General features: G+C 63.1%; 40 protein-coding genes and 1 pseudogene (2 of these 41 only partly in view). 12 read left to right on the forward strand and 29 right to left on the reverse strand.

Annotation, left to right across the window (positions count from 1 at the left end):
- The 18 genes from C7H84_RS08250 to C7H84_RS08335 all read right to left on the reverse strand — a co-directional run.
- On the reverse strand, positions 1–4,905 hold the 5' portion of the coding sequence (locus tag C7H84_RS08250) for a type I polyketide synthase (RefSeq protein ID WP_121858355.1). It extends 2,661 nt beyond the left edge of the window; 4,905 of the gene's 7,566 nt are visible here — the first part of the coding sequence; the start codon lies at positions 4,903–4,905; its stop codon lies off the left edge, out of view.
- Positions 4,902–6,437, reverse strand: coding sequence for an LTA synthase family protein (locus C7H84_RS08255; protein ID WP_121858356.1), 1,536 nt, complete (start codon positions 6,435–6,437; stop codon positions 4,902–4,904). The genes C7H84_RS08250 and C7H84_RS08255 overlap by 4 nt, the downstream gene beginning before the upstream one ends.
- A 1-nt stretch (position 6,438) precedes the next feature.
- On the reverse strand, positions 6,439–7,224 hold the full coding sequence (locus C7H84_RS08260; protein ID WP_121858357.1) for an SDR family NAD(P)-dependent oxidoreductase: 786 nt from the start codon (positions 7,222–7,224) through the stop codon (positions 6,439–6,441).
- On the reverse strand, positions 7,211–8,434 hold the full coding sequence (locus C7H84_RS08265; protein ID WP_121858358.1) for a capsular biosynthesis protein: 1,224 nt from the start codon (positions 8,432–8,434) through the stop codon (positions 7,211–7,213). Before C7H84_RS08265 ends, C7H84_RS08260 begins: the two co-directional genes overlap by 14 nt.
- A gap of 226 nt (positions 8,435–8,660) precedes the next feature.
- A complete protein-coding gene (locus tag C7H84_RS08270; protein ID WP_121858359.1) occupies positions 8,661–10,865 on the reverse strand; it encodes a capsular polysaccharide biosynthesis protein in 2,205 nt (734 codons plus the stop codon).
- On the reverse strand, positions 10,862–11,662 hold the full coding sequence (locus C7H84_RS08275; RefSeq protein WP_240462004.1) for an SGNH/GDSL hydrolase family protein: 801 nt from the start codon (positions 11,660–11,662) through the stop codon (positions 10,862–10,864). Before C7H84_RS08275 ends, C7H84_RS08270 begins: the two co-directional genes overlap by 4 nt.
- Positions 11,659–12,660, reverse strand: coding sequence for a glycosyltransferase (locus C7H84_RS08280; protein ID WP_121858562.1), 1,002 nt, complete (start codon positions 12,658–12,660; stop codon positions 11,659–11,661). Before C7H84_RS08280 ends, C7H84_RS08275 begins: the two co-directional genes overlap by 4 nt.
- 64 nt (positions 12,661–12,724) lie before the next feature.
- Positions 12,725–15,283, reverse strand: a complete 2,559-nt coding sequence (locus C7H84_RS08285; protein WP_240462005.1) for a DUF6270 domain-containing protein — start codon at positions 15,281–15,283, stop codon at positions 12,725–12,727.
- Entirely contained in the window at positions 15,270–18,662 is a 3,393-nt protein-coding gene (locus tag C7H84_RS08290) for a heparinase II/III family protein (protein ID WP_240462006.1), read from the reverse strand. The genes C7H84_RS08285 and C7H84_RS08290 overlap by 14 nt, the downstream gene beginning before the upstream one ends.
- Before the next feature lie 27 nt (positions 18,663–18,689).
- Positions 18,690–20,042 carry a hypothetical protein gene (locus C7H84_RS08295; RefSeq protein ID WP_162999238.1) on the reverse strand — a complete coding sequence of 451 codons (1,353 nt, stop codon included), beginning with the start codon at positions 20,040–20,042 and terminating at the stop codon, positions 18,690–18,692.
- A gap of 51 nt (positions 20,043–20,093) precedes the next feature.
- Positions 20,094–23,570 carry a heparinase II/III family protein gene (locus C7H84_RS08300; protein WP_162999239.1) on the reverse strand — a complete coding sequence of 1,159 codons (3,477 nt, stop codon included), beginning with the start codon at positions 23,568–23,570 and terminating at the stop codon, positions 20,094–20,096.
- A 70-nt stretch (positions 23,571–23,640) separates the two neighbouring features.
- Positions 23,641–27,858: a glycosyltransferase gene (locus C7H84_RS08305; protein WP_240462007.1), complete on the reverse strand. Its 4,218-nt coding sequence runs from the start codon at positions 27,856–27,858 to the stop codon at positions 23,641–23,643.
- A gap of 77 nt (positions 27,859–27,935) precedes the next feature.
- The gene (gene wecC, locus C7H84_RS08310) at positions 27,936–29,204 is read right to left on the reverse strand and encodes a UDP-N-acetyl-D-mannosamine dehydrogenase (RefSeq protein ID WP_121858366.1); all 1,269 of its coding nucleotides are present in this window, start codon (positions 29,202–29,204) and stop codon (positions 27,936–27,938) included.
- 89 nt (positions 29,205–29,293) lie between these two features.
- Entirely contained in the window at positions 29,294–30,475 is a 1,182-nt protein-coding gene (wecB, locus tag C7H84_RS08315; RefSeq protein WP_121858367.1) for a UDP-N-acetylglucosamine 2-epimerase (non-hydrolyzing), read from the reverse strand.
- A 134-nt stretch (positions 30,476–30,609) separates the two neighbouring features.
- Positions 30,610–32,400, reverse strand: coding sequence for a polysaccharide biosynthesis/export family protein (locus tag C7H84_RS08320; RefSeq protein ID WP_121858368.1), 1,791 nt, complete (start codon positions 32,398–32,400; stop codon positions 30,610–30,612).
- Positions 32,401–32,526: 126 nt separating this feature from the next.
- The gene (locus C7H84_RS08325) at positions 32,527–33,522 is read right to left on the reverse strand and encodes a lipopolysaccharide biosynthesis protein (RefSeq protein ID WP_240462008.1); all 996 of its coding nucleotides are present in this window, start codon (positions 33,520–33,522) and stop codon (positions 32,527–32,529) included.
- 103 nt (positions 33,523–33,625) lie between these two features.
- A complete protein-coding gene (locus C7H84_RS08330; protein WP_121858370.1) occupies positions 33,626–34,288 on the reverse strand; it encodes an ABC transporter ATP-binding protein in 663 nt (220 codons plus the stop codon).
- Positions 34,285–35,088 (reverse strand): ABC transporter permease, encoded by an 804-nt coding sequence (locus tag C7H84_RS08335; protein ID WP_121858371.1) that lies wholly within the window; start codon positions 35,086–35,088, stop codon positions 34,285–34,287. Before C7H84_RS08335 ends, C7H84_RS08330 begins: the two co-directional genes overlap by 4 nt.
- Positions 35,089–35,416: 328 nt before the next feature.
- Between C7H84_RS08335 and C7H84_RS08340 the strand changes: the two genes are divergently transcribed.
- A complete protein-coding gene (locus C7H84_RS08340) occupies positions 35,417–36,229 on the forward strand; it encodes a mechanosensitive ion channel family protein (protein WP_121858372.1) in 813 nt (270 codons plus the stop codon).
- 88 nt (positions 36,230–36,317) lie between these two features.
- On the opposite strand, the gene C7H84_RS08345 is transcribed toward C7H84_RS08340, so the two are convergent.
- Positions 36,318–37,001, reverse strand: a complete 684-nt coding sequence (locus C7H84_RS08345) for a DedA family protein (protein WP_121858373.1) — start codon at positions 36,999–37,001, stop codon at positions 36,318–36,320.
- A gap of 173 nt (positions 37,002–37,174) precedes the next feature.
- Here C7H84_RS08345 and mutL point away from each other — a divergent pair, with 173 nt between their 5' ends.
- The gene (gene mutL, locus C7H84_RS08350; protein WP_121858374.1) at positions 37,175–39,175 is read left to right on the forward strand and encodes a DNA mismatch repair endonuclease MutL; all 2,001 of its coding nucleotides are present in this window, start codon (positions 37,175–37,177) and stop codon (positions 39,173–39,175) included.
- Positions 39,172–40,149, forward strand: coding sequence for a tRNA (adenosine(37)-N6)-dimethylallyltransferase MiaA (gene miaA, locus C7H84_RS08355; protein WP_121858375.1), 978 nt, complete (start codon positions 39,172–39,174; stop codon positions 40,147–40,149). The genes mutL and miaA overlap by 4 nt, the downstream gene beginning before the upstream one ends.
- Positions 40,150–40,209: 60 nt before the next feature.
- Here the strand turns inward: miaA and C7H84_RS37670 are convergent.
- Together C7H84_RS37670 and purM are read right to left on the reverse strand one after the other, a co-directional pair.
- A pseudogene (locus C7H84_RS37670) lies at positions 40,210–40,293 on the reverse strand (DUF4440 domain-containing protein); the annotation flags it as partial.
- A 132-nt stretch (positions 40,294–40,425) separates the two neighbouring features.
- Positions 40,426–41,481, reverse strand: coding sequence for a phosphoribosylformylglycinamidine cyclo-ligase (purM, locus tag C7H84_RS08365; RefSeq protein ID WP_121858376.1), 1,056 nt, complete (start codon positions 41,479–41,481; stop codon positions 40,426–40,428).
- 247 nt (positions 41,482–41,728) lie between these two features.
- On the opposite strand from purM, the gene hda reads away from it, so the two are divergent.
- From hda to panB, 6 genes are read left to right on the forward strand one after another with little or no spacing between them, the layout of a single operon-like run.
- Positions 41,729–42,463, forward strand: a complete 735-nt coding sequence (gene hda / locus C7H84_RS08370) for a DnaA regulatory inactivator Hda (RefSeq protein ID WP_240462009.1) — start codon at positions 41,729–41,731, stop codon at positions 42,461–42,463.
- A gap of 11 nt (positions 42,464–42,474) precedes the next feature.
- Entirely contained in the window at positions 42,475–43,152 is a 678-nt protein-coding gene (locus C7H84_RS08375; protein WP_121858378.1) for an HAD family hydrolase, read from the forward strand.
- Between the two features lie 5 nt (positions 43,153–43,157).
- Entirely contained in the window at positions 43,158–44,705 is a 1,548-nt protein-coding gene (pcnB, locus tag C7H84_RS08380) for a polynucleotide adenylyltransferase PcnB (protein WP_121858379.1), read from the forward strand.
- 35 nt (positions 44,706–44,740) lie between these two features.
- On the forward strand, positions 44,741–45,283 hold the full coding sequence (gene folK / locus C7H84_RS08385; protein WP_121858380.1) for a 2-amino-4-hydroxy-6-hydroxymethyldihydropteridine diphosphokinase: 543 nt from the start codon (positions 44,741–44,743) through the stop codon (positions 45,281–45,283).
- Positions 45,280–45,966 carry a deoxynucleoside kinase gene (locus C7H84_RS08390; RefSeq protein ID WP_121858381.1) on the forward strand — a complete coding sequence of 229 codons (687 nt, stop codon included), beginning with the start codon at positions 45,280–45,282 and terminating at the stop codon, positions 45,964–45,966. The genes folK and C7H84_RS08390 overlap by 4 nt, the downstream gene beginning before the upstream one ends.
- Before the next feature lie 42 nt (positions 45,967–46,008).
- Positions 46,009–46,824 (forward strand): 3-methyl-2-oxobutanoate hydroxymethyltransferase, encoded by an 816-nt coding sequence (gene panB / locus C7H84_RS08395; protein ID WP_121858382.1) that lies wholly within the window; start codon positions 46,009–46,011, stop codon positions 46,822–46,824.
- Between the two features lie 130 nt (positions 46,825–46,954).
- On the opposite strand, the gene C7H84_RS08400 is transcribed toward panB, so the two are convergent.
- The 5 genes from C7H84_RS08400 to grpE form a co-directional block, all read right to left on the reverse strand.
- On the reverse strand, positions 46,955–48,880 hold the full coding sequence (locus C7H84_RS08400; RefSeq protein WP_121858383.1) for a bifunctional anthranilate synthase component I family protein/class IV aminotransferase: 1,926 nt from the start codon (positions 48,878–48,880) through the stop codon (positions 46,955–46,957).
- 4 nt (positions 48,881–48,884) lie between these two features.
- On the reverse strand, positions 48,885–50,021 hold the full coding sequence (dnaJ, locus tag C7H84_RS08405) for a molecular chaperone DnaJ (RefSeq protein WP_011656039.1): 1,137 nt from the start codon (positions 50,019–50,021) through the stop codon (positions 48,885–48,887).
- Positions 50,022–50,274: 253 nt separating this feature from the next.
- Positions 50,275–52,227, reverse strand: coding sequence for a molecular chaperone DnaK (gene dnaK / locus C7H84_RS08410; RefSeq protein ID WP_121858384.1), 1,953 nt, complete (start codon positions 52,225–52,227; stop codon positions 50,275–50,277).
- A 148-nt stretch (positions 52,228–52,375) separates the two neighbouring features.
- A complete protein-coding gene (locus C7H84_RS08415) occupies positions 52,376–52,816 on the reverse strand; it encodes a thioredoxin family protein (RefSeq protein WP_121858385.1) in 441 nt (146 codons plus the stop codon).
- Positions 52,817–52,826: 10 nt separating this feature from the next.
- Positions 52,827–53,372, reverse strand: coding sequence for a nucleotide exchange factor GrpE (gene grpE, locus C7H84_RS08420; RefSeq protein WP_121858386.1), 546 nt, complete (start codon positions 53,370–53,372; stop codon positions 52,827–52,829).
- 351 nt (positions 53,373–53,723) lie between these two features.
- On the opposite strand from grpE, the gene C7H84_RS36290 reads away from it, so the two are divergent.
- Complete coding sequence (locus C7H84_RS36290) at positions 53,724–53,885, forward strand: hypothetical protein (protein ID WP_006476841.1); 162 nt, start codon at positions 53,724–53,726, stop codon at positions 53,883–53,885.
- On the opposite strand, the gene C7H84_RS08430 is transcribed toward C7H84_RS36290, so the two are convergent.
- From C7H84_RS08430 to hrcA, 3 genes are all read right to left on the reverse strand, one after another.
- Positions 53,857–54,264 (reverse strand): RNA-binding S4 domain-containing protein, encoded by a 408-nt coding sequence (locus tag C7H84_RS08430; protein WP_121858387.1) that lies wholly within the window; start codon positions 54,262–54,264, stop codon positions 53,857–53,859. The genes C7H84_RS36290 and C7H84_RS08430 overlap by 29 nt on opposite strands.
- Positions 54,265–54,329: 65 nt before the next feature.
- Positions 54,330–55,394 carry a ferrochelatase gene (gene hemH, locus C7H84_RS08435; RefSeq protein WP_121858388.1) on the reverse strand — a complete coding sequence of 355 codons (1,065 nt, stop codon included), beginning with the start codon at positions 55,392–55,394 and terminating at the stop codon, positions 54,330–54,332.
- Positions 55,395–55,540: 146 nt separating this feature from the next.
- Positions 55,541–56,563 (reverse strand): heat-inducible transcriptional repressor HrcA, encoded by a 1,023-nt coding sequence (hrcA, locus tag C7H84_RS08440; protein WP_121858389.1) that lies wholly within the window; start codon positions 56,561–56,563, stop codon positions 55,541–55,543.
- Between the two features lie 130 nt (positions 56,564–56,693).
- On the opposite strand from hrcA, the gene C7H84_RS08445 reads away from it, so the two are divergent.
- Together C7H84_RS08445 and recN are read left to right on the forward strand one after the other, a co-directional pair.
- Positions 56,694–57,596 carry an NAD kinase gene (locus tag C7H84_RS08445; protein WP_121858390.1) on the forward strand — a complete coding sequence of 301 codons (903 nt, stop codon included), beginning with the start codon at positions 56,694–56,696 and terminating at the stop codon, positions 57,594–57,596.
- A 19-nt stretch (positions 57,597–57,615) separates the two neighbouring features.
- Positions 57,616–57,671: the 5' end (the start) of a DNA repair protein RecN gene (gene recN / locus C7H84_RS08450; protein WP_121858391.1), read on the forward strand. 1,594 nt of this gene lie beyond the right edge of the window; only the first 56 of its 1,650 coding nucleotides appear in the window; its start codon is at positions 57,616–57,618; the stop codon falls past the right edge of the window.

The raw sequence follows: 57,671 nt of genomic DNA on the forward strand, positions 1-57,671 counted from the left end.
GGCCGGATGTTCAGCCGGCTGGCGCACCGACCACGCCGCAGCGTCACGCACCGGTGCCGACTCGACGCGGCAACCCCGTCGCTCGAGTTCGCCTGCCAGCGCGATGCCGAACGCGTCGTCATCGTCCTGCGCGATCAGCCAGTGTGCAGCGTCGCTCGCAGCCATGCGGCGCGCGCGATCCTCGTCGTGCGATGCGATTGCCGTCTGTTCACTGGCGGCAGTCGGCTTGCGCGCGATGATGAATGTCGGCGCGCCTTCGAGATCGAGGCCTTGCTCGGTATCGCGCACGATGTCGACCAGTCCGGCGCGTTCGCACATCGACTCGATCGCGGCGGGCGCAAGCGCGCCGTACGCGCTGGCTGCGACTTCGCCGCCGGCCGTGCCGAACACGATGTCCGAGAACCGGCTGCGTCGTGCGTCAGTGATGATGACGAGGCCGCCCGGCGCAAGCCGCTCGACGATCGCCGTCAGTGCGGACGACGGATCCGGGTGATCGCCCAGCATCCGGTTGACGATCACGATGTCGAACGGCGCCGTATCGCGCCATTGCGCGAACAGCGGCGCGTCGGTTGCAAACGTCAGCGTCTGCCCGTGCGCATGCGCTTCCGCGTCGAATCCGGCGAGCTGCTGCTGCGTCCCTGCCAGCACGTACTCGCAACGACCCGCGGGCAGGCTCATGTCGAGCGGCTGCAGCACGTCGCCGTTCGCGGTGCCGATCTCCAGCACACGCATGCGGCGAGCATCCGTCCACGTCGCGACAGCCTGCGTCACGCAGGCAGCGAGCAACGCACGTGCATGCGCCCACGTCGGCGACGCATCGAAGAACTGTTCGAGCAGGCTGCGCCCGGTGGACGACAGCAGCGCGCCTGCAGGCGACGCTTCCCGCAGCACGCGCGACAGTGCCGCGCCGACGTGCGAGAGCAACGTCAGTTCGGCAACATGGGCCGGCGATGCGGCCAGCACGTCGCGCCACAGCGCGGCGGGCGCGGGCATCGCCGCGCAGGCTTCGTCATCGCGAACCAGGCGATCGCCTTCGAAGCGGGCCAACCCGTCCTCGACGACGATTTCCGCGAGTCGCGCGATCTGCCGCGGGTGCGTATCCGTCAACAGTGCCGGCCGGTCGAATGCGCCGAGTGCATCCAGTGCATCGAGCGCATGCAGGCCGGCAAGCACGTCCAGCAGCGGCAGCATTTCTGTCAGATGCTGCGTACGGCGCGCGAGGTCCTCACGCGCGGCGACATGCACATTCGCACGCTCGACGAGCACGCTCGGCGACGGCAATGCGGCGGCCGTGTAGCCGGCCGGCTGCGGCCGCGCTTCGAGCACGTAGGCAAAGCGCGCCGGCGCGCCGTGACGGCGCCCCGCGAGATCGACGCGGCGGAAGCGGCACGCGGAAAGTCGCGCGACGATCCGGCCGTGCACATCGATGAATTCGAACGACGCGACGATCGAATGCGGGCTGCGACGGTGAATGCGTGCCAGCACGCGGCGAATCGCTTCGCCGCTCAGGAAATCGACACGGCCGATCTGGACCGGAACAAACGCGGCGTGCGCGTCGTCCGGCGCAGCACCGGCCTGCGCGAGCACCGCGAACAGCGGATGGAAACCGCTGTCCATCAGCGCGGGATGCAGCAAATAGTCCGACTGCGCGCGCGCATCGGCCAGAACCGACGGCACGTCGAGCTCGGCCAGCGCGGCGTCGCCCGACACGCACAACGACTGCACCCAACGGAATGCCGGTCCGTAGCTCAAACCGATTGCCTGCGTGCCCGCATACAGTGCGTTGCCGGATAGTGCCGGACCCGACTGCAGACGGGTAAGGACGGCCGCATCCGGCGTGCTGTCGATGTCCAGCGTGCTACCGCTTTCGAGCAGGCGCCCCGTCACGTTCAGATTCCACGTGCCATCCGTCATCCGGTCGCGCGTCTCGATCGTAAACGACGCGGTACGCACGTCGATCGCGAACCGGAACAGCTTCGCGTGCTGCGGCTGGAACACGACCGGCATGCGGATCTCGACGTTCTCGATGGCCACGTCCGGTGTGCCGAAGAACGTGCGTGCCGCCGCAAGCGCCATTTCGACATAACCGGCGCCCGGGAACGCGACGCCACCGTCGACAACGTGATCCGTCAGCATCGGCACGCGCTGCGGATCGAGTTGGTTCTCCCACGCGAACGCGTGTTCGTGCAGGCGATAGCCAAGCAGCGGATGATCGACCCGACGGTTCACGAGCCCGTAGCCTTCGACGGTCGGCACCAGCCAGTAACGCTCGCGCTGCCACGGATAGGTCGGCAGCGCGACATGCGGCGCATCGGGAACGAAGCGGTCGAGATCGACACGCGCGCCCTGCGCGACGGCCGACAGGATCGAATGAAAGAGCATCTCCGCACTATCGTGCTGACGCTTGAGTGTCGGCACGACGACTCCCGGCGCGTTCCGCGCGTCGAGCGTCTGCTTCACGTAAATGCGCAGGATCGAATGCGGTGCGATCTCGATGAACACGCGTACGCGATCGTCGGCCAGGCGGGCAATCGCGTCACCGAAACGAACCGGCTCGCGAATGTTGCGCCACCAGTAACCCGCATCGAGCGCGGTGCCCGACAGCGCGTCGCCCGTCACCGTCGACACGAATCGCGTATGCGTGTCGCGCGGGGCGAGATCGGCCAGACCGTCGCGCACTACCGGTTCGATCGCATCCATGCGACTGCTGTGGAACGCGTAATCGAGGTCGAGTATCTGGTAGAAGTGGCCGGCGTCCGCGAGTGCCCCGCCGATCGCTTCGAGCGCATCCCGCGACCCCGCGAGCGTCACCGAGTCGGGGCTATTGATGCCCGCGATTTCAATGGCAGCGCCGAGCCCCAGACGCGCGATCCAGTCGCGCGCCGCAGCTTCGCCGATGCCGGCCGCCGCCATCCTGCCCGCGCCACGCGTGAGGCCCTGTGCAGCGCTGCGAATCCGGATTACGCGCACGGCTTCGGCGAGCGTAAGCGCGCCGGACGCCCAGGCCGCAGCAATCTCGCCGACACTGTGACCCACCGCCGCATCGAAGCGGATGCCGCGCGCGCTCAGCACACGCGTGATGCCGACCTGCATCGCGAACAACAGCGGCTGCGCGTTCTCGGTCGCGGCGAGCCATTCGGTATCGACGCCTTCGCACATGACATCGACGAGCGATGCGTTGCCGTCTGCACGCCAGAGCGCATCGACTTCGTCGAGTGCCGCGCGAAACACGGCATCTTCGGCGTAGAGCCGCTTGCCCATCCCGGCCCATTGGCAGCCGTTGCCCGCATAAACGAACGCGACCGGCGCGTCGCCTTCGGCAGCCTGCCCCTGCACGACACACGCCGGCAAGCCCTGCCCGGACGGCTCGGCAAGTGCGGCGAGCGCCGCAAGCCCTTCGGCCCGGTCGGCCGGCGCGACGACCGCGCGATGCTCGAGCCACTGGCGCCGCCGTGCGACGGCCGCCGCGAGTGCGGCCCAGTCGGCGCCGTGTTGCAAGCGGGCCAGATAACGCGCCGCGACAGCCGCCAGCGCCGCGGGCGACCGTGCGGTGAGAACGAGCGGCGGCAGCGGTACATCGCTTGTCGGCGTCGACTGCTCGGCCGACGAAGGTGCTACCGCTTCGGTGATGACGACGTGTGCGTTCGTGCCGCCAAAGCCGAATGAATTGATGCCGATCGTCAGCGGCCCGTCGCCGCGCTCGAGCGGCGTGAGCCGATCGACCACGCGCAAGCGGCCGCCCTCGAAATCGATCCCCGGGTTCGGCGTGTCGAAATGCAGCGAGCGCGGTACCGCACGGTGCTTCAGGCACAGCACCGCCTTCAGCAGGCCCGCCATGCCCGATGCCGTTTCAAGGTGCCCGATGTTGGTCTTGACCGAGCCGATCAGCAGCGGATCGGACGCGGGCCGGTCGCCCGACAACGCGTCGATCAACGCACGTGCCTCGATCGGATCGCCGACTGCGGTGCCCGTGCCGTGTGCCTCGAGATACGCGAGCGTGCGCGGGTCGATGCCGGCGCGCCGATACACCGTACGCAGCAGGTTCGCCTGTGTCGCTGCCGCCGGCACGTTGATCCCGCCGTGCGAATGGCCATCCGAATTCACACCCGATCCGGCGATGACCGCGTGGATCGTGTCGCCGTCGGCCAGTGCCTGGTCGAGCGGCTTGAGCAGCACGAACGCGCCGCCTTCGGCACGCACGTAGCCGTCGCCCGTCGCGTCGAAGGCGCGGCAGCGGCCGCGCGGCGACAACATCGACGCCTTCGAGAAACTGACGAACCCGAACGGATGCAACAGCAGGTTGACCCCGCCGGCAAGCGCCATCGCGGTCTCGCCGGACTCCAGCGCGCGGACCGCCTGATGCAGCGCGACGAGCGACGACGAGCATGCGGTATCCACCGACATGCTCGGGCCGCGCAGGTCGAACAGGTAGGACACGCGGTTCGATGCAATGCTGAGCGTGTTGCCGGTTGCCGAATACGGATCGATCGTGTTCATGTCGTCCATATTGCGGTTGCCGTAGTCCATTCCCGCCACGCCGACGAACACGCCGCAGTCGCGCCCGCGCATCGCGGCAGGACGCACGCCGGCGTCTTCAAACGTCTCCCACGCGAGTTCCAGCATCAGCCGCTGCTGCGGATCCATTTGCGCCGCCTCGCGCGGCGAGATGCCGAAGAATTCGGCATCGAAGCCCGCGACGTCATCGACGACGCCCGCTGCGAACGTGTAGCTCTTTCCCGGCTCCCGTTTCGACGGGTGCTGGTAGAACGCCGTACCGAAGCGGTCCGGCGGAATGGCGGTTACGGCATCGCGCTGGTCGCGGAGCAGTTGCCAGAAGTCGTCGGGACTCTCGACGCCACCGGGGAACCGGCACGCCATCCCGATGATCGCTATTTGCTTGTTCATGCTCTTTCTGCTTTGGCCAGCACATCGCGATCACACGCGCGCGGCTCGTTCGAATAGGTGACGGCCGACATCAGCATTCGGCCCAGTTCTTCTGCACGGATATCCTGTGCGCCGGTATCGGCGTTCGCGTCGTTCTTCCAGACGAAATAATCGCTGCGCTCCGGCACCGCACCGAGTTTTTCAAATACGCGCCGCAACGCCGGCACGTGATCGCCGTAGAAGCAGACGATCGTCTCGCGGTCGCTTTGCCGCAGATGATCGAGCAGTCGCTCGATCATCCGGTTCGCGTTATCCAGGTGACGCAAATAGGCAGTCAGGTCGTGCCATGCGGCGTCTTCGCCGAGCGAGTGGTAGCGGGCAGCTTCGCCGGCGGCCACCGCCTCGAGATGCAGCGGCCCGTGGTTCTCCATCGTCATCGCGAAGATGAACGCGGGTTGCTCGCGCGGCGCGTCCAGCAGATCGATGATCGCATCGGCGACCGCGGCGTCCGCAACGTACTGCCCGGCGCGCGGGCGGCCGTCGAAGCTGCTGATGTCCATGAATGCATCGAAGTGCATCAGCGGAAATACGCGATCCCGCCCGAAGAAATCCACGTGATACGGGTGCACCGCGATCGTACTGTAGCCGCCGCGCCTGAACCATCCGGCAACCGATGGGCACGCGTTGCGTAGAAACGCGTAGGGATAGAAGCGCGCATATCCGAGTCGCTCGGCCGGTATTCCCGTGAGGACGGCGAACTCGGTGCGCATCGTATTCGCGCCCCATGCCGGAACCGTCAGCGTGCCGTGCGCGATTGCCTCGCGGCGTGCCCGATCGAACGCCGACAGCAGGGACGGCGCGACCGCGGACGTCGCGCGCCGGACATCGAAAAACGACTCGCTCTGAATCACGATGACGTCAGGCCTGCGCGACGGCGAGCCGGTCGCGAACGGGCTCTTGCCGGCCGCCGCGTCGAACGTCTTCTGCGTCGCAGGCCTCAGACCGTTAAGCAAATACGCGGCGAACACTGCGAAGAAGCCATGTCGCTGCTGGTCCACCGTCGCATCGAGCGTCAACGGCAAGCGCGCTGCAATACGCGCGGCGATCAGCAGACAGATGAGTGCGACGGCGGCGGCGCCCACGCGCGGCGGCGCATCCGCATGGTCGAGCAGGCAGCCTGCGACGAGCAGCACGACGCCAGCCGCGATCGCGACGGACTTGCCGATACTCAGGAACGGTAGATAGAGGCGCGGATGGGCAAACAGCTGGCTGAACAGGCTGAGGTCGGTGAAGACGAAAGGTTCGCGCAACGATTCGAATTTCGCGTTGCTGATGGCCGCCAGCAGCGCCACCAGCGCCGCCGCGATGCCGGCCGAAAACATCGGCCGCGACGTGGCGAGCAGCACGCACGCTCCGACGAACGAAACGGCAGACACATGCAGAAACACGGCACGCCACGGCCTGCGTAACGGCGCACGCGGTACTGCAACGGCATCGAGGCCGAACGACGCGGCCAATGCCATCGCGAATACGAGTACCAGCGTGCCGGACATGCTAGCGGCCCTCGCGCGGCAGGTACGACAGCTTGCCGAGAATGGCGTCGGCCAGCGCGGCGGGGAGCAGCGTCAGCAAGCGCATCCCGAGCACGAGCATGCCCGGAAAGGCGATTTCCGCGCGTCCCGCATCGAGCTTGCGCCGGATATGGCGCGCGGCGCGATCCGCCGACCACATGAGCCGCTTGTCGCCCGGGAACACGTCGCTCATCGCGGTCTTCACGAAGCCCGGCAGGATCACCGACATCCGGATGCCATCGCGCGCGAGCACGGGCCGCACCGAATCACCGTACGCCTTGATCGCCGCCTTGCTCGCGCAATAGGCCGGCGAAATCGCCATCCCGCGCAGCGCCGCGATCGAACTGACCATCGCAACGTGGCCGCGATGGCGTCCGCGCATGCGCGCAATCACCGGCAACACTGCATGCAGTGCGCCGTACAGGTTCGTGTCGACCACCACGCTCGTGCGCTCGAGTTCCTCCCAGTCGTCGGCATGTGCCAACGTACTCGCGACACCCGCGTTCGCGATCAGCAGAGCGATCGGATGCGCATCGTCGAATGCGTCCAGCCACGTACGCAGCGCTTCGGCATCGCACACGTCGACACGGCCGCACTCGACCGTCGCGCCACGTGCCCGGCAGGCCAACGCCACGTCATCGAGGCGCGCGGCGTCGCGGCCGATCAGCCCGAGCACGACGCCAGGCGCCGCATAGGCCAGCGCCAGCGCGCGCCCGAGTCCGGCCGTCGCGCCGGTAATCACCACATGCGACGGTTCATGCGAACGCATGACTGAGCTCCACCTTGGTTGCTTCCAGTCGTCGCACGGCCCCTTCCACAGCCATGTCGATGCCGGTATCCGTATAGAAGTCACCGTTGATCTGCGTGTGATGGACCACATAGTCCAGAAACGCGTGGAACAGGCCTTCGTCGGGCCGTTCCGCATGCTCCCAGAAGCTGTCAAGTCCGCCTTGCCACGTCAGCCCCGGCATGTCGTAGATCGCCACGCCCAGCGCGATCAGCGGGCAATGGTGGTAAAGCGCGGACATGCCGGTCGTACTGTTGACCAGCACTACGCCGCGCGTGTGATCGAGGAGCGTCGGCAAATGACCGGCGTCGATGAACGACACGCGCTCGGCAATCCCGAACTCGCGCGCGAGTTGGCGGACGTGCCCGCGATAATCGAAGGCGCCCGTGTCGAGCGGATGGTTCTTGACCAGCAGTTCATGTCCGGCCGGCGCGTGCTGCGCGAAGGATTGCAGCACGAGGTCGATCGATGCGCGTACGCTGCCGAACGGCGAATGATGGACGATTTGCGCGTCCGCATTGACCTGGAGCGGAAACAGATAATAGGGCCGGCCGGCAAGCATCCGCTGCGTCACCCGCTCGGATTCACGATCGAATATCGGTTGTTTCAGCGCGCGCGCCGCCAGCCCTGCATACTCGGCAAAGCCGTTGCGCGGACGATGGCTGCGATAATTCGGGAAATGGGACTGATAGAGCGTATTGGCCGCACGATAGCGCATGTCGTGATACGCACGGACGGCCAGTCGATATCCGGTGGCATGCCCGAGATCGCGCGGCGGCGTTACGCTGCGCTGATCGAGATACCACGCCGGATCGCGCGGCAGCAATGAACGTCCATTGACGCCATGGCGCTCGAGCGTCAGCCAATGCGGACGCACGTACCCCTCCTCGAATACATGCACGGCGACGCCGTGATCGCGGGCGACGGGATGCACGGGCCTGTGAATGGCCCGGCAGTCGCCGAACAGGATCACGTCCGTCACGTCGCCGGTTCGCAGTGTCGTCGCATACCACCCGGCAAGCTCGTCCGGCTGGGCAGTGTAATCGCTTGCAGCGCCATTTCCGGAATAGACCAGGTCTCCTCCGCAGAAATTAATTCTGCGAATGCGATGGCCGCGACTCCGCAACGCATCGGCCAATCGGCTAAAGAACGGCGATGCCGTGCCCTGCAGAACCAGAAAAGAGCGTCGCATTTTTAATATGATTTATCATTTTTCAATATTTTTACGCACACACGAAATGAACGCCGAATGCGCCGGCAGTTAAACCACCACCCCTACCCCGATTTTTGGCCCCGGATTTATAGGTGAACGATTGTATCGTTTTACGAGATAACGATACAACCTCGGTTGTCCGAAAAACACCATAGCAGAATTGCTTTACCGGACGCCGTCAGCCCCCTTCTCCGACGGCCGCCGACTAAAGCTTGGCGAGCCAGCGCTGCAGCGACATGTAGAGCTTCTTGCGCGCTGCAATCCGATATTCCGAATAAGTCGTCAGCGCCCACATCTTGACTTTTCCGGATTGCTGCTTGAGTCGATTTCGCTTCAGTTTCGCGTGTCCCGTCGACTGTCGCTGCGCGTGCAGCAATGTAATGGCGCGTTGCGCGTCGATCACGGCGCGCGATACCGGATGAACATAGCGCGGATAGCGCAGCAGCGTCCCGGCAATCAGCTCGTCAAGCGTAAGCCGGCGATTGCGACGCGACCAAACGGGATGGGTATCCGGCGGATCGCCTGCGACCGGCATGGGCTCGGCGCCTGGCGATGCGTTCGCGAATACGTCTTGCGTCAGCCCCCAGCCCGCGTAGAACGGCGCGCCGTAGCAGACGACCCGCTTGCCGCGCAGCAGCGCCTCGAAGCCGGTCAGCGAAGTCATCGTATGCACTTCGTCGGCCTGCTCGACGCACGCGATCACGTCGGACTCAGGTACCACGGCATCCGCGAGCCGGCGCGCTTCGTGCAGCGGAATCGCCCCCGCACGATTGCCGCTGACGACATCGGGATGCGGCTTGAAGACGATAAACGCATCCGGATGAGCCGCCCGCACGCTCGACAGCAACCCGAGATTCGTGGAGACCCACGGTGAGCCGGTGCGGATCGATGCATCGTCCTCGACCTGCCCCGGCACCAAGATCACCTTCGCGGGTCGGGGCGACGGCAGCACGATGCCGCCTTTGCCGACGTTGTACTTGCCGATGCGTGCGTCGACCAGCGCCGCGCGCACGGCGCGCGCCTCGACGAGCTCCGCATCGTCGAAGCCGCCTTGCTCGAGGATCGACTCCAGGCGGGACGGCGTGCGTGGATCGAAATAGATACCGAGATCGTCGATAACAAGCGAAAGCGGCGCGATCAGGTTCGAGCCGAGCCCGACGGACCGGATGAACCCGTCTTCCATGCGAAGCACCGGCAAGCCCAGCTCCTGCGCGACGGCAGCGACATCGGGACGGCGGGCGCCCCACAGCACGACCCGCCGCGACGCGTCAGGCGGCAGACGCCGCAGCGCCGCCGGCGAAGCGACGAAACGCACGCGCGCGCCGCCGTGCCGCAGAAACGGCGCGACCACGCTGCGCTTCCACAGGCTCAACCCGACGCACACGAGTTCGCCCCTCGTCACTTCGTTCAGCCGGCGTTGCTTGGCGAGATGGGCGATCACGTCGAAGATCGTGCCGCGGGCGCCGGTTTCGGGATCGAGATAGCGGCAATAGCGCAGGTACGCCGCGTCGAACAGCTGGTGCAGCGTCGCGCTACCGCGACGATCGGCAACGACCGGAGCATCCGCGTGACGATCGTCGGTGAGCCCCCAACCGGCGTACCACGGCAAGCCGAACGTCACGACCGGCCTGCCGCACAGCAGTGCCTCGAAGCCCATCTGCGATGAAACGGCGTAGACCTTGCCGACCCGCTTCAGCAGCGACGGCGGACTGACGTCGGCCGGCAGCAAGCGCACGCGCGGATCGCTGAATGCCGCATCGACGAGATAGCCGGACTTCTTGCCGCACGTCACGTCGGGATGCGTCTTGATCCAGACCGCCTTGCCGGGGTTTTCGGCGAGCGCGGCGGCCAGCATCGCTTGAAACGACGATTCGTCGGCCCCGCCGAGGCGCACTGCGACGTCGCCGCGGGTCTGGTCGACGACCAGGATCGCGTCGTCGCGCCAGTCGTCGGGGGGGGCGAAGTCCGGTGCGTGGTTGTATTTGGACAAGCCGTGGCGGACGATCAGGGACATCGCGCGACCTGCCTCGACTCGCGAAGCATCGGCGTGATCGCCCTCCATTGCGGCGGCGTCCTTCACGAGCATCTCGAGACGGGACGGCCGGCTCGCGTCGTAGTAGATGCCGAGATCGTCGATGACGATCGACAACGCGGCATCGCCGAGCACGCCGAGGGAGACGGAGCGGAGGAAGCCGTCTTCGATACGAAGCACGTCCACGCCGGCGCGCAGGCCCCATGCCTGGGCGCGCCGACCGCTTTCACGCAGGCCCCAGCCGAGAATGCCGGCAATGCCCGATCGCTGCCATGGAAAACCGCACGAAACAATACCGTCGAGCCAAGGGGTGCTGCCGCACCACGCCCACAGGCCAACGCTCTGAATCGGAACAACCCAGCGGGGCGGACGGGTCATGATTCCGCCCCGCCGCGCATTCCGTCGTGCCCGACGGAACGTTCGGCACGCGCAAGCGGCATCGCAAACAGCCTCTTCAACTGTTGTACGAGACAACGCGCATACGGGCGGCGCGCGTAGTGATGGTCGAACCGGCGGGGATGGTGCCAGGATCGCTTGACCAAGCCATCCGCTCCAAGCGCATGCGGAGTCGAATCGAGGAACGGGATGCCGTGCGTACGGCAAAATTCCTCGATACGGGCATTGAACACCTGCGCCAGTTCGGTCCGCTCGTGCTGCGTTGCCGATACCTGTTGACGTACCGCGGCCGTCTCGTCGCGCGGCGCAGCCTGGTCCGCCAGCGTCGGCAAAGGCGCGCTGAGTATGGCAACGCGGTGGGCCGCGGCTACCTCGGCAATGAACTCGCAATAGTTGCGAACCGCCTCGTCAAGCAACACAAGTATCGAGGACGATCGGAATTCAACGAGTTTCCACAGCGAATAAGCGGTATCGACTTCGCCCAGGTTGAGCAGCACCCAATCATGTCCCGAAGACTGAAGCCGGTTCGTGAAGCGTAATAATGCGGACGTCGTCGAATGACGGTTGTCGATGCCGATTGCCGTTGCGCCCGGAACGTATTCGATGTCGAATTGCACGTTCGGCAATCGCAATGCGAACGAGATGTGCTCGAACACGCGGACGTGCGAATCCCCAAGGACGAGCACGCGCTGCAGCGGTCGGTCGCAGACGCGCGCCGCACATCGTCGCCACACTGGCAACAGCACACGGTCACGCAGGCATTGCATGATTGCGCTCACTGCCCCACCACCTCGGCAATCTGGCGCAGCCGATGCTGCCACGTATGGTGCTTCGCCACGTACTCCGCACCGGCACGTGCGCGCTCGAGATCATGGTTCGACGGGCCGCCGCGCAGACGCGCGAACAGCTCGCGCGCCTCGTCGCCGGTGCGTACGACATGACAGAAGTCCGAGAACATCGCATCGACGGACCGCGCCGGAGTCGTTACGGCAATTCCACCGCAACCCAAAATCTCGACGAGCCGCCGTGAGAACATTGTGGGCGAGTCCTCGACCGTATTCACGTTCAGGGACACGACATAGTCGCGGTACATCTGAGCCGTTTGTTCATGTCGGAGGGCGTGCTGTACGTCCAGGCCGGCAAGCGCCGGAAAGCGATAGTGGGAGGCCTTGCGGCCCGAATTGCGGTCGATGACGGTCAGGCCCAGACCACTACCGCAGGCCGCACCGAACAGCGCGTCCTGCCACGCACGGCGACGTGCGTGGTTCTCGCTGCTGTAGCTGCCGACAAAGTTCGCACGACGGAGCTTGAAGTCGAAACCGGTAAAGCCGTGCGTCCTCGGCTGGATCGCAAACATCAAGGTGTGGACCGATGCATGCTCGCCCATCACCGCCTTGTAGCGCGGCACGGCATTGGCATCCACCGTAAACACGTGATCGAACAGCTTCGCGCTATCCACGAAACGATCGAAGTGAACCGAATCCTCCTTGTTCCAGAACACCGTCGGAATACCACGCTCCCTGGCGGCTTCGACTAGGCGGATCAATGCGTGATTTGTCCGCTCAGGGTGTTCCGGGTATGCGGCGATCTTGTACTTCCAGCGATCGCGAACCCCTGACCATGCCGACTCGACCAGTAAATAGTCAGGGCGCGAAAACGCTAGGCGCCAGCGAAATCCCCGGGGCCCCAACGGAATGACGCGACTATCGAAAACGAGGCTCGACGATGTCAAGCTGTCTGCAACCAGAGCGATAGTGGGATGCTTTCGAATGCTCAAGTCCACTCCCAACGGCGGACGCATGGCGAAGCACCGCGCGCCGCCGAGGCGGTTCGATTCCGCATCACGCTACCTTCTCCAGCACGAGCACCCCGTCAAGTAGATCGGCCGCGTTCTCCTCGATACTCAAATAGGCGAGTGCGCGCAAACTGCCGCCACGGAATCCCACCGAGAATCCGTCATCGGGGATCGGATTACCTTTGAAACGTTTGCCTAAATATTGTGCAACCTCCGGATGGCTGTCTTCGTCGGCACGGCTCGGAAAAGGAACCAGGAAACACGCGCCCACCGGATGGGCGCCAGTGTTTTCGGCCAATCCGACAGAGCAGAACCGCGCGAAGTCGCCGTCGACGGGATACTTCAAGTCGATCCATGGCCTGCCCAGCAGCGAATTGAGCCTTTCGGCCAACGATTCCCGCTGTACCGCTTCCCGCACGAAATCCCACTTGTTGAGCTTGACACGCGGCTTCTGGCTCTCGCGCGGGACGGCCGGAGTCGAGTCAGAGCGCAGTTCGTCCTCTTGTTCGGCCTCGCTATACGAAATCGCATCCAGCGTACTGTCGTACGCGATGAAACGCTGCGAACGAAAGCCGACGCTACGCTTGAAAAGGTTGATCCCCATCCCGTCATCCACGACGTACAGGTAATTGATCGATTTGACCCACGAGTACTTTTCGATCAACGCCTTCACGACGTGAAATACATTCAGGTTCATCACCCCGTTCTTCACGTGCTCCTTGTGACACAGAATGTGATTGATCTGTGCGAGTTCACCGAACATAAAGAGTGTGATGTACGAAACCAGACGACCTTCGTGCACGACGCCAAAGAATCGCTCGGTGTGATATTCGCACCCGGTGGCGCTGGGGTTCAGCACATAAACCGGCGGGTTCGAATAGTAGTACTCGGGAATCGGCCGCCCCTGTCGCATGGGATCCGACGTGCGAATCTCATAGATGTCCTGGTCGAAACCTTCGGGGCCACCTTCGTGGAACCGGTATCCAAGGCGATTAGCCTTTTGAATCATGTTCCGGGACTTGTCACCGATCGACCGCAGGTATGCTTCGACCGTATGCGGAATCGTCAGAAATGCAGGCCTCGCCTTCTGAAGGCTGGCGGGCATCAATTCCCCACCGTCAGCCTCGACGAACACAGGTTCCCGACCGAAACGATTGACATCATGCCGTGATGCGAAAGCGTCCATCGACGTGAACCATTTATCGCAATGGACGATACATTCCGGGCCGCAGCGATGCCGTTTGAGCAGCAGATTCGCGCGTATCGCCGGCTCGCGCGTGATGTTGACCGACTGGCTGCCATCCTTGCGTTTCGCGCTCAGTGCCGGACTATCGAGCACCGCGCCGCCGGATTCGAAATTGACATCCGAGAGGACAACGGGGCCATCGAAGTTCCAGGTCAACATCTTGAGCGACGTGATCCGACCGTCGACCGCGATCTCCGTCGTCAGTCGCTCGTCACGCATTTCGCTCTTGAGATACCGAAAGTAGCCGACCCACGACTTCATGTACCCCATCGCATGCATGTCGGCATCGACGAGGTTCTCGCCAGTGACGACAAGCAACAAGTTGCGGTTGCCCGACAAATCGCCGTTGATGATCGCGCTCAGTCGAATACGCGTTGCCGCTGTCGCGCGAACCGACACCTCGAGACCCTGCATCGCCTTCTGCAACGTCACACGGTCGCTGTGCCAAGCAGTCGCCGGCGTTGAGTCTTCATGGCGAAACCGGCTTCCGGCCAGCCGCAGCTTGTCACGGACATAGCTTACGAAACCCACGCTACTCCCTTGCTTGTCAGAAGTTCCCGCGGCAGCTGCCCCGATTCGCTCCACATACCGATCGAGACGTTCGAGCAAATGCGTGTAATACCCGGTCACAAAGTGAAACGGGCTCTTTCCCCATTGATGGTCGATTCCGCCGACGAGCAATGTCGAATCGAAATGCAGGAATTGTTCGTCAGCGAGATCCTGGCGCATCCGCGCATATTGCCGCGACAGGAAGGCGTTCGCTCGTGCAACGTCGTCGTGCGAATATGCCGGCGAGAAATCAGTGCCATCGGAGCAGGCCGAGCTCCAGTACACCTCATTCACGATCAGCCCGTTGAGGCGCCCTTGCGCGCTCAGCGTTGCGACGAGGTGGCGCCATCCGGCCTCCCAGCGGTCGAAGAACGCATCCGTAAAAGGCTTGATTACCGCTCCGCGTCGCGTCCCGGCATCGAATCCGGATGACAGCAGTTCACCCGACACGGTACAGCACGCGCCACGGTCGTCAACGAACACGCCGAATCGTTCGTCGATCAGGTCCATCAGTACGAAATCAAATTCGCCAGCGGCCAGTACGGCCACCAAGCCGTGCTCGACGTCCGATTGCACCATCCTGCGCTGAAACGGCGACGTAATCGCGTCAAAATCGACATTCTCCACCACGCCCGACGAAAATGCAGTCGCTAGCGAACTGCGCGCGAGATAGCCCGCGAGCTCGTACCGCTCCGATAGCGGAAATCGATCGGTAAACGCGTCTCGGCTCACGCAACTTCCATGAATCAGAAGCTTCGGTTTACTGCGCGCCATCCATTTTTCCTCGTACTTGCTTTTAGTTGTCGTCATGCACTCGCGCCGTCCCCCTCTGGAAGAACGGGTCCGTGCGCGCTGCGAAATTCTCCGCGGCCAGCGAGCATTCGGTCAATTCGTCGCCACCGAGGCGAATAATCGTCGAATATGCCCTTTCCCCGCCTCGCGAGCGCAGGTCAACGCCGGTGGTCGGCACCACCTTACCGAACTCGAAGGCGGTCCAGCCGCGAATCTTGTCGTCGCCCTGGCCCCTATATATATCGGCATTTGCACCCCGATGGATGAGGGTGCCAACGAACTTTTGTGCAGTCAGATGAATGCATTCTTCGTCACTCGCCGCTTCGATCTCCGGGCCGAGGAGGAAGCGTTGCACCACATCGGCGGAATCGGGGGCTTCGAATGTATCCACGACGACGACTTCATCCGACCGCCCCACAAACACACTGCGAGTGAGCATCGCGTCGCATCCTGGCACCGCATAGCCGCAAGCGATCCGGACACCGTCATCTGCCTCTTCAAACCGCTCGATACGCCCCGAGACCGGCCCGAACTTCGACTGGACCTCGTGTCGCGGCAAGCCATCCAGTGCCGCCGGAACAATAGCACTATGCCCCGTGGTCGACGTAATGCAGCGTGAATAAGGATCGGTCTGATCGTAGGAATAGCTGCCGGCGTCGACGACAACGTCAACCCCGTTGTACTGCAAGTAGATCGACGAATCGTCCATTTGCTTGTGCCATTCGGTTCGGCCGCCGCACACCAGCGAAAAGTAGAAGCCATCACGCTTCACCACGGCAAACCCTGAATCGGAAAAGCAGAACGCTCCATTGCGCGACGGCAGCCCAAGATCGTAGCGCGGCGAATCCCCTATCGGCGGAATCTTACCGTCGGGAAGCACGCATAGTTCGAGTGCATGGGATGCCCTTTCAATCAATACATCGATTCCATCCCGCAGATCACCGGCGATCCGAAGATTCGCGAGTATTGAGCGAAGCTTGCGGTACAGCGACAAGTTGAAATTGTGATAGCCGATCGTATTCTCGTTGCACAGACCGTCCTTGTCGAACGATTGCGCGGCAAGCGACAGAATTCGATCCGTCGCAATGTCCAGATAACCGCGGCCCTCATCATCGGCCAGTAACGCATACACATAGATCAGCGATGTCGCACCCATCAGCTTGTGGTTTCCGACACCAAGATTCCGGTTGTCGGCGAGCCACTCTGCCCAGCGGTGGATTTCCCGCAGGAGACGCACTCGCAGCCCCGTCGCCCCTCCAATTTCTTCGAGAACCTGGTGGCAGGTCAGCAACACCTTCAGCCGTTCGCTGGCCGAATGGTCGGCGGACGGAATACGACCAATTGCGTGCCGATTCTCGGCAATCGCCGTGAAATCCATGAAGCTCGAGATCAGGTCAATTGCCAGCTTGCGTGCATCGGCATCCTTGCGCTGTGCCCAGGTCGCCAATAGACGCCCAACATAGGCGAGCGAGTAATACCACATCCGGTCGGCGTTCAACGCAAACGTGTGATTCCACGGAAATCGCGTACCGATTTTGACGGCGATGCGCGTAGCCCCGGTCATGAACGACATTTGAGCCGTGCCGGCCGTCAGCCAATCCTCGACAAGCGGCTGATAGTCGTCCACCAGACGCACCTGCTCCAGTTTTGACGGGCGGGCTGCCGTCGCTGCGAGAAAATCGGCTTCCGCCTTGACCTGAACGTCCGTCGTCTCGACGGTCTCCGGCGAGGTGCCAGGTGCGTCGGTCACCTTCTCGAGCACTAGGATGCCGTTACAGAACTGTTCCGCCCAGTCGGTGATTTCAAAAAATGCGAGCGCGCGCAACTCGCCCCCCTTGAAGCCGGCCTGAAAGCCGTCGTCTCCGACCGGGTTCCCTTTGAAACGTCGTCTGAGATAGTCGGCAACCCCGTGGCCAGTGTCGATATCGGCCCGACCGGGGAACGGAACGGCGATGATCGTATGCGCCGGCTGAACCGCGACAGTTCCCATCAACCCCTTACCGATGTACTCGACAAATTGGTCCGGGGTCGGCTGTGGCAACTCGACCACGGCGCGCCCGATTCGGTCAGCGACATGTGCGAGCGCTCTCTCTGCCGGGATCGATTCGCGAACGAACGCCCATTGAGACAACCGGAGCTTTTCCTTTCCTTTACTCGCTTGCCGTGCGCTCCGCAAGTCGCCTGCATCCTCGGACACTGACGGCGCGTGGATATCGACAAATGTCGTCGGCGCGCCGTCGTACGTCAGAAAGCTGCGCGGAGCAAACCCTACGCTGCGCCGAAATGTGTCGATACCGCTATCGCGCCCGGCGATATACATATAGTTCACCGCCTTCACATGGCGGTGATGCGTGATCAATTCATCGACCATGTGCAGGACGTTGAGATTCATCACGCCGTTCGTGGCGTGCGCTTTGTGGCAAAGGATATGATTGACCTGCGCCAGTTCGCCGAAGAGAAATACGGTGATGTACGACACCAGCCGGTCACCGAGAAAAATTCCGACGAATTTTTCGGTATGGATATCGCAACCCGCCGGACTCGGTGCGATCACGTATTGCGGTGGGTTCGTATGGAAATACTCAGGAATCGGGCGCCCCTGGCGCACCGGATCGGAGGTCCTGATCTCGTAGATGTCCTGACCCAGCGTCTCGGGTGCGATATTCCTGAACTCGTAGCCCAGCTTCCGGGCTTTCCGGATCATGTTTCGCGATTTATCGCCAATCGCTTTCAAATATGCGTCGAGCGACGTCGGGATCTCGAGAAAAGCGGGTTGTGCGCGCTGCAGCGAAGCCGGGACCAGCTCCCCCGTATACGTCTCAACATATACATCGTCGCGGCCAAACGCGTCGCTACCGACCCTAACCGCGAACTCGTCCATCGACTCGAACCAACGATTGCAGTGTGCAACGCAATGGAACCCGCAGTTCGTCTTGCGAATCAGAAAATTGGCCGACAACGGCCGACTGCCGTCCGCCGTCAGCGGATGCCACCGCTTCACGACCTTCCTCAACGGACCGGGAAACGCAGGAACCGCATTTTCGCTCGACAGAACGACGTCCTCGAGTACAACGGGCGTCGTCATGTTCCAAGGTCGGATCTGGAATCCGGTGACCTCCGGAATCACATCAAAGTCGAACGTGAGCTTTCCATCTTTTATCGATGGCAGCAGATATCGATAAAAACCGGAAGACGTCTTGATGAAGCCGATTTCCGCCGCCTTTGCTTCGGTGAGATGCTCGCCCATGATCACAAAAAGCATGTTGCCCTTTTCGGGCAGCGTCCATCCGACCGCTGCGGAAAGACGAACTGAACTCTTCCGCTCAACGGTGAACATCCCGCTCAGGACTCCACGCCCGCGGTTCAGTACAACTCGATCGATCCATGCTTCATTCATAGCGGCACCACACCTTGCTCATTGTTCTCAGGCCCGCGGCCCGTCTTGATTCACATGCGCGTCACGCGACACGCCGACATGAGCCGCCGTGCGGCCCGGAAGTACACTTACCGATTCGATTGCGTCGGGACCGGATTGCGCGAGCCTGACGAGAAACGCATTGATGGCCTCTTTCGGTGGCGGTTCGTGTCCTTGGGCGAGACTGCCGAGGTGCAGGAAGAACCGATCTTCAAGCCAGCCCCAGAACTCGCTTCCGCGCACATCGCGAAAACTCGAATTCGACAGGAATGGTTTCAAGTGGTAATCGGTGTGCCAGTCTGTGTAGTTTTGCAAATAGACCACGCGGTTCGCCGCGCTCGGATAGACTTGCCACAGGTCGGCCACGGCAACCTTTTCGAGCCTTTCGCGAAGCGTCCCGAGATCCTCCGTACCAAAGCAAACGCGACCGAATTTCCGTACCGCCGTCTCCTCGAACGCCAGAATCGAGGTCTGCGGATTCCATACGAAGGCGGTCGAATCGGCAAACCTCGTCGACAGATACAGCGATGCGAATCCCCCTCCCGACCCGCCCCAGAAGACCAGCCTCTCGGGAGCAAGAGCCGAACGGACTTTCTCCGTGATCAGTTCATACAGATACTGCAGCGGCGTGGTCGACGTGCCGACATGCCACGCAAGCGTCAATTCAGTATCCAGCAGCAACGCAGGATCGGAGAAAATGAGAACGGAACTATTTACATCGTTCATCATCGACACGCCGCTGAATACGGGCAGCTTGAACACATCAGATCGCGGCGCATTGCCGTGAAGAAAACAAAACAGTGCCGGGCTGCCGCGATCGACGAGCAGGAATTCGATTAACAGATCATTGACCGGAATGATATGTGCGCAGTTCGGCAGCGCGGTCGCAGACAGGAACTCGCTTATGCTCGCCCACACCTTGGGCGGATATCGCGCGGCATCGCGGGCCGTCGTATACCGCGCCGCCAGCCGCTCGGCCGAAGGGCTCGTCAGAGCGACGAAGGAGTGAAGACGTACGAAGTCATTCGCCCCCCACGTCACAATCTTGAAGCAGACGGTACCGGCAAACGGAACGGCTTGCGAAAACTCCCAGTCGAGCGACACGCGTCCCGCGCGAGTTGGCACGTATCGATACCACCAGCCATGGTGCGAATATACGAGCCCCAGTCGTTCAGGCTCGCTCGGCAGTTCGCTGAACTCGACCTGAACCAATGCACAATTGGTCGTAACTTGTGGTCCACAGATCAGGTCCATGCAGATCGAAAACCGGTGCACGCCCGTGATGTCGAGCGAAAATTGAACGCCTGCGTCGGACAGCTGAATGCCATCAGTCGAGTGATAGCAGTTTGAAATATCGTTCATAAGCCGAGACCGTAAATCTGGGAAAGCAGCGCGTCCGCCGGTAACAGCCGATCAATTCGTGAAAAACGGATCGGACTTGTTCGAAAATGCAAGCGCCCTGTCGGAACAACCTTCCGGATCAGTGCCGTTCAACACAACGATCGACGAGAATTCCCCGGCAACCGGTCCTCCACTCAGATCGATACCGGTGGTCGGCGAGATTTCGCCGAAGTCATACGTACTCCACCCTCGCACTTTTCCATCCTGCTCGCCGCGATAGAAATCCACATGCCGCGAGGAGTGGATGATTGTTCCTTCAAACGTTTCGCCCTGAAGGCGGATGATGCCCTGCTCTGCGTGCGCCGAGACGTGGGGCGCAAGAAGAAAGCGTTGCACGGCAGCAGAGGGATTCGGCGACTTGACCATGTCCACAACGACAACCTCGCCGATCCAGTGGACGAATACGAATCTGCGGAAACTCGTCCAGCACCCGGGAACAGAGTAGGCGCACTCGATGCGTACGCCATCATCACTTTCCTCAAACCGTTTGATGCTGCCCGACACCGGTCCGTACTTGGCTATCAGTTCGTATCGCGGCAGGCCGTCGAACTGGGAAAGAAATACGCCGCTATGGCCGGCCGACGAGCTAATACAACGAGTATGCGGATTCCGTTGATCGTACGAGTAGCTCCCGCCATCGATGAACACGTCTTCCCCCCTGTACTGCAGATAGATCGCCGTGTCGTCCATGTGCTTGTGCCAGTTCGTCCTGCCGCCGCAGATCAACGACATATAGAAGTCGTCGCGCTTGACGACCGCGAACCCGGACTCGAAGAAGCAGAACGATTCATTGATGGAAGTGACCCGCGAGTCGTATCGCGGCGAGTCGCCAATGGGCGGGATCATGCCGTTCGGGAAAATGGCCAGGCGTAGCGCACGCATTGCATTGTCAAGCACGGGCTCGATGTCGGCGCGCATCGCTGCTGCGATTCCGAGTTTCCCCAGCGCGTCATGAATCTTTGTGTACAACGACAGATTGAAGTTGTGATAGCCGATCGTATTCTCGTTACATAGGCCGTCTTTGTCGAACGACTCCTCCAGCAGCGAGCGTACACGGCGCAGCGCGGTTTCGAGATAAACCGCGCCGGCTTCGTTCGACAGCAGCGAATACGTAAACATCAGGGACATGCAACCCATGAGCTGATGGTTGCCGACACCAAGGTTGGCCTCCTCCGTCAACCACTCCGCGCAGTAATGCATTTCCGCAAGCATTCGCGGCAGCAGGGCAACGCATCGAGGATCCGTCGAGTTCCTGATGATCTGGTGCAGCGTCAGCATCACTTTCAACCGTTCGGCCGTCGCGTGATCTGCGGATGCGATCCCGTTGACGCCGGCACGTTGCTCGGCAATGGCGACGTAGTCCAGATAATCGGACGTCAACGACAACGCCAGATCGAGGGACGCGGCATCGTTCGACTGCTGATATGTCGCAAGCAGTCGGCCGATGTATATCAACGAGTAGTACCACATGCGTACTGAATTGTTCGGCAGCTCCGAGTTCCACGCGAATTTCTTGTTCAGGTCGATATCGACGATCGCCGTCGAATACGGAAATGACATCTTCGCGATGTTTCCGAGGCGCCAGCCATCTGCCAACGGCTGATACTCGTCGGCAAGGCAGACACGGTCGAGGGACGAGACGCCCGCCGGAACAGCCGCCATGAACTCATCTCGCGTCTGGAACGTTCGCTGGGGCTTGTTGTGCACGATCGAATTTGACCGCAACCCGCCTTTTCCGAACTTCTGGAACGCCTCGGTCAGACCGCGAACATTGCTCTTTCCTACCGGCGTCAATTTCTCGATGACCAAGAGGCCCCGGAAGAACAACGCATCGTCATCGCTAACCAGGAAATAGCCCAGCGCGCGGAAATCGCTACCCTTGAACGCGGTTTCGAAATCGTCGTTCGATATCGGGCTCTGCTTGAAACGACGTCGCATGTAATCGCTGAGCCGGTCGTCCGCATCGGGAAGCCGGTCGGGGAACGGCACCGCGAAGCAGCTTCCCTCCATCCAGTCGATCACCGTCTCGCTCAATCCGTGTGACAGATAGCGCTCGAATTCGTGATAGGCAGGCATCGGCAGACGCGCAACACGCCGGCCGATACGGCGTTCGATCGCCTGCATCACGTCACCGCTCGCCTGCTCGCGCAGAAACGTCCAGTTGGCGTCTTTGATCTTCGGCTTGAACGATGGCTCTGAAGCCAACGATGCCGCCGTCGAAACGACGGCCGGTAATCGACTTTGCTCATGCCGAGCGTAAAGATCGATCACGCTGTCGTACGTCATGAAGGCGGTATCGCGGAAGCCGACACTCTCCTTGAAATGATTGATCCCACCCTGGGATTGGCCGATATAGAGATAGTTCAGGAAGCGCACCTCAGGCTGATGCCTGATGAGTTCATCGATGACGTGAAACACGTTCAGATTCATCGCACCACTGCTCGCGTGGTCTCGATGGCATAGCAAGTGATTGACCTGCGCAAGCTCGCCAAAGAGAAATAGCGTGATGTAAGCGACCAGTCGATCATCCTTGAACACGCCATAGAATCGCTCGGTATGTAGCCGGCAGCCCACCGCGCTTGGCTTCAATACGTGCTCGGGCGGATTCTTGTAGTAGTACTCGGGAATCGGACGGCCTTGGCGCATCGGATCCGATGTCCGAATCTCGTAAATGTCCTGCCCATGTTCGTCAGGGTCGATTTCCCGGTATGCGTAACCGAGCCGCCTGGCCTTTCGCACCATATTGCGCGACTTGTCGCCGATTGCGGACCGATACAAGTCGATCGATTTGGGAATCTCGAGCATTGCCGGCTGTGCCCGTTGAATGCTTGCCGGAATCAGTTCTCCAGTGTTTCGTTCAACGTAAACGTCGTCGCGGCCGAAGTCGACGCGCTTCGTCCGCTGCTCATAACCGTCCATCGAGTCGAACCATTTATTGCAATGCACTACACATGCCGGACCGCATGCATGCTTCGCGAGCAACAAATTCGCGGCAACCGGTCGGGGCTGCTGCCCACCAAGCGACTCCCACCGCTTGATGATGCGACGCGGACGAGCGGACAGAAATCGAACGCCGCCTTCTTCCGCACCCGTCATGCGAAGGTCGTCGAGCACTACAGGCGGTACGCCGATGCCCCACAGCCGGATACTGACCGAAGTGACTTCCGGCAGGATATCGAATGCATGGCACAGTCGTTCGTCCTTCAGCGACGACTTCAGGTACTGGTAATAGCCGCCCTTTGTCGGTACGAATCCGATTTCTGTCGCGTGTTGCTCCGTCAAGGCATCACCGTTGACAAGGAGAATCAGGTTCGTGCCATCCGGTAATCCGCCGACGATCGTCGCTCCGAGCTCGATCGACGTCCTCTCGACGACGCGCGCGGCGCAGTAGATCATCGAGTTTCGCTCGCTCAACACGACGCGATCCATGTAGTGGTCAGCCATTTTTCCCCGCAGCAGTTCTTGTCGACGGTGCAATTCCAGTGTCAACGACCCGCACCCTATCCTGTTCAGGCCTACCCATCTTGGGCACGCATAATTCCCGATGCTGCGTGGAGAATCATTGCGCCACCGATGTCCCTCGTGGCTTTGCCGTCTCGGGACCCGCGACAAAGCACGCCAACTCGCTTTGAATTACCGCATCGCGGGCACTTTGCCGTCTCACACGCCGCGCCGCGCCGGCGCTCAATTCTGCATACAGCCGCTGGTCCCGAATGAGCGCCAGCAGTCCTTCAGCGAGTGCGTTCGCGTCCTCTGCCGGGGCCAGCACGCCACACGTTTCATCGACGAACTCCGGGATGGCCGCAACCGCGTTCGTAACCGGGACGAGGCCCGACGCCATCGCTTCGTCGCGTGAAACGCCTTGCGTATCCATTCTCGACGGGCACAGAAACACGCCGTACTCCTTGTGCAGGACGGCGATTTCGCGTTGCGTCAGGAAACGCCGCTCGATCCGGACGTTCGGGAAACGTCGCAGCGGTGCCACGGTTTCATCAAATAGCGCGCCGTCGCCGATCAGGTGGAATTGCATGCGATCGAAATCCGGTTTGGATGACAGTGCAAGAATCGCGGCGACGCTCAGGTCATTGGCATAGACCTTCGACGCATACGGCCGAATCGACAGCACCTTCCAGCGCAATTCCGCATCCTTCTCGATATAGTCGAATCGCGTGGTATCGATCGGATTATGGATCACGCTGTACGCGTCATCCGGGAGCATCACCGCGAGGTCTTCCATTGCGGTGGTCGCCAGATACTTCGAGACGAAGACGAAGTGCATCAATCGCGGCCGGTCCGTCAGCAACCTCCGCCAGAATTCCGAACGTCGTTCGCTCTTCAGGGCAGCGGCAGACCGTTGTTCCACATCGTCATACAGGAATGCACGACGCTCGAAGCGCTGGATATCTGCGCCGTGAACCCAGACGACGATCTTCAGTCTGTCGGCGTAAGGCTTCAGCGCGTGCCACATCGCATCATCGAGGAAGTGGACCAGGACCGAGCGATATCGCCCCGTCTGCAACAACCTCTCCAGTACCTCCGCGCCCCCCGTCATCACATCGACGCTCTCGAACTCCTGGTACTCCACCGTTTGTTCGTCACGGAAGCGGAAAACGTCGCATTGCACGCCGTTTTCGCGATAGGCGCGCACCCGGCTGTGCACGAATGCATTGCGGTACAGATCGTCATAGGACGGGTAGTGGTTCGTCAGTACGAGATGTTGGCCCTGAGAAAACACATCGGCAGGCAGAAGCGATCGATGGCCGAGCAGCAGCGATTGCACGCGGGCGGATCCACCTGCGTATATCCGCAAGCCGATCCGCAAGAACGCCGTGCCCGCCGGCAATTCGACATCGTGATTACGATTCGAAGCCTTCACGACATGGCCGATCCGCGCCTTTGCACCGTCGAGGAACAACAAGACAATCTGGATGTTCAGACCCGGGGAAACTTCGAGATGGAAACGCAGCTTCCCGTTTTCGACGGACAGATCCGATGGCGAAAAATCGCGATCGGCGTACCAGTACTCGTGTGAGCCGTCCGGTAACGCCGAATCGACCTGCAGGCAACCGCCCCGTTCGACCATCGATACGCGGCTGTTCGCCGGCGCTTTCGTGAGCAGCGATGCCAAGTCGCTACCGCGCAATTGCGGAAGAGCATTGCTGTCGAGTCGCTCCGCAGCGATCGCTTCCGCCCTCCGCTGCATTTCGTCGAGGGTCAGTCCATGATCGGAGAGAACTACGTCGTCGACAGCCGCGCGGCCAGCCTCGTCTAGTGCAACACCGCTTCGGCAGTAGTTGAATTCGTCGACAGCGAAACACGATCCGTGCTCAAATCGTGCGGTATACAGTTCCCTCGTCCATTCGCGCAACGACACCGCCGGCAATGTATCGAAACGCGCGATTCCCGATCGCGCATCAACCTGGGCAACGTGCGTATATGCTGCGTTCTCGCGAAGCAGGGACAAGCCTTTGCTGCCCGACCATACGTACTGGGCAACCTTCCCGATCGCGAGCACCTGCGAGTAGCGCGTCGCGAGTGCGAGATCCGTCAGATAGTATGCGCCGTAATAATCGTCCGCGACCATCACGGAAAGCCAGGCAGCTGGCGACGCGAGCGCCTGCAACATTACCGTTTCCGACTCAAGCGACGACAATACGCGTACCGCGTCTCCTTCCGGCACGCCGGCAGGTTGGAATTGGTCGGGCACCACCAGCACCAGCGTCTTGGCCTGATATTGCTGCCGTTCGAAGGAGTGCAGCAGGCAGTCAGCTTGGGCCTGATCCTTGGCGTGGGCGATCACGACGATCTGCGGAAGCAGCGACGGCAAAGTCTCCTCGCTGACCTTCGAAATCACGTAGGCCAGCCGATCCTGATAGGTATGCTCAAGCATCACCTTGCGAAGGGCGGCAAGGCGGAGCTTCCGTGCACCCGATTCGTCGCGGCCCAATGCCTCGAGACGCCGTCGGATCTCGGCGCCGCTATCGCTCGTAACGACAAGATCGCCGAACATCAGTTGGACGCCGCGCGAGAAGTTGCTGATGGTGATCGTATTCGATGCCAGCAACTCATAGACGCGACGCGCGAACATCGATTGCGATTGCTTGATCGAGTTGAGGTTGATCGCGTATCGATAGCCTTTGTATGCCTTGTCGATCTCCGCGTACGGCAAATTACCGATGACGAACGGCTGATATTCGTCCGGGAACTGGTAGTTGGCGTCGTTTTTCCCGTAGTTTCTGTCGTAGATTTCCAGCGGTCGGAACTCGGGCAGGTTGACGATGAAGTTTCCCAGATCCCTCGTTCGCTCCGGATATCGTACGTAATAGGCTCCGGCAAAGCAGAACGCATCCTTGCGCTCATACTTCTCGATGGGGTTGTTGACAAGTGGTTGAGCGGCGAACGGCAGCAGATAGACGCGATCGTGGCCGAGGGCGGCCTTGTAGCGGTGAATGCAGTCGATATCCGTCGTGAAGACGAAATCAAACAACTTCGCCGTCGTCAGAAAAGTCTCGAAATGAACCGGATCTTCCTTGTTCCAGAAGATCGTCGGAATCTTGTGATCGCGGCACCATTGAACGATGCCGATGACCTCCTGACTCAAGTGGCCGACTTTGCTTCCCCAGAGATCATCCTTGCCGCGCCACGCGGATTCGATGAACAGCATGTCCGGATTGAACGCGTTGAGTTCGGTCTGCCAGTGAGCGGGCGTCAATTGCAACAGGTTGCATTCTGGGTCGTACGAGCCGAACGTGAACTCGTCCATGATGGCCGCGACCTTGAGTTGCTTCATCCGGTGAGCAAGCTGCTGACCATCATCGTCGTGCAAGCCTTTCAGTCGCGCACGCGCAGCCACCTCGACGTGCTCGACAGCGTTCGAGCCCGACGGCGCCGGCACGCCTTGCAGTATGGGACGAACGCTGGCGCTCTTCAATCCTTTGGCTTGCTTGTCATTGCTGCGTTGCTTCGACAAGCGGTGAATTGCCAGCAGTTTGCCCGGCAGCGCGCAGAATCCGCTCCACGACTTGGTGCTGAATATCAACGCATGCCCAAGCTGAAACGATAGAGTGTTCTTTGTCCGAAGTACTTGCTGATTTGCAGCGATCAGTTGCTGGCGCAAACGTTCGATCTGCGCGTTCGCTTCAGTCAGTGCCATCCTGGTACGAACCGCATCGAGCTTGATTTTCTCGAGGTTGGCTGACGATGACTTACTTTCCGAACGCAGCACCGACAGCATCGAACCCACTTCCTGCCGTTCGATCGCGCGAGCGTTGAGCTCCGCCTCCAATGACGCAATTTTCTGTTCGAGCGTCGCAAAACCCGTCGCACGCAGTTGCTCCTGCTGCAGGGCAACGCGCCTTGCAGCATCAACCTCCTTCGTGAGGCTGCCAATCGTCTCACCGTGACGTGAAAGCTCCGCAGCGAGCGCTTCGATCGTGACCCCAGTGTCCGCACGGTACTGTCTGAACGTCTCCTCCTCCCGCTCACGCAGTGCTTTCAATCGATCGAATCGGCTAGTGAGATCGGAGATCGTCTGCCGATACGTGGCGACCTCCGAGCCGCCGTCGACGCGCAGGGATACCGGGCCGGTGTCGATACTCGTCGCGGCCCCTCGAGGCTCGCGCAACCGCGCGGCTTCGGCTTCGAGCCGCGACACGAGTTCGTCCTGCGCAGTCCGTTCAGCCCGCAGTGCCGCGCATAGCGCAGCATATCGATCTCGCTCCCGTCGCAAAACCGCGACTTCATCTCGCCCCTCACCCACACCGACATCGACATTCATGCTCACCCCGCCTTCCCTGCCTATTCAGATTCGTCTTTGCTATTCCGCGTCGCGCGCGGCGCGCCGACAGGAGCCATTCATCTCCAGATACCCTTCGTGTCGACGAGTCGCTGCGATTCGCGCAGAGTCGGTTTCATCGCCTTGAATTGGGCATGGTCGACCAGCATGACAAGGATGTCCGCGCGTGCCAGCGCGCCGTCGAGATTCAACAATCGTGCGCCGCCGGACTCGAGTTTCTGCGGAATCGCATCGATATGCGGCTCGACAACGAGGACCTGCTCCGGATACGCCTCAGAGAGTTTGTGCGCGATATCGACCGACGGGCTTTCTCGCAAATCATCAATATTCGGCTTGAACGCGAGGCCGAAGCAGGCAATTCGAATGTCTCGTCGCGCCTTCCCGGATTCGCACAACGAATCGACCGCGGCGCGCACCTTGTCGATCACCCAGTGGGGCTTCGAATCGTTCACTTCGCGAGCCTGCCGAATCAACTTCGCTTGATCCGGCGTTTTGTTGACGATGAACCATGGGTCGACGGCGATGCAGTGACCGCCCACGCCCGGCCCGGGCTGCAGGATATTGACGCGCGGATGATGATTCGCGATACCGATCAACTCCCACACATTGATACTGAGCTTGTCGCAAATCAGCGAAAGTTCATTGGCGAATGCGATATTGACATCGCGAAATGCGTTCTCGGTCAGCTTCGACATCTCCGCCGTGCGAGCGTCCGTGACGAGCAATTGACCACTGACGAACGTGCGGTAAACTTCTTGAGCCCGGATTGCGGAAAGCGGATTGACACCGCCAATAACGCGGTCGTTTTCGATCAGTTCGCGAATAACCTGCCCAGGAAGCACCCGCTCCGGACAGTAGGCAACGTAGACGTCGCACTCGTCCCTGCCCTTTTCCGGAAATACAAGGTCCGGCCGGGAACGCGCCAACCATTCCACCATCTGCTCGGTTGTGCCGACCGGCGAAGTCGACTCGAGAATGACGATGTCGCCCTTTTTGAGAACCGGTGCTATCGATTCGCTGGCTGCCTTGACATATGACAGGTCTGGCTCGAAATCGCCGTGAAACGGTGTCGGCACCGCGATCATGAAGGCGTCTGCAGCTTCAGGCCGGGTCGTCGCGCGCAGCCATCCTTCGTTCACTGCCGCGTGCACGACGATATCCAGTTCCGGCTCGACGATATGAATCTCGCCGCGATTGATCGTGTCGACGGCGTGCTGATCAATGTCGACACCGACAACCTTGATTTTGCGCGACGCGAGCACGGCTGCGGTCGGAAGGCCGATGTACCCGAGCCCGATGACGGATATCGATTGGATGGAATTTTTCACGGAACGTCCTTGATAGTGTATGGAGGCGCGGCGCCTGGTCGGATGCCGCGCTAATCAGCGCTGATCGATCACAATCGCCGCACGCGGCATTAACCGGCGCACGCTCGAACCGCGTCCATGGTCGAAGAAAACGACTGTGGATCGGCGCGGTCTCTTTCGCCGACAAGGTGGCGAACGATGCGCTCGCATGCACGGCCATCGCCGTACGGGTTGTGAGCGCGCGCCATTTCCCCATAGCGCTCGGCGTCATCGAGCAGTTCGCGACAGGCTGCAACGATTCGCCCGCTGTCGGAACCCACCAGTCGAACCGTGCCGGCGGCAACGGCTTCGGGACGCTCCGTCGTGTCACGCATGACCAGCACGGGTTTACCGAGTGACGGCGCCTCCTCCTGAATTCCGCCGGAATCGGTCAGGATCAGCGTGGAACGCGACATCAGATAGACGAAAGGCAAATAGTCCTGCGGACTCAGCAGATGGACGTTGGGCAGGCCCGACAGTATTTCTTCGGCCGGGAGCTTGACCTGCGGATTCAGGTGAACCGGATAGACGAAATCGACGTCCGTGTAGTGCGCGGCCAGTTGACGGATCGCCTGACAGATATTCCGAATCCCCTCCCCGAAATTCTCTCGGCGATGAGCCGTAACGAGCACCATGCGGCGCCCATCTTCAAGCGTCGGAAATGCATCGCGCATCTGACGTTGCAGAACCTTATCGTGCTCGAGCCTGCGAGTAACCGTCAGCAGTGCATCGATAACGGTATTGCCGGTCACGATGATGTCGTCGTCACGAACACGTTCTGCGATGAGATTCACGCGCGACGCCTCGGTCGGCGCGAAATGAATGTCGGCGAGCTGACCCGTCAGCTTGCGATTGCCCTCTTCGGGCCAAGGCGAGTACATGTCGCCGCTACGCAACCCGGCTTCCACGTGCCCCACCTTGACCTTCAGATAGAACGCCGCCAAAGCGCTCGCGAACGTGGTCGTCGTATCGCCGTGAACGAGCATGTAGTCCGGCCGATACGATGCGAGAACAGGCGTGATCTCGTTCACGATGTCGCACGTGATCGACTGAAGCGTTTGCCCCGCCTTCATCAGGTTCAGATCGTAATCCGGCCGTATCTCGAAAAGATCGAGTACCTGATCCAGCATTTGCCGGTGTTGTGCGGTAACGCATACACGACAGTCCACACCCGGCATCCCCCTAAGCGCGTGTACCAGCGGCGCCATCTTGATCGCCTCCGGCCGCGTGCCAAACACGGTCAGAATTTTCATGATAATTATGTTGCTATTATTTTATGGGCCCCCGAAGGAGCAATTTGCCGGTGCGCTCGTGCCAACGAACTGCCCGCGGCCCTCTCGGTGTCACATGACGCACCCTGTACGCGCCATGTGACGTGCTGCAACTATCACCAGAAGATCAGCTTCGCGGCCACCGCCATCTGATACAGGATCTGCGTAATCCCGCGCGTGATCTCGATACTCTTCGACTTCACCTTCGGTAACACCATGAGCTCATCGCCGGCCTCGACCTTCGTACCACTGTCGGCCAGTTCGGCCTTGCCGTTCTGGTGAATCGCGATGATCTTGCTGTTGTCGGCCTTCTGCGTATAACCACCGACGTGGGCGACGTAGTCACTTGCCGTCATGCCCGATTGCCATTCGACCGCATTCGGGAAGAGCACCTCTCCATGCACCATGACGACACTGGTTCTTTCCGGGATGTTGATGACGTCGCCGTCCTCAAGAATCACGTTCCCCATCGTCTGCTCGTTGAGCACGACCTGCCCCTTGAACTCGGTCTTGCTCGCGAGCGCCGCAAACTTCGTGATGTTCTCCGCTTCCTTCGACCGCAGATTGGCCTCCTCGCTCGTAGCGGACGGTGCGGACAATGCCGCCTCCTGAAGCTTCTGCAGCTCGACACCGAGCATTTCCTTTTGCCTGTCCGCAACCGATTTGCGGAACAACTGCGCTTCGTCCACGCGCGAAAGCGGATTGGTGCGGACCTGGCTCAGTACCTGCGCCATCGTCGAACCATACGGGAGCACCAATGCGTGCTCTCCTGAATGGGCGCCCTCGACACGCACCTGGATCGTGCCTGCGTAGCGATCCGAGGTAACCGTGAGCTGATCACCGTCGTTGAGCCTGACATTCGAAGCGTTCGAAATCGCGTAGTACTCGGTGGTCCGTTCAGTGCCCTGTCGGCGCACGATGCTGACATGCGTTGCGCCAGGTTTCGGACGCGCGACCGCAAGCGCCTGCTGAAGCGTAATGACCGGCGTGGCGAATTCAAAGTCGTATGCGTTGTAGACTTCGCCTCGCACAGTAAAGACGTGCTCGCGCGGTCCGACAACGATCACGTCGCCGTCGGCAAGCTGCAACTGGTCTATCTCGCCATTCAGCAAGAAGTCATACAGGTTGAAGCGCTTGCGTACCACTCCGCCGCGCTTGACCGTCACATCGACATAGCTGCCGCGATCGACGTCAACGCCACCAGCCTTGTCGAGGTAGGAAAGGATGCTTTCTGACGCGATACCGCCATACATGCCGGGTTGCTTGACATACCCCGTGACGAACACCTTCACCGGCTGCGCAACGTCAAGGCTGGCATAAACGTTCACGTTTGCCTTGTAGACCTTGCGCACCTCATTCAGCACACGCCCGTTCAAATCGGCATTGCGAACGCCGGCGACCGTGACCGGTCCGACATTCGGCACGAAGACATTTCCTTGCGGATCGACGGTCAACTGCCCGTCGAACGCGAAAGCACCCCACATCCGTAACGTGACGGTGTCTCCAATGCCGACTTGATAACCCGGGTTGAATCCGGTCCCCCGGCTGTTGTGAAATGTTCCGCCAAACAATTGCGAGCCGAACATGCTGTTTGGTGCCTGCGGGGCGACACTCACGTCGATCGGGCTCGGAGCCGCTCCTCCGGGTCCGCCTTGCTGACGCGATATCTTCCCGCCTTGAAGCGTCATCGAACCTGCCCCCGCGTCGTCGGGGTTGTACCCGAACCCCGTCGAAGCAGCACCGCGCGGCCCGCCGTCACGAGCAGCGTTGGACGACGCCGAGCCACGATCGCTGTCGGTTCCCGAAAGCCCGAACAGCGTATCGCTGATCCCGGCCCAACTCGCGGTGCTCGCGGCGCCAAGCATCAGGGCAATCAATGCCTTGCGGCCTCTTGATAGATTGATCATCTCAATTTTTACTTTCGTCGATGCCTGCTTGCACTCGTCACCCCGTCACCGGCAACGACGCTGTACCAGCCATGCAAGTTCGTGCGAACTGCCACCCCCATGAAACCCGGGCAGCAGTCGTCTGTGTTACGTCCGGTGGTCTTCGATAATCGCTTGCGCCAGCCTCATGACGCCGAACAACAACAGCAATCCGACAACGAGGGACATCATGATGTGAAGCCTGCGTGGATACTCGGCCTCCTCCGGCAAATTGGGCGTCACGATTACGGACAAGCTCTTTGCCTTGTGCCCGGATTCGATCCGAGCCTTTTCGAAAGTCGACAGCGAGACCTTGTACAGATCGGTCGCAAACTGGAGACGAGACTTGAGTTCCGCGTACTGCGCGGCCGTCCGGTTCATCTTGCCGTCACCCGGAGCACTGAGCTTCGCTCTCTCGACGCCAATCTGCGCGACAAGCGCCGACAGCGCGTTACGCTTCGCGACGACCGGCGGCGCGTCGTCGTTCATGTACGTCTGCAGGTTGCGCAATTCCGCCTCGAGTTCCGCCTGCTTCGACTGCATTTCGACCACCATGCGGCCGCCCGCCTCGGCGCTCGCCGTCGGGTCCAGCATGCCGGTCTTGTTTTCGAATGCAATCACCGCATCGCGCGCCGTCTTGACTTCGTCATACGAGCGGTCGATTTCCTCACGCGCGAAAAGCATGTCGTTGCGCGAAATGCGGTGCGACAACTCGTTCAGGAAGGTTTCGCTTTCGCTCAGCAACGTTCGATTGAACGTCTGCGCGAAGGTCGGCGACAAACCTTGTGTCCGAATCGTCAACAACCCCGTCTTCTCGTCCACGTCGACGCTGACGCGCCGCAGGTAGTACTTCAGCATTTCCTCTCGCGTAGCGTTCGGTGAAAGCCTGTTGAATAAGTCGAGTCCGACATGGCCGAACGCCTCCTTCAGCTTCAACCGCGCATCCGCTTTCGCCAGCATGTCCGGCGATTCGATGTATTGCTTGAGCACGACCGCGTCGTCCCGCGCCGAAGCGTCGCCTCCTCCTCCAAGCAACGCCTGGATATTCAGCCCCGTCCCGACAGAACGCCCGGAGTCCTTGACGAGCACTTGCGATTCACTCACGTAGCGATCTCGGGAAACCAACCCCAGATACAACCCGCAAACGACCAGCGGTACCGCAACAAGCGCCACCTGCAGCCGATGCCCCCGTAGCTTCCCCAACCAATCAGACATTGTTTTCGTGCTTGTAAACTTCGATTGCCTCATTCACGTCGGGGTAGTACGTGACCTTCCCGTTGCCGATCAGCAATCCGACATCGCAGACTCGACTTACCTCGTCGAGGCCATGCGACACAAAAATGAACTGGCTGACGGCACGCCTGGCCATCATCAACGCCTCGCTTTTTTTTCTGAAGACGGCATCGCCGACCGCAGTCACCTCGTCTATCACGTAGTAGTCGAAGTCGAACGCCATCGACAACCCAAAACCCAAGCGGGCTCGCATGCCAGTGGAGTAACTGCGGATCGGCATGTCGAAAAACTTGCCGAGCTCGCAAAAATCCGCGACGAATTGCACCTTCTCCGCCAGTTCGCTCTTGCTCGCGTACAGGCGCGCGACGAACTTGACGTTCTCGCGTCCCGTCATGCTGCTTTGAAACCCGTTCGCGAGCCCAACCGGCCAGGAAATGCGCCGGTTCGTCACAACGCGACCACGATCGGGTCGATCGATGCCACCAATGATGCTGAGCAGCGTGCTCTTGCCTGCCCCGTTACGCCCGATCAGGCCAATACTTTTCCCTGATGGCACTTCGACATTGACGTCCTTGAATACGTAATGTCGGCCGGAGGGCGTCTTATACGATTTTGTGAGATTCTCGAGTCGAATCATGATCTCAGCAGGGATGGTTCACGCGCCTTGTACAGGGCCATACCGGCAAACAGAACGACAAGCGCGCAGAACGCCGGATATGCTAGACCGACATTTTCGACCGCGTATGCAGGCACGATCGTATGCCGCAATAGCTCGAGAATGTGAACGAGAGGATTCCACAACACCCAACCGCGGTATTCCGCTGGAATGGTTGTCAGTGGATACATCACCGCACTGGTGAAATAAAGGGGACGCATGAACAGCGGAATGACCTTCTCGCTGACCGGGACTTCATGACCGATAACCATGAAGATCATGCCAATACCCAGCCCGAGAAGTACAAGTACCGCCCAAATGCCGGCAAGTTCCGGAATATCGCCCAATTGAACCGGCTGCCCGCCAAGCCCGAGAATAACCAGCAATACAACCAAGACAACTGCACTTATAACGCATTCGAGGCACGCACGCGCAATCAATGTGTCCAGCGGGTGCACTGGACGATAACTCAGCAGCCCGAGATTCGCCTCCAGCGCGTTCAACGATCGTAGCGCGATGTTGATGAACATGAAGTACGGCACCAAGCCGCAGATAAGAAATACGGGAAACGAAATACCGGGCATCGTATGTTTCGCAATCAAGCCCAGGATCGCGAACAACACCAGCATATGAACGATCGGCTCGAGAAACACCCACAGATACCCGAGCCGATGCTTGCCGAACCGAGTCTTCAGTTCGCGCAAAAACAAGGCATAAACGACTCTTCGCTGAATCGCAAATGCTTCGCCCAGCCTGGAATCTCCGTTTGGCGGTTCTGCCATACCCAACCCCGGTCCCACTTTTATCGTTTGCGCCCCGTGCGCGGTGGACTGTGCCCCGCGCTCCCGAATTTTTAAATCACCTCAAACTACCGAGGCGCCGCATTGTACCAGCTTACATGTAAGAAAACTTCCTTACCGTTAAAGCTGTTAACGCTTCTATACATGCTTTCGATTCACGTGACGTATCTGCCTACGGCGGCAAAAAACACCTTTCCATTGTCGCCCAGTGCAGGCCCGCAGGCTATCACCCCGACATATTGTAAAATCCGGTAATAATCAGACAAACTTCGGCTTTAAATCACCTAATTTATCTCACCGCGGAGCCCCAATGCTGAACCTCGCCACCGCCCAACAATTCCTGATGACCCGCGGCCTCGACTTCGGCCTGAACCTCCTCGCTGCAATCGTGTTGTGGTTCGTCGGCCGCTGGGCGATCCGCATCGCCACCGGCCTGCTCGGCAAGGTCGTACGCCGCAGCGGCAAGGTCGACCCGACGCTCACCGACTACCTGACCTCGGTGGTCGGCGTACTACTGACGATCCTGCTGATCCTCGCGATCCTGCAGTTCTTCGGCGTACAGACCACGTCGTTCGCCGCACTGCTCGCCGGCCTCGGCCTCGCGATCGGCACCGCCTGGGGCGGGCTGCTCGCCCACTTCGCCGCCGGCGTATTCATGCAAGTGCTGCGTCCGTTCAAGATCGGCGACGTGATCACCGCCGGCGGCGTGACGGGCACGGTGAAGGAACTCGGCCTGTTCGGCACGACGATCATCACCGCCGACAACGTCGTGACCATCGTCGGCAACAACAAGATCTTCTCGGACAACATCGCGAACTACAGCGCGACGCCGCATCGCCGCGTCGATCTGACCGCGAAGATCGCGAACAGCGTCGACGCGGCCGATGCGATCAACCGCCTGAAAACGCAGATCCAGCTGATCCCGAACGTGATGAAAGTGCCGGCACCGGACGTCGGCGTGCTGCAGTTCACGCCGGAAGGCCCGCTGCTGTTCGTGCGCCCGTCGACGCAACCGGAGAACTACTGGCAGGTGTACTGCGATACCAATCGCGTGATCCTCGAGACGTTCCGCGAGGCCGGATACCCGACGCCCGAAACGCCGATCTCGCATCGCAATACCTGAGCCTTCGCCCGACCCGCACGGACGAAAAAAAAGCGTGGTAGCCCAGGGCCACCACGCTTTCTCGTCGAGCAGAAGGAAAACCGCCGGCTCAGCGCCCGCTCGTGTTCTGCGTATTATCGGAATGCCGCCCGCGCACCAGCTTCCACAACGCGCCGAGCGCGACCGGCACGATCGCCGCGCCGATCCCCACCAGCACGATCACGTTCAGGTACTGGCGAATGAACGGGATATTGCCGAAGAAGTAGCCGAGCAACACCAGCAGCAGCACCCAGAGCAGCGCGCCGATCACGTTGAACAGCTGGAAACGCCCGATGCTCATCGACGACGCACCGGCCACGAACGGCGCAAACGTGCGCACGACGGGGATGAAGCGCGCGAGCACGATGGTCTTGCCGCCGTGCTTGTCGTAGAACGAGTGGGTCTTCTCCAGCGCCGCGCGATCGAGGAAGCGCTCGAGCACCGGGATATGGGTATTGAAGACCTTCGGCCCGACCCAGCGGCCGATCAGGTAGTTCACGGTGTTGCCGGCAATCGCCGCGACGAGCAACAACGCGATGAGCGCGCCGACGTTCATGTCGCCGGTCGCCGCGAACGCGCCGCCGATGAACAGCAGCGAATCGCCGGGCAGGAACGGCAACACGACGAGCCCCGTCTCGCAGAACACGATCAGGAACAACACCAGATACACCCATGCGCCGTACTGCCGGATGAAGTCGCCGAGGAACGCGTCGATATGCAGGACCAGGTTGACGAAATGAAGCAGCGTATCCAAATGCGATTCCTCGAAGGCGAAAGGGCCGGAATGACCGGAGAAGGCGGAAGCGCCCGCCGGACAAGGCGGCGCGCGAAACGCAGTCATCATACCGAAACTACCTTAAGGCTCCGTGAAAAAACGTAACCGATCACGCCGCCGGCACGCCCGCGGCGCCTCGCTATAATTCGGCCATGTCCGAAATCACCGAAACGGCCGCGGGCGCCGCACCCGCCCCCGCTCCCCGCCCGCTGCGCGCGATCCAGCCGCTGCCCGACCAGCTGATCAGCCAGATCGCCGCCGGCGAGGTGGTCGAACGCCCTGCGTCGGTCGTCAAGGAGCTGCTGGAGAATGCGATGGACGCCGGCGCGACGACGCTGCGCATCGTGCTCGAGGAAGGCGGCGTCAAGCGCATCTCGATCACCGACGACGGCTGCGGGATTCCGCCCGACGAGTTGCCGCTCGCGCTGATGCGCCATGCGACGAGCAAGATCCGCTCGCTCGAGGAACTGGAGGCGGTCGCGACGCTGGGTTTCCGCGGCGAAGCGCTCGCGTCGATCGCATCGGTCGCCGAGATGTCGATCACGAGCCGCACGGCGGACGTCGCGCATGCGACGAAGATCGATGCGACCACGGGCGCGCTGTCGCCGGCCGCCGGCGCGGTGGGCACGACGATCGAGGTGCGCGAGCTGTACTTCAACACGCCAGCGCGCCGCAAGTTCCTGAAAAGCGAGCAGACCGAGTTCGGCCACTGCCTCGAAATGATCCGCCGCGCGGCGCTCGCACGACCGGACGTCGCGATCTCGGTGCTGCACAACGGCAAGGCGGTCGAGCACTGGAACGCAACCGAGCCTGCGCAGCGCGTCGCGAAAATCCTCGGCGACAGCTTCGCGACCGCGCACCTGCCGCTCGACGAGCAGGCCGGGCCGCTCGCGGTCTACGGCTGCGCGGGCCTGCCGACCGCGAGCCGCGGGCGCGCCGACCAGCAGTACTTCTTCGTGAACGGCCGCTTCGTGCGCGACAAGCTGCTCACGCACGCGGTGCGCGCGGCGTATGAAGACGTGCTGCACGGCGACCGCTACCCGTCGTACGTGCTGTTCCTCGACCTGCCGCCCGAGGCAGTCGACGTGAACGTGCACCCGTCGAAGATCGAAGTGCGGTTCCGCGATTCGCGCTCGATCCATCAGTATGTATTCCACGCGGTGCAGCGCGCGCTCGCGCGCCATGCGGGCGCGTCGCCGGAAACGACTGCGGGCGGCCATGCCGCGCAGCTCTCGCCGGCACCGGGCGGCCCCGCCTCGTTCCTGAATACGCCGCTCGGCCAGAGCGCAGCCACCGGCACGGGTGGCACCGGTTTCTCGCCGGCGTCGTCCTCCTCGTCATCATCGTCGGGCAACACGTGGATGCGTCAGGCGCGCATGACGCAAGGCACGCTGCCCGTCGCGCAGCCGCTCGCGCTCTACGATGCGCTCTTCGGCCGCAAGGACACGGGCGCGGGCACGCCGGACGGCACGACGACCATCGCGCGCGACTCGGCGAATTCCGCCGATGCGCCGATCGCACCGTTGTCGGGCTTCGTCGCGTCGCCGCTCGCTGCCAGCGCGCACGACGAACAACCGCTCGGCTTCGCGCTCGGCCAGATTCACGGGATCTACGTGCTCGCGCAGAACGCGTACGGTCTCGTGATCGTCGACATGCACGCGGCACACGAACGGATCCTGTACGAACAGTTCAAGAACGCACTCGCCGACCGCACGGTCGCCGTGCAGTCGCTGCTGCTGCCGATCTCGATGACGGCGACGCCGGTGGAGATCGGCACGGTCGAGGAAGAACGCGACACGCTCGAATCGCTCGGCTTCGACCTCGCGGTGCTGTCGCCGACGACGCTCGCGATCCGCGCGGTGCCCGCGCTGCTGAAGGACGCGGACCTGCAGTCGCTCGCACGCGCAGTGCTTGCCGACCTGCACGCATTCGGCGGTTCGCGCGTGCTCACCGAACGCCAGCACGAGCTGCTCGGCACGCTCGCGTGCCACCACGCGGTGCGCGCGAACCGGCGCCTGACACTCGACGAGATGAACGGGCTGCTGCGCCAGATGGAAGCGACCGAACGCGCGGACCAGTGCAATCACGGCCGGCCGACGTGGTATCACCTCACGCTGAACGATCTCGACCGCCTCTTCATGCGCGGCCAATGAACGCTTCACCGCAGTCCCCGGCAACGACGATCGCCTGCCTGCTCGGCCCCACCGCCTCCGGCAAGACGGCCGCCGCGCTGGCGCTGGCCGCGCACCGTCCGATCGAGATCGTCAGCGTCGATTCGGCGCTCGTCTATCGCGACATGGATATCGGCACCGCGAAACCGACGCGCGACGAGCGCGCGAGCGTGCCGCACCATCTGATCGACATCATCGACCCGGCCGATGCGTATTCGGCGGCCGAATTTCGCGCCGATGCACTGCGCCTGATCGGCGAGATCATCGCGCGCGGCCGCACGCCGCTGCTCGCGGGCGGCACGATGCTGTACTACAAGGCGCTCACGCAGGGCCTCAACGACCTGCCGACTGCCGATCCAACCGTGCGTGCAGAGCTCGACGCCGACGCCGCGCGCGACGGCTGGCCCGCGCTGCATGCGCGGCTCGCTCAAGTGGATCCGGCAACGGCCGCGCGGCTCGCGCCGAACGATTCACAGCGAATCCAGCGTGCGCTCGAAGTGTTCCTGCTGAGCGGCCAGCCGATGTCGGTGCTGCTCGCCGCGCCGCGGCGCGCGGACGACGAAGCCGCCGCATACCGCTTCGTGCCGGTCGCGCTCGAACCGTCGGACCGCGCGGTGCTGCACGCACGCATCGCGCAACGCTTCGACGCGATGCTCGACGCAGGCTTCATCGACGAGGTCGAACGGCTGCGCCGCCGCGCGGACCTGCATCTCGGCCTGCCGTCGATGCGCTGCGTCGGCTATCGCCAGGCGTGGGAATATCTCGACGGCGATACCGACTACCGGACGATGCGCGACAAGGGGATCTTCGCGACGCGCCAGCTGTGCAAGCGACAGATCACGTGGTTGCGGGCGATGCCGGAGCGGACCGTCGTCGACTGTGTCGCGCCGGATTCGACGGCGCGCGCACTCGATACGCTGGAACGCGTGCTGGACGGCGATATCGGCGACCATTAACGGGTCCCGATCTGCAGGCATTCCCGTGCTCGCGCGCGTGATGCCGGCGCCGCGTGTCTGTCACTGCGCGAGCGTCACGTCGAGATTCGCATCGCGCGGGAGCTGCCATCGGCCGTTGGCCTTATGGAAGATCGTCGGCGTATGTATGACCCGAGTGGCGCACGGCGCCGTCGTTCCTCTTCAGTGGCGCGCCACGCCGCCAAAAGCCCGCGCCCGAAAAAAACCGCCCGGATCGACTCCGGGCGGTTTTCGTTGCTGCATCCTGCTTGTAGCGCGTCAGACCACGACCGTCTGCGCCTCGCCTTCACGGCTCGCGCGCACGGTGCCGATCTTCCACACCTGCTCGCCGGCGGCCGTCAGGTCGGCGATCGCGGCATCGGCATCGGCCGCCGAAACGATCACGGCCATCCCGATCCCGCAGTTGAACACGCGGTGCATTTCGGCGTCGGCGACACCGCCGTGCTCCTGCAGCCACTTGAACAGCGGCGGCAGCGGCCATGCGTTCTGGTCGAGCTCGGCGGTGAGGCCTTCGCGCAGCACGCGCGGAATGTTCTCGACGAGGCCGCCACCGGTGATGTGGGCCATGCCCTTCACCGACAGCTTCTGCATCAGCGCGAGCAGCGGCTTCACATAGATCCGCGTGGGCGCCATCAGCGTGTCCGCCAGCGAGCGGCCGTGGAAATCGGCCGACAGGTCGGGGTTCGCGCGCTCGATGATCTTGCGCACGAGCGAGAAGCCGTTCGAGTGGATGCCGCTCGATGCGAGGCCGAGCACCACGTCGCCTTCGGCGATGGTGCTGCCGTCGATGATCTTGCTCTTCTCGACCGCGCCGACCGCGAAACCGGCCAGGTCGTATTCGCCGTCCGGGTACATGCCCGGCATTTCGGCCGTTTCACCGCCGATCAGCGCGCAGCCCGACAGTTCGCAGCCGTGCGCGATGCCCTTGACGACGGTGGCAGCCGTGTCGACGTCGAGCTTGCCGCATGCGAAGTAGTCGAGGAAGAACAGCGGCTCGGCACCCTGCACGAGGATGTCGTTCACGCTCATCGCAACCAGGTCCTGGCCGACGGTGTCGTGTTTGTTCAGATGAAAGGCCAGCTTGAGCTTGGTGCCGACGCCATCGGTGCCCGACACGAGCACGGGCTCCGTGTACTTCTTCGGCACTTCGAACAGCGCGCCGAACCCGCCGATGCCGCCGAGCACGCCGTCGCGCAGGGTTTTCTTCGCAAAAGGCTTGATCTTGTCGATGAGTGCGTCGCCCGCGTCGATGTCGACGCCTGCGTCGCGGTAGGACAGACCCTGAGCGTCAGGAGCGGATTTCGGAGGATTCATGGGGGAATGCGAGAAGGTCGGTAAAATGCGATTTTACCCGAAGCCGGCCCGTTGGCCGGAATTCCCAGCACCGAATCGTCAGGGATTGCATCTTGGTCAACACGTCCCCGTTTTCCTCGCCACGCGAGCCGCGCCGCAATCCGCGCGCCGCGGTGCGTGCGGCCGCGTGTTCAGCCACCGGAGCAGCCCCCCGCGCGTGCCCGGCGTACGGCACGTGTTTCATCAACCGACCTGCATTGTGACTGTTGTGTCCCGTCAACTGACGCTCGATCTCGGCACGCCGCCGCCCGCCACGTTCGACAACTTCATCATGAATGAAGAGAACGACGAGCTCATCTCGCGGCTCCAGAAGCTCGACCTCGCGCTCGCGGCGGGGCCCGTGCCGGACCGGTCGTTCTATATCTGGGGCGAGCCCGGCAGCGGCCGCACCCACCTGTTGCAGGCGCTCGTGAGCGATGCGTCGTACGGCTACGCGCGCTACCTGACGCCGCAAAGCCCGCTCGGCGCGTTCACGTTCGACCCGCGCATCGGCATCTACGCGATCGACGACTGCGACAAGATGAGCGATGCCCAGCAGGTCGCGCTGTTCAACCTGTTCAACGAAGTCCGCGCGCACCCGTCGAGCGCGTTCGTCGCGGCGGGCCCAGCGGCGCCGCTCGCGCTCGACGTGCGCGAGGATCTGCGCACGCGCCTCGGCTGGGGGCTCGTGTTCCATCTGTCGCCGCCTTCCGATGCCGGCAAGATCGCCGTGCTGAAGCTCGCGGCGAAGGAGCGCGGCATCGCGCTCACCGACGACATCGCCGCTTACCTGCTCACCCACTTCCGGCGCGACATGCCGAGCCTGATGGCGCTGCTCGACGCGCTCGACCGCTTCTCGCTCGAGCAGAAACGCGCCGTCACGCTGCCGCTGCTGCGCCGGATGCTGGCCCGCCCCGGCGACGACATCGCACCACCGGCCACAGGCCCGAACCGCTTCGAGTAAAATGCGCTTCCATGACTAATCTGGCACTCTTTGACCTCGATCACACGCTGATCCCGACCGATAGCGACCACGAATGGGGCCGCTTCATGGTGAAGCTCGGCATCGTCGACGCGGAAAGCTTCTCGCGTCAGAACGATCAGTTCTTCGCCGACTACAAGGCCGGCAAGCTCGACATCCATGCGTACCTGTGCGCGATGCTCACGCCGCTCGCGAAGTATTCGCGCGCGCAGCTGGCCGCATGGCACGAGCAGTACATGCACGAGGTGATCCGCCCCGCGATGACGCCGGCCGCGCTCGAACTCGTGCGCAAGCACGTCGACGCCGGCGACCTGTGCTGCGTGGTGACGGCCACCAACGAATTCATCACGCGCCCGATCGCGACGGCGTTCGGCGTCGACACGCTGATCGCGTGCGAGGTCGAAACGACCGACGGCCATCCCGACTCGCCGTACACGGGCCGGCCGACCGGCACGCCGAGCTACCGCGAAGGCAAGATCGTGCGCACCGAAGCGTGGCTCGCATCGCTCGGCAAGCACTGGGACGACTTCGAACACAGCTATTTCTACAGCGACTCGCACAACGACATCCCGTTGCTCGAGAAAGTCACCGACCCGATCGCGACCAACCCCGACGACACGCTGCGCGCGCATGCAAGCGACCGCGGCTGGCGCATCCTCGATCTCTTCTGAACGTCGTGATCAAAAAATTCATTCGCAAGCTGCTCGGCCAGGACGGCGCCGAACATACGTCACCCGTCGAGGCGCCCGCCGCCGAAACGGCCACCGCCCAGCGCCCCGCGAAGGGCAATCGCAGCAGCGCAGCAAAGAAGCCGCGCAGCAATCACGAGCCGACCGTCGTGCCGGCCAGCGTGCACCAGATCGATCCGTCGCTGATCTCGCGGAACGCGGTGCGCGTGACCGACACGCTGCAACAGGCGGGCTTCCGCGCGTTCATCGTCGGCGGCGCCGTGCGCGACCTGCTGCTCGGCATCGCGCCGAAGGACTTCGACGTCGCGACCGACGCGACGCCGACCGAGGTGCAGCGCCTGTTCCGCCGCGCGCGCCTGATCGGCCGCCGCTTCCAGATCGTCCACGTGCAGTTCGGCCAGGAGCTGATCGAGGTGTCGACGTTCCGCGCGCTGGTCGACGCACCGCCCGAAGCCGCTACGGCCGAGCCGCCGAGGCGCCTGAAGCGTGACGAACTCGACCGCCGCACGCATGCGGTGGACGCGAGCGGCCGCGTGTTGCGCGACAACGTCTGGGGCGAACAGCACGAAGACGCCGCGCGCCGCGACTTCACGATCAACGCGATGTACTACGACCCGTCGACGCAGACGGTGCTCGATTACCACGACGGGATGGCCGACATGCGCGCCCGTCTGCTGCGCATGATCGGCGACCCGGCCACCCGCTTCCGCGAGGATCCGGTGCGGATGCTGCGCGTCGTGCGTTTCGCGGCGAAGCTCGACTTCGAGATCGAGCCGCACACGCGCGAGCCGATCAACGCGCTGGCCGACCTGATCAACAACGTGCCGGCCGCGCGCCTGTTCGACGAAATGCTGAAGCTGCTGCTGTCGGGCCAAGCGCTCGCATGCCTGAAGCGGCTGCGCAAAGAAGGCCTGCACCACGGGCTGCTGCCGCTCCTCGACGTCGTGCTCGAACAGCCGCAGGGCGAGAAGTTCATCACGCTCGCGCTGAACAACACCGACGCGCGCGTGCGCGCCGGCAAGCCGGTGTCGCCGGGCTTCCTGTTCGCGACGCTGCTGTGGCACGACATGCGCCAGCGCTTCGAGCAATACACGGCCGACGGCGAATTCCCGGTGCCGGCGCTGCATCGCGCGATGGACGACGTGCTCGACATGCAGACCGAAAAGCTCGCGATCCACAAGCGTTACTCGGCCGACATGCGCGAGATCTGGGGCCTGCAGCTGCGCCTCGAGAAACGCTCGGGCCGCAGCGCGATGCGGCTGCTGGAACACCAAAGATTTAGAGCGGGGTATGATTTCCTCCTGTTACGCTGCGAATCCGGCGAGCTCGAAGCAGCTGTCGGCCAGTGGTGGACGGATTTCATCGAAGGCGACGCAGCCGCTCGTGAGGCACTTCTCACGCAGGGCGGCTCGAAGGAAAAATCGCCCCGCAAGCGGCGCCGCCGCGGCGGCGCGCGAAACCGCCAGCAAGGCGAAGGCGCGGCCGAGCAGGCGCCGGACACCGCAGGCGATACCGCGACCGGTTCCGACGACTGACGCGCTCGCCGGCGAACGACGTAGGAAGTGATGCCATGACGGTTGCATATATCGGACTGGGAGCGAATCTCGGCGATGCGCGCCAGACACTGAAGGACGCGGTGGTGTGCCTCGCGCAGCAGCGCACCATCTCGATCCTCGGCAAATCGAGCCTGTATCGCACGGCGCCCTTCGAAGCGGGCGGCGACGATTACTACAACTGCGTCGTCAAGCTGGACACGACGCTGTCGGCCCGGGAGCTGCTCGCGCTCTGCCAGAAGATCGAACATCACTTCGGGCGCGAGCGCCCGTATCGCAACGCGCCGCGCACGCTCGACCTCGACATCCTGCTGTTCGGCACCGATTCGATCGACGAACCCGACCTGATCGTCCCGCATCCGCGCCTCACCGATCGCGCATTCGCGCTCGTGCCGCTCGTCGAAATCGAGCCGGCGCTCGACATTCCCGCGCGCGGCCGCGCCGCTGCGTTCCTCGCGGCCGTGGCAGACCAGCGCGTCGAGAAGGTCCAGAACTGTCAATGCCTGATGCAGAAGGCACTCGCCGCCGGCGCTGACGCCGACAAGAACCGCTGCCGATGAATCCCACCCCGTTGACCGTCACCGCGCCCGACCTGCGCGCCCCGCACCGCTACCTGGTGATCGAAGGCCCGATCGGCGTCGGCAAGACGACGCTTGCGCACCTGCTCGCCGAACGCTGGTCGATGCAGACGCTGTTCGAACGCCCGCAGGACAACCCCTTTCTCGAGCGCTTCTATCGCGACACCGCGCGCTACGCGCTGCCCGCGCAGCTGTCGTTCGCGCTGCAGCGCGCGCAGCAGGCGCGCGAACTGATCGGCGCGCTCGAGACGGGCCGGCCCGTCGTCGCCGATTTCATGCCGCAGAAGAACGACATCTTCGCGCGGCTGAACCTGCCGGAAGACGAATGGCAGCTGTACCGGTCGATCGCGACGCACGTCGACGTGCCGCAGGCGCCCGCGCCCGATCTCGTCGTCTACCTGCAGGCGAGCCCCGAAGTGCTGTTCTCGCGGATCCAGAAGCGCGGGCTGCCGATGGAGCTGCAGATCAGCGATGCCTACCTGCGCTCGCTCGTCGACGCGTACAACGAATTCTTCTATCACTACGACCGCACGCCGGTACTGACGGTCGCTGCCGAACACCTGAACCCGCTGGATTCCCCCGAAGACCTTGCCCTGCTGATCGAGCGCATCGACACGATGCGCGGCCGCAAGGAATTCTTCGTCAAGGGCGAGACGACGCGCTGACGCGTCCTCGCCCGTCGTTTTCACCCTCGAACCGGATTTCCCATGACCTATCTCCAGGAATCGAGCCGGCCTGCCGTGACGGTGCCCAAGCTGCAGGCAATGCGCGACGCCGGCGAGAAGATCGCAATGCTCACCTGCTACGACGCGAGCTTTGCCGCGTTGCTCGATCGCGCCGGCACCGACGTGCTGCTGATCGGCGACTCGCTCGGCAACGTGCTGCAGGGCCACACGACCACGCTGCCCGTGTCGCTCGACGACATCGCGTACCACACCGCGTGCGTCGCACGTGTGCAGCCGCGCGCGCTGGTGGTCGCCGATCTGCCGTTCGGCACGTACGGCACGCCGGCCGAGGCGTTCGCGAACGCGGTCGCGCTGATGCGCGCCGGCGCGCAGATGGTCAAGCTCGAAGGCGGCGAATGGCTCGCCGACACGATCCGCTTCCTGGTCGAACGCTCGGTGCCGGTGTGCGCGCACCTCGGCCTCACGCCGCAGTCGGTACACGCGTTCGGCGGCTTCAAGGTGCAGGGCCGCACGGAAGCCGGCGCCGCGCAGCTGCTGCGCGATGCGCGCGCGATCGAGGACGCCGGCGCGCAGCTCGTGGTGCTCGAAGCGGTGCCGACGCTCGTCGCGTCCGAAGTCACGCACATGCTGAAAATCCCGACGATCGGCATCGGTGCGGGCCTCGATTGCTCGGGCCAGGTGCTGGTGCTGCACGACATGCTCGGCATCTTCCCCGGCAAGCGTCCGCGTTTCGTGAAGGATTTCATGCACGGGCAGCCGAACATCCAGGCAGCCGTCGAAGCGTATGTGAGCGCGGTGAAGGACGGCACGTTCCCCGGCCCGGAACACTCGTTCTGACGCACGGCCGGCGGCGCGTTCGCCAGCGGCCTGCCCCGTCGATAAAAAAGCGCGGCGCCCTTTGCGGGGCGCCGCGCTTTTGCATTTAACGTCGCGCTTCTTGGGGCACGCGGCCCGACCCGTCATCGCGTCATTTCAGCACCGCATCGAGCGCGCCGCGCAACGCATTGGTCAGCAGCAGCGCTTGCGCGCGCGCCAGATCGTCGAGCGTGACGACGCGCTCCACCGCGCCGAACGCGCGGTCGTCGAGCAGCACGCCGCGCATCACGCCCGGCAGCACGCCGCTCGCGAGCGGCGGCGTCACCCACTGGCCGTCGAGCTTCACGAACAGGTTCGAGCGCCCGCCTTCCGTCACCTCGCCGCGCTCGTTCACGAACAGCATGTCGAAGCCGCCGAGCGCCTCCGCCGCCTGCCATGCACGGTCGTATTCGGCGCGGCGCGTCGTCTTGTGCAACAGCAGCGCGTCGTCCGTGCGGGTCGGCGCGAAGCCGTGTGCGGACGCGAGCATCACGCCGACCGGCCCCGCGGGCAGCGGCTTCAGCGTCGCGGCGGCGATGTCGAGCGTGCCGTCCTTTGCGAGCGCGAGCTTCATCCGGTACGGGCCGTCGCCGTCGAGTGCCGCGCAGCGCGCGTCGATCGCGCGGCGCAACCCATCGGCGTCGAAGCGAAAGCCGAACGCCTCCGCGCTGCGTTGCAGCCGTGCGAGATGGCGCTCGAGATGCCGGACGCCGTCCGCACGCGTCGCGGCGGTGGTTTCGAACAACTGGAAGCCGGGATCGGCGTCGGTCAGGAATCGCGCTTTCAATTCGCACTCCGCATATTCGTCGGCGGCGACGCTGTCGAGCACGATGCCCGCGCCGACGCCCATCGTGCCGCGCCGCCGGCCGGTCGCCGCCGTTGCCGCGTCATCCGTGGCGATCGTTGCGCGGGCATCGACGGCGATCGCATCGAGCGTCAGCGTCCGGATCGCAACCGACAGGCAGAAATCGCCGCAGCCGGCCTCGGCGCCGCGCAATGCATCGCCTGCCGACGCGGCTTCCGTCGGCTTCGGCGCATCGAGCCAGCCGATCGCGCCGGTATAAAGCCCGCGCGGCGTCGACTCGATCGCGTCGATCAGCTCCATCGTCTTGTGCTTCGGCGCACCGGTGATCGATCCGCACGGAAACAGCGCGCGCAGCATCTGCGCGAACGTCGTACCGTCGCGCCAGCCGGCCTCGACCGTCGACGTCATCTGCCACACCGACGCATACGGCTCGACCGAGAACAGCGCCGGCACCCGGACCGTGCCCGTGCGCGCAATCCGCGATACGTCGTTGCGCAGCAGGTCGACGATCATCACGTTTTCCGCGCGGTTCTTCGGATCGTTCGCGAGGAACGCGGCGGCCGCCGCATCGTCGCGCGGATCGGCCGAGCGCGGCGCGGTGCCCTTCATCGGCCGTGCGCGCAGCACGTCGCCGTGCCTCTCGACGAACAGCTCCGGCGAGCACGACACGACCCACGCGCCATCGGGCAGCGCAAGCAGCGCGCCGTAACGCACCGGCTGGCGTGCGCGCAGCCGCCGGTACAGCGCCAGCGGTGTGCCGAACATGTCGAAGTTCAGCCGGTACGTGTAGTTGATCTGGTACGAATCGCCGGCGCGCAGTGCGTCGTGCACCGCGGCAATCGCCGCGTCGAACGCATCGCGCGACACGCTCTTCGCGACATGCGCGACGCCGGCTATCGACGGCAGACCGCCGCCGTCCTGCTGCGCGAGCCACGCGTCGACTTCGTCGCATGACAGGCGCTCACAGCGCGCATACAGCAAAAAGCGCAGCGGGGCATCGCCCGGCTGCGCTCTGTCCAGATTGCGTCCGAATTCGTAATCGCCGACGACCACCGCATGCAGCCCGTCGCGCAGATCCTGCGCCACCGCCGCATCGACTTCATCGAGCCGCGCCGGATCCGTGCACACGCGTTCGCGCACGAAACCGGAATACAAACGACTCGACCGCGCGGACGCGGTCGAGTCGCAATCGTCCAAGAGCGCGAATGACGCGCTCTCGTTGCCTTCAGTCATGCCGTTACTCGAAGAAGCTCTTCACCCGGTCGAACCAGCTCTTGCTCTGCGGGCTGTGACGCGCACCGCCCTCGGCCAGCGACTTCTCGAACTGCTTGAGCAGGTCGCGCTGCTGGTCGGTCAGCTTCACGGGCGTCTCGACCTGCACGTGAACGTACAGATCGCCCGCGATGCTCGAACGCAGACCCTTGATCCCCTTGCCGCGCAGACGGAACGTCTTGCCCGACTGCGTGCCTTCCGGCACCGGGAACGATGCCCGGCCGGCCAGCGTCGGCACCTCGATCTCGCCGCCGAGCGCGGCAGTCGTGAACGGGATCGGCATCTGGCAGTGGAGATCGTCGCCGTCGCGCTCGAACACCGAGTGCGGCTTGATGTGGATCTCGACGTACAGGTCGCCCGGCGGCCCGCCGTTGATGCCCGGCTCGCCGTTGCCGGCCGAGCGGATCCGCATCCCGTCGTCGATACCGGCCGGGATCTTCACTTCGAGCGTCTTGGTTTCCTTCACCTTGCCCGACCCGTGGCAGTGCACGCACGGTTCCGGGATGTAGGTGCCGGTGCCGTGACACTTCGGGCAGGTCTGCTGGATGCTGAAGAAACCCTGCGACATGCGCACCGTGCCCTGGCCGTGACAGGTCGGGCAGGTTTCCGGCTTCGTGCCGGGCTTCGCGCCGGACCCGTGACAGACTTCGCACGATACCCAGCTCGGCACGCGGATCTGCGTGTCGTAGCCGTGCGCAGCCTGCTCGAGCGTGATTTCCATGCTGTAGCGCAGGTCGGCGCCGCGATACACCTGCGGGCCGCCGCGGCCGCCGCGCGCGGCACCGCCCGCGGCCTGGCCGAAGATGTCGCCGAAGATGTCGCCGAAGGCATCCGCGAAACCGCCGAAACCCTGGCCGCCCGCACCGCCCATGTTCGGATCGACGCCCGCGTGGCCGTACTGGTCGTACGCTGCCCGCTTCTGGCCGTCCGACAGCATTTCATAGGCTTCCTTCGCCTCCTTGAAATGCTCTTCCGCATCCTTGCTGTCCGGATTGCGGTCAGGGTGGTACTTCATCGCAAGCTTGCGATACGCCTTCTTGATTTCGTCGTCGCTCGCATTCTTCGCGACGCCCAGAACCTCGTAGTAATCCCGTTTCGCCATATCGATTCACTGTGCCGTCGCGCATCACACACGCGGCGGCTCCTTTCGCCCGCAGTAAAGTCTCTCGACTCGTCTGGCGCTGCACCGTCCGCGGACGGCTCGCGCAGCACCCGCCAAAAAACAAATGTGCCCGGAGGGCCGCGAAGCCCGCCAGGCGTGGAGTCGATCCGGCCATCCGGAAGGAAAGACAGACCGCTGTTCAGCCGCGCCGCGCGCATGTCGCGCGCGGCTTGCGGTGCCTTGGCAACCCGGCTTAGTCCTTCTTCACTTCCTTGAACTCGGCGTCGACGACGTCGTCGGCAGCCTGCTGCGCACCGCCCGCGTGGGCAGCACCTTCCGCTGCACCGGCCGCGCCAGCCGCACCGGCCTGCTGCGCCTGCATGTCGGCGTACATCTTTTCGCCGAGCTTCTGCGAAGCCTGACCGAGTTCCTCGACCTTCGCGTCGATCGCCGCCTTGTCGGCCGACGTGTCCTTCAGGGCGTCCTCGAGCGACTTCAGCGCCGCTTCGATCTTTTCCTTCTCGCCCGCGTCCAGCTTGTCGCCGTACTCGGTGAGCGCCTTCTTCGTGCTGTGGACCAGCGCGTCGCCCTGGTTGCGCGAATCAGCCAGCTCGCGCAGCTTGTGGTCTTCCGCTGCGTTCGCTTCCGCGTCCTTGATCATCTGGTCGATTTCAGCGTCGGACAGGCCCGAGTTCGCCTTGATCGTGATCTTGTTTTCCTTGCCGGTCGCCTTGTCCTTCGCGCCGACGTGCAGGATGCCGTTCGCGTCGATGTCGAAGGTCACTTCGATCTGCGGCACGCCGCGCGGCGACGGCGGGATGCCTTCGAGGTTGAACTCGCCCAGCAGCTTGTTGCCCGCCGCCATCTCGCGTTCGCCCTGGAACACCTTGATCGTCACGGCCGACTGGTTGTCGTCCGCCGTCGAATACACCTGAGCGTGCTTCGTCGGGATCGTCGTGTTCTTGTTGATCATCTTCGTCATCACGCCGCCGAGCGTCTCGATGCCGAGCGACAGCGGGGTCACGTCGAGCAGCAGCACGTCCTTGCGGTCGCCCGACAGCACCTGGCCCTGGATCGCCGCGCCGACTGCGACGGCTTCGTCCGGGTTCACGTCACGGCGCGGATCCTTGCCGAAGAACTCCTTCACCTTCTCTTGCACCTTCGGCATGCGGGTCTGGCCGCCGACCAGGATCACGTCGTCGATATCCGACACCTTGACGCCGGCGTCCTTGATCGCGATGCGGCACGGTTCGATCGTGCGCTCGACCAGATCTTCGACCAGCGCTTCCAGCTTGGCGCGGGTGATCTTCAGGTTCAAGTGCTTCGGACCCGATGCGTCGGCCGTGATGTACGGCAGGTTGATTTCGGTCTGCTGGCTCGACGACAGCTCGATCTTCGCCTTTTCGGCGGCTTCCTTCAGGCGCTGCAGCGCGAGCACGTCCTTCGACAGGTCGACGCCCTGCTCCTTCTTGAACTCGCCGATGATGTAATCGATGATGCGCTGGTCGAAGTCTTCGCCGCCGAGGAACGTGTCGCCGTTGGTCGACAGCACTTCGAACTGCATTTCGCCGTCGACGTCCGCAATCTCGATGATCGACACGTCGAACGTGCCGCCGCCGAGGTCATACACGGCGATCTTGCGGTCGCCCTTCTCGGCCTTGTCGAGGCCGAATGCGAGCGCAGCCGCGGTCGGCTCGTTGATGATCCGCTTGACTTCGAGGCCCGCGATGCGGCCTGCGTCCTTGGTCGCTTGACGCTGGCTGTCGTTGAAGTACGCCGGCACCGTGATCACGGCTTCCGTGACCGGCTCGCCGAGGTAGTCTTCGGCCGTCTTCTTCATCTTGCGCAGCACTTCAGCCGAAACCTGCGGCGGCGCGAGCTTCTCGCCGTGCGCTTCAACCCATGCGTCGCCGTTGTCGGCCTTGATGATCGCGTACGGCATCAGGCCGATGTCCTTCTGGACTTCCTTCTCTTCGAAGCGGCGGCCGATCAGGCGCTTCACGGCGAACAGCGTGTTCTTCGGGTTGGTCACGGACTGACGCTTGGCCGGCGCGCCGACGAGCACTTCGTTATCGTCCATATAGGCGATGATCGACGGCGTCGTGCGCGTGCCTTCCGAGTTCTCGATGACCTTGACCTGGTTGCCTTCCATGATGGCGACGCACGAGTTCGTGGTGCCGAGGTCAATACCGATGATCTTTCCCATTTTTTCCTAATCTCCAGAAATGCTTGTTTGCTGCGCGAAAACCCGCGTTTTTCGGCGGTTTCGCGCGCCAGAATTCAACTCTGTTCCCGAAATGCGTCCGGCCGGCCCGTTTTCAAGACCCGCCAAGCGATGCGGATATTAAATTTTTTCAATCGCCGCCGGTAGCTGGATCGTGCGGACCCTGACCGCCGTCCGGCGGCACGCCGGGCGCCGCGGCGATCTTCGCGCGCGCCGCCGACACCGCCGCCTGGAACTGCGCGAGGCCATGCCAGCCGGTCGCGCGGCCAAGGCGCTTGCCGCGGTGGAAGAAGAACCACGTCGGCACGCCGTGCAGGCCGAACCTGCGCCCCAGCTCATGGTGTTCGTACACGTTGCAATGGAACCACTTCAGGCCCAGCGCGCAAATCGCATCGGGCTGCGCGAGCATCGCCTTCTTCGCGATCTCGCAATTGAAGCAGTCGACGCCCCAGAAGAACACCACGGCGAGCGCATCGCCGGCGCCGGCAAGCGCCGCGTCGAACGTGTCGGCGGCCAGCGCCTGCATGTCGAACGTATCGAACGCGGCCGGATCGACGCCGGCGGGACCCATTCCGGTTGCCTTACTTCGGCTGCGCGACGGTCACGAGCGCCGGACGCAGCACGCGATCGGCGATCATGTAGCCCTTTTGCAGCACGGTGACGACGGTGTTCGCTTCCTGCTCGGCCGGCACCATCGAAATGGCCTGGTGCTGGTGCGGATCGAACTTCTCGCCGACCGGGTTGATCGCGACGACGCGGCCCTTCTCGAGCGCGCTCGTCAGCTGGCGCAGCGTCAGCTCGACGCCTTCGCGCACCTTCGCGATGTCGCCGGACGTGTCGCTCACGGCTGCCTCGAGGCTGTCCAGCACGGGCAGCAGGTGCTCGGCGAAGCTTTCGATCGCAAACTTGTGCGCCTTCGATACGTCGTCCTGCGCGCGGCGGCGGACGTTCTCGGTCTCGGCCTTCGCCCGGAGATAGCTCTCCTGCAGCTCGGCGACCTTGGCTTGAGCCTCCGCGAGCGCCGCGTCGGCGGCTTCGGCGGCGGGAGCAGCGCCTTGCGCTGCCTGCTTCTCGCTGCCGATGTCTTCGGCCGATTGGGTAGCCGGGTTCTCTTGCGTGTTTTCCATGTCGCTGAAAGTCGATTAGAGGTTGAAGCCAAATCGGCAACCGCAGGCCGTATGACCGGCGGCACCGCTCATTGTTGGTGCAAATAAGGGCGAAAATCGCGATTTCAAGAGGGTTATTCGCCGACATTCGCCAATGCCGCGAAACAACCGCGCCGCACGCCGCCCGATTGCGTGCATTTGCCGCCAACCCGGGCGAAACGACCGGTAACAACGCTTACCAGGCAAGTACTAGCTCGGCCCCGACGCCTGCACTACACTCCAGCTCAAGCGTCGGAAAAGCGTGTTTACCCGTAGCTGACCGCCGCCTGACATCCACCTGGCGCCGCATTCACCGTCTTCGAGGCGAGTACCGTGAAACTGACCTTTGCCATATCGGTGGTCGCGCTGGTACTGATCGCCGGCACCACCACCATCTGCCTGTCCGGAGCCGTCACCGACCGCACGACCGAGTACGGCAGCGCGCGGGCGACGTTCGATCAGATGTTCAGCTCCCACCAGAAAATCTGTCGATGATGCGCCGGTCGCGCTTGGTCGGCCGGCCGTGCAGTTCGGCCGCCGGCTCGCGATACGTGCGGCGCCGCTCCAGTTCGGCGAGCCGCGCGGCGCGCCCTGCTTCCGTTTCCGCGTAAAGCGTCTGCGCGATGCTCGCGGGCCCGCGCACGTCGCAAATGCCCAGCACGGCAATGTGCCAGACGACACCATCGATCGCAATCTCGACCTCGTCGCCGACGCGCACGTCCTTCGCCGGCTTCACCGCCGTGCCGCCGATCTTCACATGGCCCTTGTCGACCGCGTCGGATGCGAGCGAACGCGTCTTGAAGAACCGGGCGGCCCACAGCCATTTGTCGATGCGCAGCTTCGCGCCGGGTTCCGTCGAAATCCTGTAGTTCATGCCAGCCTCCGCCGGGCCGCCCCGCCGCGGCACACCGGCCGCGCGGGTCGTAGCTTCATTTCAGTTCAGTTCACTGTTTCAGGCTGCGCGGCCTTCACCGGCCAGCCCTGCAGATTCTCGGCGACGATCTCGCCGAGCGCGCCGATCCATGCCGGCGCGCCGTTCAGGCACGGAATCCGGTGGAACGCTTTGCCGCCGCCCGCGATGAACTCGTCGCGCACCTCCATCCCGATCTCCTCGATCGTCTCGAGGCAGTCGGCCGTGAAGCCGGGACAGAACACGTCGGCGCGCCGCACGCCGGCCTCGCCGAGCTCGCGCAGCGTCGGCGCGGTGTACGGCTGCAGCCACTCGGCCTTGCCGAAGCGTGACTGGAACGTCACGCGGCATTCGAGCGTCGACAGCCCGAGCGCGGCCATCAGCAGCGCACCCGTTTGCTGGCACTGGTCGTGATACGGGTCGCCGAGGTCGAGCGTGCGTTTCGGCACGCCGTGAAAGCTCAGCACCAGTTTGTCGCCGGCCGCGAAGTCGGGCCGGCCGTGCTGCGCCCAGTACTGGCGCACCTGCTCGGCAAGCGCGTGGATATAGGCCGGATGGTCAGCGTAGTGCCGCACCGTGCGCACTTCCGGCTGGTTGCGCATCCGCGCGAGCGCGGCGAACGCGGCGTCGAATGCCGTCGCGGTGGTCGACGCCGAGTATTGCGGGTACATGGGCATCAGCAGCACGCGCTCGACGCCCGCGCGCTTGAACTGCGCGAGCACCTGCGCGATGTTCGGGCTGCCGTAGCGCATCGCGTAGTCGACCGTCACCTGGTAGTCGTTCGATGCGAGCAAATGGCGCACGCCGTCGGTCTGGCGCTCGGTGTACACGCGCAGCGGCGAGCCTTCGGGCATCCACACGGCCGCGTATTTCTTCGCGGATGCGCGGCCGCGCAGCGGCAGGATCAGCGTGCGCAGCAGCACTTGCCAGACGACCTGCGGAATTTCGACGACGCGCGGATCCGACAGAAACTCGGCCAGATAGCGCCGCACCGCGCGCGGGGTCGGGGCGTCGGGCGTGCCGAGATTGATCAGCAGCACGCCGATGCGATGGGCTGCAGCGACGCTCGAAGGCGGCTCAAGATCGAAACGCATGGGCAGGAACGTGCTCGGGGCACGCAGTCGGACGGCCCTCAATTATAGCGGGCCGCCTCGCTCCGGTCGGCTGGCCGTTCGGCCGACTGGCGGCGCACGGGGCGCCGCGGCACGATGGCGAAACGGTGTCGGCCCGGTTGCGGCCGTTACTGCTGGCTCAGCGTGAGCGACAGCAGCCGCGCGGTGATGTCGACGATCGGAATCACGCGGTTGTACGCCATGCGGGTCGGACCGATCACGCCGAGCGTGCCGACGATCTGGCCGTTCACCTCGTACGGCGCGGTCACGACGCTCATTTCCTCGATCGGCACGAGCGTCGATTCGCCGCCGATGAATATCTGCACGCCCTGGGCGTGGCTCGACACGTCGAGCAATTGCAGGAGGCCCGTCTTTTGGTCGAATACGTCGAACAGCTTGCGCAGCCGCGCCATGTCGGACGACAGGTCCGCCACTTCGAGCAGGTTGCGCTCGCCGGAAATCAGCACCGTATCTTCAGTGTCGGGCACCTCGGTGCTGGCCGTCACGGCCGCATGCATCAGCGTCGTCATGTCGCCGCGCAGCTGGTCGATTTCGTCGCGCAAGCGGCGGCGCACCTCGTCGAACGACAGCCCGGCGAAGTGTGCGTTGATGTAGTTGGACGCCTCGGTGAGCTGCGACGGCGAATAGTCGCGCGGCGTCGCGAGCATCCGGTTCTGCACGTCGCCCTCGGGCGTGACGATGATCAGCAGGATGCGCTTGTCCGACAGGCGCATGAATTCGATCTGCTTGAACACGTGGCTGCGGCGCGGCGTCAGCACCACACCGGCGAACTGCGACAGGTTCGACAGCACGCTCGCCGCGGCCGCCACCACCCGCTGCTGCGGCTCGCCGGTCTGCAGCGTGTTCTGCACCTGCCGTGCGACGGCCTCGGCGTCGATCGGCGCCTCCACCGTCAGCATCGTGTCGACGAACAGGCGATAGCCGCGCGGCGTCGGCACGCGGCCGGCCGACGTGTGCGGGCTCGACACGAGCCCGAGCTCCTCCAGGTCGGACATCACGTTGCGGATCGTTGCCGGGCTCAGCTCGAGCCCGGAGTAACGGGACAACGTGCGCGAGCCGACCGGCTGACCGTCGGCGATATACCGTTCGATCAGGGTTTTCAGGAGGGTTCGTGCGCGAGGATCTAGCATGGTGGAAAATTTTAGCGCAACCGCGCGAGCACGGCGAGTGGGCGCAGCCACTGTTGCGCGGGCCCGCCGATCCGGCCCCGTCTTTGCACAGCCGGTTCTTTTCGTCAACGAGCTATGGTGTAATGCCGGCATGAAAACCGGTAATCAGTTCAACACTGTCGCGCTCGTCGGCCGGAGCAACACGCCCGGCATCGCCGAGCCGCTCGCCACGCTGGCTGGCTGCGTCGCCAAGCTCGGCTTCGAGGTCGTGTTCGAAGCCGAAACCGCGCGCGAGATCGGCATCTCCGGCTATCCGGCGCTCACGCCGGCGGAAATCGGCGCGCGGGCGGACGTCGCGGTCGTGCTCGGCGGCGACGGCACGATGCTCGGCATCGGCCGCCAGCTTGCGCCTTACAAGACCCCGTTGATCGGGATCAACCACGGGCGGCTCGGCTTCATCACCGACATCGCGGCGGCCGACATGCAGGCGCGCGTCCCGGTGATCCTGTCGGGGAAGTTCGAGCGCGAGGAGCGCTCGCTGCTCGAGGCCCGGATCATGCGCGACGGCGAACCGATCTACCATGCGCTCGCGTTCAACGACGTCGTCGTGAACCGCAGCGGCGTCTCCGGGATGGTCGAGCTGCGCGCGTCGGTGGACGGCCGGTACATGTACAACCAGCGTTCGGACGGCCTGATCGTCGCGACGCCGACCGGCTCGACCGCGTATGCGCTGTCGTCGGCCGGCCCGATCCTGCACCCGCAGCTGCAGGGCATCGTGCTCGTGCCGATCGCGCCGCATGCGCTGTCGAACCGGCCGATCGTGCTGCCCGACGATTCGAAGATCGCGATCCAGATCGTCGCCGGGCGCGACGTCAACGTGAACTTCGACATGCAGTCGTTCACCGCGCTCGAGCTGAACGACACGATCGAGGTGCGCCGCTCGAAGCACACGGTGCCGTTCCTGCACCCGGTCGGCTACAGCTACTACGCGACGCTGCGCAAGAAGCTGCACTGGAACGAACACGCATCGAACGAAGACGACAAGGCGTCCTGACGCACCACCGCCCGACACCATGCTCCGCCACCTCTCGATTCGCGACTTCGTGATCGTCGCCGCGCTCGATCTCGA

This window comes from Burkholderia sp. Nafp2/4-1b (genome assembly GCF_003635165.1).
GTDB lineage: Bacteria > Pseudomonadota > Gammaproteobacteria > Burkholderiales > Burkholderiaceae > Burkholderia.

What these genes read in the sequence shown, in the direction of transcription:
- C7H84_RS08255 (WP_121858356.1), bottom strand. Translation starts at nt 6,437, where the DNA reads ATGTCCGGCACGCTGGTACTCGTATTCGCGATGGCATTGGCCGCGTCG.
- C7H84_RS08260 (WP_121858357.1), bottom strand. Translation starts at nt 7,224, where the DNA reads ATGCGTTCGCATGAACCGTCGCATGTGGTGATTACCGGCGCGACGGCC.
- C7H84_RS08265 (WP_121858358.1), bottom strand. Translation starts at nt 8,434, where the DNA reads ATGCGACGCTCTTTTCTGGTTCTGCAGGGCACGGCATCGCCGTTCTTT.
- C7H84_RS08270 (WP_121858359.1), bottom strand. Translation starts at nt 10,865, where the DNA reads ATGACCCGTCCGCCCCGCTGGGTTGTTCCGATTCAGAGCGTTGGCCTG.
- C7H84_RS08285 (WP_240462005.1), bottom strand. Translation starts at nt 15,283, where the DNA reads ATGACGACAACTAAAAGCAAGTACGAGGAAAAATGGATGGCGCGCAGT.
- C7H84_RS08290 (WP_240462006.1), bottom strand. Translation starts at nt 18,662, where the DNA reads ATGAATGAAGCATGGATCGATCGAGTTGTACTGAACCGCGGGCGTGGA.
- C7H84_RS08295 (WP_162999238.1), bottom strand. Translation starts at nt 20,042, where the DNA reads ATGAACGATATTTCAAACTGCTATCACTCGACTGATGGCATTCAGCTG.
- C7H84_RS08305 (WP_240462007.1), bottom strand. Translation starts at nt 27,858, where the DNA reads ATGAATGTCGATGTCGGTGTGGGTGAGGGGCGAGATGAAGTCGCGGTT.
- wecB (WP_121858367.1), bottom strand. Translation starts at nt 30,475, where the DNA reads ATGAAAATTCTGACCGTGTTTGGCACGCGGCCGGAGGCGATCAAGATG.
- C7H84_RS08320 (WP_121858368.1), bottom strand. Translation starts at nt 32,400, where the DNA reads ATGATCAATCTATCAAGAGGCCGCAAGGCATTGATTGCCCTGATGCTT.
- C7H84_RS08330 (WP_121858370.1), bottom strand. Translation starts at nt 34,288, where the DNA reads ATGATTCGACTCGAGAATCTCACAAAATCGTATAAGACGCCCTCCGGC.
- C7H84_RS08335 (WP_121858371.1), bottom strand. Translation starts at nt 35,088, where the DNA reads ATGGCAGAACCGCCAAACGGAGATTCCAGGCTGGGCGAAGCATTTGCG.
- C7H84_RS08340 (WP_121858372.1), top strand. Translation starts at nt 35,417, where the DNA reads ATGCTGAACCTCGCCACCGCCCAACAATTCCTGATGACCCGCGGCCTC.
- mutL (WP_121858374.1), top strand. Translation starts at nt 37,175, where the DNA reads ATGTCCGAAATCACCGAAACGGCCGCGGGCGCCGCACCCGCCCCCGCT.
- miaA (WP_121858375.1), top strand. Translation starts at nt 39,172, where the DNA reads ATGAACGCTTCACCGCAGTCCCCGGCAACGACGATCGCCTGCCTGCTC.
- purM (WP_121858376.1), bottom strand. Translation starts at nt 41,481, where the DNA reads ATGAATCCTCCGAAATCCGCTCCTGACGCTCAGGGTCTGTCCTACCGC.
- C7H84_RS08375 (WP_121858378.1), top strand. Translation starts at nt 42,475, where the DNA reads ATGACTAATCTGGCACTCTTTGACCTCGATCACACGCTGATCCCGACC.
- folK (WP_121858380.1), top strand. Translation starts at nt 44,741, where the DNA reads ATGACGGTTGCATATATCGGACTGGGAGCGAATCTCGGCGATGCGCGC.
- C7H84_RS08390 (WP_121858381.1), top strand. Translation starts at nt 45,280, where the DNA reads ATGAATCCCACCCCGTTGACCGTCACCGCGCCCGACCTGCGCGCCCCG.
- panB (WP_121858382.1), top strand. Translation starts at nt 46,009, where the DNA reads ATGACCTATCTCCAGGAATCGAGCCGGCCTGCCGTGACGGTGCCCAAG.
- C7H84_RS08400 (WP_121858383.1), bottom strand. Translation starts at nt 48,880, where the DNA reads ATGACTGAAGGCAACGAGAGCGCGTCATTCGCGCTCTTGGACGATTGC.
- dnaJ (WP_011656039.1), bottom strand. Translation starts at nt 50,021, where the DNA reads ATGGCGAAACGGGATTACTACGAGGTTCTGGGCGTCGCGAAGAATGCG.
- dnaK (WP_121858384.1), bottom strand. Translation starts at nt 52,227, where the DNA reads ATGGGAAAGATCATCGGTATTGACCTCGGCACCACGAACTCGTGCGTC.
- C7H84_RS08415 (WP_121858385.1), bottom strand. Translation starts at nt 52,816, where the DNA reads ATGGGTCCCGCCGGCGTCGATCCGGCCGCGTTCGATACGTTCGACATG.
- grpE (WP_121858386.1), bottom strand. Translation starts at nt 53,372, where the DNA reads ATGGAAAACACGCAAGAGAACCCGGCTACCCAATCGGCCGAAGACATC.
- C7H84_RS08430 (WP_121858387.1), bottom strand. Translation starts at nt 54,264, where the DNA reads ATGAACTACAGGATTTCGACGGAACCCGGCGCGAAGCTGCGCATCGAC.
- hemH (WP_121858388.1), bottom strand. Translation starts at nt 55,394, where the DNA reads ATGCGTTTCGATCTTGAGCCGCCTTCGAGCGTCGCTGCAGCCCATCGC.
- hrcA (WP_121858389.1), bottom strand. Translation starts at nt 56,563, where the DNA reads ATGCTAGATCCTCGCGCACGAACCCTCCTGAAAACCCTGATCGAACGG.
- C7H84_RS08445 (WP_121858390.1), top strand. Translation starts at nt 56,694, where the DNA reads ATGAAAACCGGTAATCAGTTCAACACTGTCGCGCTCGTCGGCCGGAGC.